This is a genomic window from Duganella kummerowiae, from assembly GCF_053572355.1.
This window is the reverse complement of the sequence record NZ_JBKFEH010000002.1, coordinates 1-56,555: the sequence shown is the minus strand read 5'-3', so window position 1 is coordinate 56,555 and position 56,555 is coordinate 1. Positions and strand designations below refer to the sequence as shown.

The 56,555-nt window shown below is 64.9% G+C and carries 50 protein-coding genes and 1 pseudogene (1 of these 51 running past the window's edge); 33 read left to right on the top strand and 18 right to left on the bottom strand.

The features are described 5' to 3' along the window. From ACLB1G_RS01095 to ACLB1G_RS01080, 4 genes are all read left to right on the top strand, one after another. Window positions 1-135, top strand: partial view of an SDR family oxidoreductase gene (locus ACLB1G_RS01095; protein ID WP_491625330.1) — the 3' portion only. It extends 645 nt beyond the left edge of the window; the window shows 135 of its 780 coding nt (coding positions 646-780); its start codon lies beyond the left edge, outside the window; it ends in the stop codon at window positions 133-135. A 2-nt stretch (window positions 136-137) separates the two neighbouring features. Then, window positions 138-1,133, top strand: a complete 996-nt coding sequence (locus ACLB1G_RS01090; protein WP_491625329.1) for an NADP-dependent oxidoreductase — start codon at window positions 138-140, stop codon at window positions 1,131-1,133. Between the two features lie 73 nt (window positions 1,134-1,206). Beyond that, window positions 1,207-1,644 carry a GNAT family N-acetyltransferase gene (locus ACLB1G_RS01085; protein WP_491625328.1) on the top strand — a complete coding sequence of 146 codons (438 nt, stop codon included), beginning with the start codon at window positions 1,207-1,209 and terminating at the stop codon, window positions 1,642-1,644. Between the two features lie 18 nt (window positions 1,645-1,662). Then, a complete protein-coding gene (locus ACLB1G_RS01080) occupies window positions 1,663-2,142 on the top strand; it encodes an SRPBCC family protein (RefSeq protein WP_491625327.1) in 480 nt (159 codons plus the stop codon). A gap of 60 nt (window positions 2,143-2,202) precedes the next feature. Here ACLB1G_RS01080 and ACLB1G_RS01075 read toward each other — a convergent pair whose 3' ends face one another. From ACLB1G_RS01075 to ygfZ, 3 genes are read right to left on the bottom strand one after another with little or no spacing between them, the layout of a single operon-like run. Continuing rightward, entirely contained in the window at window positions 2,203-2,955 is a 753-nt protein-coding gene (locus ACLB1G_RS01075) for an NRDE family protein (protein WP_491625326.1), read from the bottom strand. Continuing rightward, on the bottom strand, window positions 2,946-3,233 hold the full coding sequence (locus tag ACLB1G_RS01070) for a DUF4936 family protein (RefSeq protein ID WP_491625325.1): 288 nt from the start codon (window positions 3,231-3,233) through the stop codon (window positions 2,946-2,948). The genes ACLB1G_RS01075 and ACLB1G_RS01070 overlap by 10 nt, the downstream gene beginning before the upstream one ends. A gap of 2 nt (window positions 3,234-3,235) precedes the next feature. Further along, window positions 3,236-4,246: a CAF17-like 4Fe-4S cluster assembly/insertion protein YgfZ gene (gene ygfZ / locus ACLB1G_RS01065; protein ID WP_491625324.1), complete on the bottom strand. Its 1,011-nt coding sequence runs from the start codon at window positions 4,244-4,246 to the stop codon at window positions 3,236-3,238. A gap of 123 nt (window positions 4,247-4,369) precedes the next feature. Here ygfZ and mltG point away from each other — a divergent pair, with 123 nt between their 5' ends. From mltG to ACLB1G_RS01050, 3 genes and pseudogenes are all read left to right on the top strand, one after another. Continuing rightward, complete coding sequence (gene mltG / locus ACLB1G_RS01060; protein ID WP_491625323.1) at window positions 4,370-5,359, top strand: endolytic transglycosylase MltG; 990 nt, start codon at window positions 4,370-4,372, stop codon at window positions 5,357-5,359. A gap of 10 nt (window positions 5,360-5,369) precedes the next feature. After that, window positions 5,370-5,986: pseudogene (gene tmk, locus ACLB1G_RS01055) on the top strand (dTMP kinase). Then, window positions 5,983-7,011, top strand: coding sequence for a DNA polymerase III subunit delta' (locus ACLB1G_RS01050; protein WP_491625322.1), 1,029 nt, complete (start codon window positions 5,983-5,985; stop codon window positions 7,009-7,011). Before tmk ends, ACLB1G_RS01050 begins: the two are co-directional and overlap by 4 nt. A gap of 140 nt (window positions 7,012-7,151) precedes the next feature. On the opposite strand, the gene ACLB1G_RS01045 is transcribed toward ACLB1G_RS01050, so the two are convergent. Next, entirely contained in the window at window positions 7,152-7,907 is a 756-nt protein-coding gene (locus ACLB1G_RS01045; RefSeq protein WP_491625321.1) for a hypothetical protein, read from the bottom strand. 135 nt (window positions 7,908-8,042) lie between these two features. Then, window positions 8,043-8,657 (bottom strand): cysteine hydrolase family protein, encoded by a 615-nt coding sequence (locus ACLB1G_RS01040; RefSeq protein ID WP_491625320.1) that lies wholly within the window; start codon window positions 8,655-8,657, stop codon window positions 8,043-8,045. A 92-nt stretch (window positions 8,658-8,749) separates the two neighbouring features. On the opposite strand from ACLB1G_RS01040, the gene ACLB1G_RS01035 reads away from it, so the two are divergent. Genes ACLB1G_RS01035 through ACLB1G_RS01025 form a run of 3 tightly spaced genes read left to right on the top strand, consistent with a single transcriptional unit; the run spans window position 8,750 to window position 11,175 of the window. Continuing rightward, complete coding sequence (locus tag ACLB1G_RS01035; protein WP_491625319.1) at window positions 8,750-9,718, top strand: GlxA family transcriptional regulator; 969 nt, start codon at window positions 8,750-8,752, stop codon at window positions 9,716-9,718. A gap of 18 nt (window positions 9,719-9,736) precedes the next feature. Next, window positions 9,737-10,516, top strand: coding sequence for a TatD family hydrolase (locus tag ACLB1G_RS01030; protein ID WP_491625318.1), 780 nt, complete (start codon window positions 9,737-9,739; stop codon window positions 10,514-10,516). After that, window positions 10,516-11,175, top strand: coding sequence for an ankyrin repeat domain-containing protein (locus ACLB1G_RS01025; RefSeq protein ID WP_491625317.1), 660 nt, complete (start codon window positions 10,516-10,518; stop codon window positions 11,173-11,175). The genes ACLB1G_RS01030 and ACLB1G_RS01025 overlap by 1 nt, the downstream gene beginning before the upstream one ends. An 8-nt stretch (window positions 11,176-11,183) precedes the next feature. Here ACLB1G_RS01025 and ACLB1G_RS01020 read toward each other — a convergent pair whose 3' ends face one another. Beyond that, window positions 11,184-13,043 (bottom strand): DUF3300 domain-containing protein, encoded by a 1,860-nt coding sequence (locus ACLB1G_RS01020; RefSeq protein WP_491625316.1) that lies wholly within the window; start codon window positions 13,041-13,043, stop codon window positions 11,184-11,186. A 183-nt stretch (window positions 13,044-13,226) separates the two neighbouring features. Here ACLB1G_RS01020 and ACLB1G_RS01015 point away from each other — a divergent pair, with 183 nt between their 5' ends. The 3 genes from ACLB1G_RS01015 (at window position 13,227) to ACLB1G_RS01005 (ending at window position 15,263) form a co-directional block, all read left to right on the top strand. Continuing rightward, entirely contained in the window at window positions 13,227-14,153 is a 927-nt protein-coding gene (locus ACLB1G_RS01015; protein ID WP_491625315.1) for a class I SAM-dependent methyltransferase, read from the top strand. 303 nt (window positions 14,154-14,456) lie between these two features. Then, entirely contained in the window at window positions 14,457-14,858 is a 402-nt protein-coding gene (locus ACLB1G_RS01010; RefSeq protein WP_491625314.1) for a VOC family protein, read from the top strand. Between the two features lie 63 nt (window positions 14,859-14,921). Continuing rightward, on the top strand, window positions 14,922-15,263 hold the full coding sequence (locus ACLB1G_RS01005; RefSeq protein WP_491625313.1) for a YciI family protein: 342 nt from the start codon (window positions 14,922-14,924) through the stop codon (window positions 15,261-15,263). 362 nt (window positions 15,264-15,625) lie between these two features. Here ACLB1G_RS01005 and ACLB1G_RS01000 read toward each other — a convergent pair whose 3' ends face one another. Beyond that, window positions 15,626-15,931 carry a hypothetical protein gene (locus tag ACLB1G_RS01000; RefSeq protein WP_491625312.1) on the bottom strand — a complete coding sequence of 102 codons (306 nt, stop codon included), beginning with the start codon at window positions 15,929-15,931 and terminating at the stop codon, window positions 15,626-15,628. 411 nt (window positions 15,932-16,342) lie between these two features. Between ACLB1G_RS01000 and ACLB1G_RS00995 the strand changes: the two genes are divergently transcribed. The 4 genes from ACLB1G_RS00995 (at window position 16,343) to ACLB1G_RS00980 (ending at window position 18,854) form a co-directional block, all read left to right on the top strand. Continuing rightward, window positions 16,343-16,603 carry a hypothetical protein gene (locus ACLB1G_RS00995; RefSeq protein ID WP_491625311.1) on the top strand — a complete coding sequence of 87 codons (261 nt, stop codon included), beginning with the start codon at window positions 16,343-16,345 and terminating at the stop codon, window positions 16,601-16,603. Between the two features lie 126 nt (window positions 16,604-16,729). Further along, the gene (locus ACLB1G_RS00990) at window positions 16,730-17,446 is read left to right on the top strand and encodes a hypothetical protein (RefSeq protein WP_491625310.1); all 717 of its coding nucleotides are present in this window, start codon (window positions 16,730-16,732) and stop codon (window positions 17,444-17,446) included. Window positions 17,447-17,574: 128 nt separating this feature from the next. After that, window positions 17,575-18,540: an alpha/beta fold hydrolase gene (locus tag ACLB1G_RS00985; protein WP_491625309.1), complete on the top strand. Its 966-nt coding sequence runs from the start codon at window positions 17,575-17,577 to the stop codon at window positions 18,538-18,540. A 113-nt stretch (window positions 18,541-18,653) separates the two neighbouring features. After that, the gene (locus ACLB1G_RS00980) at window positions 18,654-18,854 is read left to right on the top strand and encodes a hypothetical protein (protein WP_491625308.1); all 201 of its coding nucleotides are present in this window, start codon (window positions 18,654-18,656) and stop codon (window positions 18,852-18,854) included. Between the two features lie 4 nt (window positions 18,855-18,858). Here ACLB1G_RS00980 and ACLB1G_RS00975 read toward each other — a convergent pair whose 3' ends face one another. After that, entirely contained in the window at window positions 18,859-19,998 is a 1,140-nt protein-coding gene (locus tag ACLB1G_RS00975) for a phospholipase A (RefSeq protein WP_491625307.1), read from the bottom strand. 232 nt (window positions 19,999-20,230) lie between these two features. Here ACLB1G_RS00975 and fusA point away from each other — a divergent pair, with 232 nt between their 5' ends. Continuing rightward, the gene (fusA, locus tag ACLB1G_RS00970) at window positions 20,231-22,345 is read left to right on the top strand and encodes an elongation factor G (RefSeq protein ID WP_491625306.1); all 2,115 of its coding nucleotides are present in this window, start codon (window positions 20,231-20,233) and stop codon (window positions 22,343-22,345) included. Between the two features lie 13 nt (window positions 22,346-22,358). On the opposite strand, the gene ACLB1G_RS00965 is transcribed toward fusA, so the two are convergent. Next, complete coding sequence (locus tag ACLB1G_RS00965) at window positions 22,359-22,841, bottom strand: hypothetical protein (RefSeq protein ID WP_491625305.1); 483 nt, start codon at window positions 22,839-22,841, stop codon at window positions 22,359-22,361. A 182-nt stretch (window positions 22,842-23,023) separates the two neighbouring features. Here ACLB1G_RS00965 and ACLB1G_RS00960 point away from each other — a divergent pair, with 182 nt between their 5' ends. Together ACLB1G_RS00960 and ACLB1G_RS00955 are read left to right on the top strand one after the other, a co-directional pair. After that, window positions 23,024-24,679 (top strand): methyl-accepting chemotaxis protein, encoded by a 1,656-nt coding sequence (locus tag ACLB1G_RS00960; protein WP_491625304.1) that lies wholly within the window; start codon window positions 23,024-23,026, stop codon window positions 24,677-24,679. Between the two features lie 2 nt (window positions 24,680-24,681). After that, a complete protein-coding gene (locus tag ACLB1G_RS00955) occupies window positions 24,682-26,451 on the top strand; it encodes a sensor domain-containing phosphodiesterase (protein ID WP_491625303.1) in 1,770 nt (589 codons plus the stop codon). On the opposite strand, the gene ACLB1G_RS00950 is transcribed toward ACLB1G_RS00955, so the two are convergent. After that, window positions 26,448-26,726 (bottom strand): hypothetical protein, encoded by a 279-nt coding sequence (locus tag ACLB1G_RS00950; RefSeq protein ID WP_491625302.1) that lies wholly within the window; start codon window positions 26,724-26,726, stop codon window positions 26,448-26,450. The genes ACLB1G_RS00955 and ACLB1G_RS00950 overlap by 4 nt on opposite strands. A 154-nt stretch (window positions 26,727-26,880) precedes the next feature. Here ACLB1G_RS00950 and ACLB1G_RS00945 point away from each other — a divergent pair, with 154 nt between their 5' ends. The 5 genes from ACLB1G_RS00945 to ACLB1G_RS00925 all read left to right on the top strand — a co-directional run bounded on the left by ACLB1G_RS00945 (window position 26,881) and on the right by ACLB1G_RS00925 (window position 33,530). Then, window positions 26,881-27,723 carry a helix-turn-helix domain-containing protein gene (locus ACLB1G_RS00945; RefSeq protein ID WP_491625301.1) on the top strand — a complete coding sequence of 281 codons (843 nt, stop codon included), beginning with the start codon at window positions 26,881-26,883 and terminating at the stop codon, window positions 27,721-27,723. 2 nt (window positions 27,724-27,725) lie between these two features. Continuing rightward, complete coding sequence (locus tag ACLB1G_RS00940; protein WP_491625300.1) at window positions 27,726-28,925, top strand: FAD-dependent monooxygenase; 1,200 nt, start codon at window positions 27,726-27,728, stop codon at window positions 28,923-28,925. Between the two features lie 19 nt (window positions 28,926-28,944). Continuing rightward, complete coding sequence (locus tag ACLB1G_RS00935; protein ID WP_491625299.1) at window positions 28,945-29,259, top strand: hypothetical protein; 315 nt, start codon at window positions 28,945-28,947, stop codon at window positions 29,257-29,259. A 98-nt stretch (window positions 29,260-29,357) separates the two neighbouring features. Continuing rightward, window positions 29,358-32,477 (top strand): TonB-dependent receptor, encoded by a 3,120-nt coding sequence (locus tag ACLB1G_RS00930; RefSeq protein WP_491625298.1) that lies wholly within the window; start codon window positions 29,358-29,360, stop codon window positions 32,475-32,477. Window positions 32,478-32,486: 9 nt separating this feature from the next. Further along, window positions 32,487-33,530, top strand: coding sequence for a glycoside hydrolase family 43 protein (locus ACLB1G_RS00925; protein WP_491625297.1), 1,044 nt, complete (start codon window positions 32,487-32,489; stop codon window positions 33,528-33,530). Between the two features lie 290 nt (window positions 33,531-33,820). On the opposite strand, the gene ACLB1G_RS00920 is transcribed toward ACLB1G_RS00925, so the two are convergent. The 6 genes from ACLB1G_RS00920 to ACLB1G_RS00895 are packed head-to-tail and all read right to left on the bottom strand — an operon-like array spanning window position 33,821 to window position 40,678. After that, a complete protein-coding gene (locus tag ACLB1G_RS00920) occupies window positions 33,821-35,191 on the bottom strand; it encodes an FGGY-family carbohydrate kinase (protein WP_491625296.1) in 1,371 nt (456 codons plus the stop codon). Next, window positions 35,188-36,204, bottom strand: coding sequence for an ABC transporter permease (locus tag ACLB1G_RS00915; RefSeq protein ID WP_491625295.1), 1,017 nt, complete (start codon window positions 36,202-36,204; stop codon window positions 35,188-35,190). The genes ACLB1G_RS00920 and ACLB1G_RS00915 overlap by 4 nt, the downstream gene beginning before the upstream one ends. Continuing rightward, window positions 36,201-37,199 (bottom strand): ABC transporter permease, encoded by a 999-nt coding sequence (locus ACLB1G_RS00910; protein WP_491625294.1) that lies wholly within the window; start codon window positions 37,197-37,199, stop codon window positions 36,201-36,203. Before ACLB1G_RS00910 ends, ACLB1G_RS00915 begins: the two co-directional genes overlap by 4 nt. Next, window positions 37,196-38,791: a sugar ABC transporter ATP-binding protein gene (locus ACLB1G_RS00905; RefSeq protein WP_491625293.1), complete on the bottom strand. Its 1,596-nt coding sequence runs from the start codon at window positions 38,789-38,791 to the stop codon at window positions 37,196-37,198. Before ACLB1G_RS00905 ends, ACLB1G_RS00910 begins: the two co-directional genes overlap by 4 nt. A gap of 13 nt (window positions 38,792-38,804) precedes the next feature. Next, a complete protein-coding gene (gene rhaS / locus ACLB1G_RS00900; protein WP_491625292.1) occupies window positions 38,805-39,815 on the bottom strand; it encodes a rhamnose ABC transporter substrate-binding protein in 1,011 nt (336 codons plus the stop codon). After that, entirely contained in the window at window positions 39,812-40,678 is an 867-nt protein-coding gene (locus tag ACLB1G_RS00895; protein ID WP_491625291.1) for a DeoR/GlpR family DNA-binding transcription regulator, read from the bottom strand. Before ACLB1G_RS00895 ends, rhaS begins: the two co-directional genes overlap by 4 nt. Before the next feature lie 314 nt (window positions 40,679-40,992). Between ACLB1G_RS00895 and ACLB1G_RS00890 the strand changes: the two genes are divergently transcribed. The 6 genes from ACLB1G_RS00890 to ACLB1G_RS00865 all read left to right on the top strand — a co-directional run bounded on the left by ACLB1G_RS00890 (window position 40,993) and on the right by ACLB1G_RS00865 (window position 50,232). After that, window positions 40,993-43,092, top strand: a complete 2,100-nt coding sequence (locus ACLB1G_RS00890; protein WP_491625290.1) for a bifunctional rhamnulose-1-phosphate aldolase/short-chain dehydrogenase — start codon at window positions 40,993-40,995, stop codon at window positions 43,090-43,092. 65 nt (window positions 43,093-43,157) lie between these two features. Beyond that, the gene (gene rhaI / locus ACLB1G_RS00885; protein ID WP_491625289.1) at window positions 43,158-44,453 is read left to right on the top strand and encodes an L-rhamnose catabolism isomerase; all 1,296 of its coding nucleotides are present in this window, start codon (window positions 43,158-43,160) and stop codon (window positions 44,451-44,453) included. Window positions 44,454-44,471: 18 nt separating this feature from the next. After that, a complete protein-coding gene (locus tag ACLB1G_RS00880; protein WP_491625288.1) occupies window positions 44,472-47,258 on the top strand; it encodes a glycosyl hydrolase in 2,787 nt (928 codons plus the stop codon). Window positions 47,259-47,266: 8 nt separating this feature from the next. Beyond that, window positions 47,267-48,715: a glycoside hydrolase family 28 protein gene (locus ACLB1G_RS00875; RefSeq protein WP_491625287.1), complete on the top strand. Its 1,449-nt coding sequence runs from the start codon at window positions 47,267-47,269 to the stop codon at window positions 48,713-48,715. A 3-nt stretch (window positions 48,716-48,718) separates the two neighbouring features. Further along, entirely contained in the window at window positions 48,719-49,921 is a 1,203-nt protein-coding gene (locus ACLB1G_RS00870) for a glycoside hydrolase family 88/105 protein (protein WP_491625286.1), read from the top strand. Next, the gene (locus ACLB1G_RS00865) at window positions 49,918-50,232 is read left to right on the top strand and encodes an L-rhamnose mutarotase (protein ID WP_491625285.1); all 315 of its coding nucleotides are present in this window, start codon (window positions 49,918-49,920) and stop codon (window positions 50,230-50,232) included. Before ACLB1G_RS00870 ends, ACLB1G_RS00865 begins: the two co-directional genes overlap by 4 nt. Before the next feature lie 68 nt (window positions 50,233-50,300). On the opposite strand, the gene ACLB1G_RS00860 is transcribed toward ACLB1G_RS00865, so the two are convergent. Beyond that, window positions 50,301-51,170, bottom strand: coding sequence for an alpha/beta hydrolase (locus tag ACLB1G_RS00860; RefSeq protein ID WP_491625284.1), 870 nt, complete (start codon window positions 51,168-51,170; stop codon window positions 50,301-50,303). A 55-nt stretch (window positions 51,171-51,225) separates the two neighbouring features. On the opposite strand from ACLB1G_RS00860, the gene ACLB1G_RS00855 reads away from it, so the two are divergent. Next, entirely contained in the window at window positions 51,226-51,882 is a 657-nt protein-coding gene (locus tag ACLB1G_RS00855) for a 3-keto-disaccharide hydrolase (RefSeq protein ID WP_491625283.1), read from the top strand. A gap of 70 nt (window positions 51,883-51,952) precedes the next feature. Here ACLB1G_RS00855 and ACLB1G_RS00850 read toward each other — a convergent pair whose 3' ends face one another. Continuing rightward, window positions 51,953-53,305, bottom strand: a complete 1,353-nt coding sequence (locus ACLB1G_RS00850) for a TolB-like translocation protein (RefSeq protein WP_491625282.1) — start codon at window positions 53,303-53,305, stop codon at window positions 51,953-51,955. A 347-nt stretch (window positions 53,306-53,652) separates the two neighbouring features. On the opposite strand from ACLB1G_RS00850, the gene ACLB1G_RS00845 reads away from it, so the two are divergent. Further along, window positions 53,653-56,555: exo-rhamnogalacturonan lyase family protein (locus ACLB1G_RS00845; protein ID WP_491625281.1), on the top strand; the 2,903-nt coding region annotated here is incomplete at its 3' end.

Sequence of the window (56,555 nt, the reverse complement as noted above, 5' to 3'; positions counted from 1 at the left end):
GCGCGCCAGGCGCCGCTGCGGCGGCTGGGCGATGACGAGGACCTCAAGGGGGCGGTGGTGCTGTTCGCCTCGGAGGCGGGCAAACACATCTCCGGCCAGATACTGGCCGTGGATGGCGGCGTATCGGCGGTGTGAACATGGGAACTTATCAGCGTATCGTACTGGCCTCGCGCCCGCGCGGGCCGGTGCTGCCGTCCAACTTCCGGCTGGAGACGGTGGACATCCCGCTCGTCGCCGAGGGCCAGGTTTTGGTGCGCAACCATTATCTGTCGCTGGACCCCTACATGCGCGGCCGCATGAGCAATGCGCAAAGCTACGCCGCGCGCCAGGAACTGGACCAGACCATGATAGGCGGCACCGTGGGCCGGGTGGTGGAATCGCGCCATCCCGACTTTGCGGTGGGCGATTATGTGAACGGCATGCTGGGCTGGGCCGAGATGGGCCTGGCCGACGGCGCCCAGCTGCGCAAGCTCGATGCCGGTCGCATTCCCCTGCCGGCCTTCCTGGGCACGGTGGGCATGCCCGGCATGGCGGCCTGGTATGGCCTGCGCCGCATCATGCGCGCCAAGGCGGGCGAAACGGTGGTGGTGTCGGCCGCCAGCGGTGCGGTCGGCAGCGTGGTTGGCCAATTGGCGAAGCTGCAGGGCTGCCGCGCGGTGGGCATCGCCGGCGGCGCGGAGAAGTGCGCCTACGTGGTCGACGAACTGGGTTTCGACGCCTGCATCGACTACAAGGCCGGGCGACTGGAAGCCGACCTGGCCGCCGCCACCCCGGACGGCGTGGACGCCATCTTCGAAAACGTGGGCGGCGCCGTGCTGGACGCGGCGCTGGCGCGCACCAATCCCTTTGCCCGCATCGCCCTGTGCGGCATGATCGCCGGCTACAACGGCGACGAAGTACCTATCCGCAATGCGCGCCTGCTGCTGCTGCGCCGTTTGACGCTGCAGGGTTTCATCATCACCGAACAGATGCAGGACTGGCCGCAGGGCCTGGCCGAGCTGGGCGCGCTGGTGGCCGATGGCAAGCTCAAGTACCGCGAAACGGTGGCGCAGGGATTGGCGGCGGCGCCCGAGGCTTTAATAGGCCTGCTGAAGGGGGAGAATTTTGGCAAGCAGCTGGTCCGCCTGATCTAGCTGATCCAAATAAGCTGATCTGGCGCATCGTTGTAGTCCGTGCGACAATCGTTTTTTGTTTGAGGACTATGCCATGAGCACGACCGACAATTACAACATCCGCCTTGGCGACTGGGCCACCCTGGGCGAGGACGCCAAGACCATCCGTTTCGAAGTCTTCGTCGAGGAGCAGAAGGTGCCTGCCGAGATCGAGCTGGACGCCATGGACGCCTACTGCCTGCACGCCGTCGCTTACGATGCAAACGGCGTCCCGGTAGGCACCGGCCGCCTGCTGCCGGATGGACATATCGGCCGCATGGCGGTGCGCCAGAGCGCGCGCGGCAGCGGTGTCGGCAGCGCCCTGTTGCAGGCGCTGATGGCCCAGGCGCGCCAGCGCGGCGACCGCGAAGTGGCCCTGAGCGCCCAGACCCACGCGGCCCCGTTCTACCAGCGGCACGGCTTCGCCACCGAGGGCGAGGAGTTCTACGAAGCGGGCCTGCCTCACGTGAATATGTTACGACCTCTGTCCTGATTGGAAAGGAAAGCCGGCATGACCCACACCGTAGAGAACTTCGATCCCACACTGGATTTGTATTTCGAGCGCGAGGTGGATATCTCGCCGGCCAAGATCTGGGCCGCCTGGACCCAGCCCGAGCACATCGTGCACTGGTTCACGCCGGCGCCGTGGAAGACCGTGGAGGCCCAGGTGGACCTGCGCCCCGGCGGCTTGTTCCGCACCGTGATGGAGTCGCCGGACGGCGCCCGGCACGTCAACATCGGTACCTTCCTGGAGATCGTGCCCAACCAGCGGCTGGTGTGGACCACGGCGCTGGGACCGGGCTTCCGCCCCACCGGCGTGGATTTCGTGACTGCCTTTATCACGCTGGAGGATTTGCCGGGCGGGCGCACCCGCTACATCGCCTGCGCCCGCCACAAGGACGAGGCCACGCTCAGGCAGCACCAGGAGATGGGATTCGAGCAGGGCTGGAATGCGGCGCTGGAGCAGCTGATTGCGCACATGAGCCGCTGAGCGGGGTACTGCAGGCGCGGTATGGATTGCCGCTTGCACGGCAATGACGGTCAGGCTGCGCTACTGTATCAGGACTTCGTGCAGCACGGCAGGGGCCTGATCGTAGAGCTTCACCACGGTCGAGGTGCGGGTGCCGTAGCCCGGCATTTCGATGCGCACGGCCGACAGCGCACGTTCCAGGTCCAGCGGCACGCCGGTGTCCGGCAGGCGCAAATCCGGGGCCTGCGTGGTATCGGACAGCATTTCAAAATACGCGTCATCTGGTGCGCCCAGGCATAGCAGGCTGGCAAATTGCGCCTTGGTCTTGAGCACCTTGGGCCAGGGCGCGTCCAGCAGGGCGTTCGACAGCCCGTAGATGCCGGGCTCCAGCGGCTGCCCGTTGCGCGGGTCGTCCTGTCCCTTGTTGGAATACCAGACCAGGGTGTCGCGGTCGGCCAGCACCAGGTTGTAGCCATTGTATGCCGACGCATCGGCTTCGATGGCCGCCACATACTCCTGCGGCGTCATCCCGCCCGCCAGGAAATCCGCCACCAGATGCCCGCGCGACGGCGCATGTTCCTTGTGCTCGGACGGCGCCCGGATATTGGTGATGGCGGCAAAGCGCGAACCCCGCATGCCGCCAAGCGGCTGGGGTGACTGGGCGATGCCCATCCAGCTGCCGCCGGCCAGCAGGTCGCGCCCGCCGTAGATGTGCGGATGGTCGGGCCAGGGCGCGGCCGGGGCGGTGGCGCGCTGGTAGAACTCGTCGCGGTTGGCGGCCGCCACCAGCGGCACGCCGGGCACGACTTTCCAGGCAAAGACGATCAGGCACATGGCGTCACGTCCACGAAAACTTCGGTGTGGCGCGCGCCGCTGATACAGGCGGCCAGCCCGGCTTCGGCCACGGCCTTATCCAGGGCCGGCTGGAAGCCATCCGGTGCGGCCGGGTACACCTCCATCCAGGTCTGCTCCCCATCCTTGGTTTCCGGACGGCGCTTGAGCTGGCCGTGCACGCCGTGGCGCTGCGCCAGCCCATCCTGCATGGCGGCGACGGCCGGGCGCAGGCGTTCGGCGTCGCCTTCCCTGACGCGGTAATAAACGTACAAGTCCATGGTCAGGCGTCGGGCGCGTCCACGGCGTAGGGCAGGGGACGGAAGGCCAGGGGCGCGCCCTCGGCCGAGCCCAGGTGCACGGAAGCCGAGTCGATGGCCGCCAGCTTGATCTCCACCAGCGCATCGACGCCGCCGGCGCCGTTGGGCGCTGCGTTGACGATCATGCCGCAGGGCTGGCCCGGGTCATCGCTGGAAAACACTTCGGCGCCCGCCACGGCGCCCGCATCGGCGATGGTGGCCAGCGCGGTGCGGCGCTTCAGCTTGCCCAGGTACTGGCTGCGCGCCACGATTTCCTGGCCGGGGTAGCAGCCCTTCTTGAAGTTGACGCCGCCCAGCAGCTCGTAATTGACCATCTGCGGCACGAACTGCTCCTGCGTGGCCTTGGTAATCTGCGGCACGCCGGCGTGGATGGCGGACAGTTCCCAGGCGTTCGATGCCACGGCCAGCCTGGCCGACAGCTCCGGCCACACGGTGTGCGCCGTCTGCGCCGTCAGCAGCCACTGGTAGCGCGGCGCGCCGAAGGCGTCGGCCAGCCGTATCAGGGTGCCCAGCGGATGATCGATTTTGGCGTAGGCGCGTTCCGGCAGCACGTCGAACCAGGTTTGCAGCACCGCCTGGGCCAGGTCGCCGCCCAGGCCGAAGCTGACCTCGTACGGCGCCACGCCGGTGGCGTCGGAGAGCTTGGTCTTGGCGCGCAGCACGAACATCTGCAGGCGCTTCTGCAGCGGCGGCTGGATGTCCTGCGGCAGCTGTAAATAGATGGCTTGCTCGCTGCGCCACATCAGGAAGGTGGCCTGCAGGCGGCCCTTGGGCGTGCAATAGCCGGCCAGGCGCGCTTCGCCTAGCCCCAGGTGAAGGGCGTCGTTGGTGAGCTGGTTGTGCAGGAAACTGGCCGATTCCTCGCCATGGAGGGCGATCAGGCCCAGGTCCGTGATGGGGGCGACGAAGCCCTGTGCCAGTTCAGTGGCGCCCAGCGCGGGCGCGGCGGCCAGTTGTTGAATCCAGGGATACATAATTTCCATATAGTGGCGTGTAAAGCATTATCATTACGGGCTCATTATAGTGATGTCGCGACAATCGCGCCGGGGCCACCCCAAAACGGTGGCACACTGCGCCCTTAACCTGAACCTGACACGATGGCTGTTATCAAAAAACTCATCCTCTGCTCCGTGCTGGCGGTGGCCGCCGGCGGAGGCTATTTTGCCTGGTGGGGGCAACAGCCCATCATAGGCGGCGACACCGAGGCGATCGACTTCACCATCACGCCCGGCAGCGGCGCGCACGCGGCCGGCCAGCAGATTGCCGAAGCGGGCGTGCCCATCCAGCCGCTGCTGTTCAACCTGCTGGCGCGCGCCACCGGCAAGAGTTCCAGGCTGAAAGCCGGTTCCTACGAGCTCAAGCCGGGCACCACGCCGCGCCGCCTGATCGAACAGCTGGTGCGCGGCGAATTCGCCCAGGAGTCGCTGACCATCATCGAAGGCTGGACCTTCCGCCAGATGCGGGCCGCCATGGCCGCCCACAAGGGCCTCAAGCACGATACCGTGGCCATGTCGGACAGCGAGCTGATGAAGGCCGTCTCGCCCGACTACAAGGAGCCGGAAGGCTTGTTCTTCCCCGATACCTATTTGTTTGCCAAGGGTTCCAGCGAACTACAGATATTCAAGCAGGCGCACGCCATGATGCTCAGCCACCTGAACGAGGCCTGGGAAAAGCGCGATCCCTCGCTGCCCTACAAGTCGCCGTACGAGGCGCTGACCATGGCCTCCATCGTGGAAAAGGAAACCGGGCAGAAGTCCGAGCGCGGCCTGATCGCGGGCGTGTTCGTCAACCGTCTCAAGCTGGGCATGCTGCTGCAGACCGACCCCACGGTCATCTACGGAATGGGCCAGCGCTACGACGGCAAGATCCGCAAGAAGGACCTGGAGACGGACACCCCGTACAATACCTATACCCGCATCGGCCTGCCGCCGACCCCGATATCGCTGCCGGGCGTGCAGTCGCTGTCGGCCGCGCTGGCGCCGGCCAAGACCCAGGCCCTGTATTTTGTCTCCAAGGGCAATGGCACCAGCCAGTTCTCCGACAACCTGAACGACCATAACCGGGCGGTCAACCAATATCAACGATAAAGAAACACCCATGAGCGGTAAATTCATCACCTTCGAAGGCATAGACGGCGCCGGCAAATCCACCCACATCGGCTATGTGTCCGGCTATTTGCGGGCGCGCGGCGTGGAGCTGGTCAGCACGCGCGAGCCGGGCGGCACCCCGCTGGGCGAAAAGCTGCGCGAACTGGTGCTGCACGAGAAGATGCACCTGGAAACCGAAGCCCTGCTGATGTTCGCCAGCCGCCGCGAACACCTGGCGCAGGTGATACAGCCGGCCCTGGCGCGCGGCGCCTGGGTCATTTCCGACCGCTTCACGGACGCCAGCTTCGCCTACCAGGGCGGCGGGCGCGGCCTGACGCTGGACAAGCTGGAAGCGCTCGAGCAGTGGGTGCACCCCGAGCTGCAACCCGACCTCACCTTCCTGTTCGACGTGCCGCTGGAGGTGCGCGCGCGCGCCTGGACGCCACCCGCGACCTGGACAAGTTCGAGCAGGAGCAGGCCGACTTCTTCAGCTCGACCCGCAATGAATACCTGCGCCGCGCCGGCCAGTTCCCTGGCCGCTTCCGCGTGGTCGATTCCACCCGTCCCATCGCCGCCATCCAGCAGGAGCTGGGCGGCCTGCTGGATACGCTGCTGGGTGCCGCATGAGCGATATCTACCCCTGGCAGGAACCGGCCTGGCGCCAGCTGCAGGCGCTGCGCGGACGCCTGCCGCACGCCATCCTGTTCCACGGCGCGGCCGGCACCGGCAAGGCCGATTTCATCGAGCGCTATGCGCAAAGCCTGCTGTGCGAGGCGGTGCTGCCGGACGGCCACGCCTGCGGTACGTGCGCGTCCTGCGGCTGGTTCCTGCAGCAGAACCACCCCGACTACCGCCGCATCCGCCCCGAGGCGCTGGAGGATGAACCTGCGGCCGAGGGCGAGGACGGCGACGCCGAGTCCAAAAAGGCGGCCAAGAGCAAGGCGCCCTCCAAGGAAATCAAGATCGAGCAGATCCGTGCCCTGGCCGACTTCATGAACATCTCCACCCACCGCCAGGGCTTGCGGGTGGTGGTGCTGTATCCGGCCGAGGCGCTCAACATGCCGGCCTCGAATGCGCTGCTCAAGACCCTGGAGGAGCCGCCGCCGGGCACCGTGTTCCTGCTGTCGTCGAACAGCCTGGACCGGCTGCTGCCGACCATCTTGTCGCGCTGCCGCAAGTTCGCGCTGCCCATGCCCACCCACGAGGAAGCGCTGGCCTGGCTCAAGGCGCAGGGCGTGGCCGATGCCGACAGCTGGCTGCGCGAGCAGGGCGGGGCGCCGCTGGCGGCCCTGGCCCAATCGGAATCGGGCAGCCGCGAGGACATGGACACCCTGCTGCAATTTTTGGCCCATCCGGCCGTGGACAGTGCGCTGCGGGCGGCGGACAAGCTGCAAAAAGTGCCGCTGGCGGCCCAGGTATCGTGGCTGCAGCGCTGGCTGTACGATGTGTTTTCCTACAAACTGTCCGGAAACATCCGCTATTATCCGCGCTATGGCAAGGAGCTGGCCGCGCTGGCCGGCAAGGTCCACGTGAGCCGGCTGCTGGCCGCCATCAAGGGCGCCAACGAGCGGCGCGCGGTGGCCGACCATCCGCTGTCGCCCAAGCTGTTCATCGAGGACATGCTGCTGGACTACACCGCCTGCTGCGCCTGAAAGACAGGATGCCATGAGCGCCAGCCTGCAAGCCCCGGACCACGCCACCTCCGCGCGGCCGACGGTGCAGTCGCTGGCGATCAAGGAAAAGGCCGTGCGGTATGCTGCACAGGACGGTGGCCCGGTATGGGCGCCAGCAATTAAATGTATTGCACAGTGATTTCAGCTTCCAGGCTATCCACTAATCGCCAATCATTTTGGTTGATTGGTCGCAAGGTAACATGCACATCGACCCTTCCAAACAGTAATTTTTCAAAATAATTGATAGAACACACGGTGCCAAACTGTCCAGGTATAAAACGACTCTCCTCTCTGGGGCCAATGTTGAAGCCGGCCTGGCGTAGTATGTCTTCCGCCTTGTTGAATGGAGTGCCGGCTGGTATGAACTTCGCGATCACCTCTGTGATACGGTTACGCCCGTTTCCCGCCGATTTTAATTCACCTCGGCGTTTCATCCCGTCGTAGGCATCGTTGATCGCCCTACGGAGTTCCCTGCCAGTTTCCTTATCAGATTTTTCAGGTGTCTTTGGTATCTGGTTTATTTTTCCAGAGTACAACTCATACCACGTGCTGCCTTTCACCATTTCCACTACCTTGATGTCATAGGCGGCCTCCTGTTCAGCGGGCACATCGACGCGAAAATGGAGGCGGCCATCTGGCAGCACCAGATAAGCGAGTTCCACTTCGAACCGGTTTGGAAATACGCCGCGCGTGAGAGTGATTTTCAACGGGCCGGGAGTGTGCGACGACGGGCGCTCCGGGAGGGTGAGATCAAATAGATGGACTCCGAATTGATGAGTTTCCATTGTTAATGATGCTGGCGGACCCTGAACCGTCGTCACCGGGCTCACTGCGTAACAACGCGTGGCGGCTGATAACAAGACCATCAACATCATTGCAAAAACATGTCTCATGACAGTCCACCATTAAAAGTCGCTGCAATTGTCGGGGCCGCCACTGGTCAGCGACGGCCTGACCAACTTTAACTCATCTGGCTGCAGGTGTCAGATGCTGTCGAATTCAATACGGACTCACAGCGCGCGCTGGTGCGACAGGTACACGTTGTCCTGCTCCAGCGCCACGCCGTCACGCACGGCCGCTTGCCAGCGGGCCGTCGTCACCACGGCGGCAAAGCTGGAGTGGAACACGGTGCTGAACACGCGGTGGATTTCCTCGGCGCTGGCGGCGCCGGCATCGTTCCGGTAGGGCAGGGAGCCGCTGGCGTCGGACAGTAACTCCACCTGGTAGCCCCGGTGCGCCGCTTCATAAATGGTGGCGGCGTCGCAGTTGTGCGTCATGTAGCCGATCACGGTCAAGGTGTTTATGCCCTGTCTGGCCAGCCAGTCGGCAGCGTCGGTGCCGGTGAAGATGCTGGCCCTGGTCTTGTGGATGTGGTGGTCGGCCTGGCGTTCCGCCACCACGGCGTGCAGCTGCCAGCCGTCCGAGCCGGGCGAGAAGATCGGCGAACCGGCCGCGGCGTCGTGCTGCACGGTCAGTACCGGGATGCCGGCGGCGCGTGCGGTGTCCATCGCGGCGGCGATATTCGCCAGCGATACCTCGACCGGCGGATGGCTGATGCGCATATTGCCGGTTACGTATTCATTCTGGACGTCGATGACGGCCAGGGCGCGGCGGGGAGTGTTCATGTGGCTTCCTTTCTGTTGGTGATCCGTCATTCTGCGCCGCCGCCACCGCCGCCGACAGTGGCCCGTAAGCCAAGGTACGATAAAATCGGGCCATGAGCCAGCCAGCCAAAAAAATCGCCGTCATTGCCTTCGATGGCATGACGCCCTTCCACCTGTCCGTGCCCTGCCTGGTGTTTGGCTCCCAGCTGCTTGATGGCTACGAGGTGCAGGTATGTGCCGCCGGGCCCGGCCCGCTGCGCACCACGGCCGGTTTCGATATCGCCGCCGCGCACGGCCTGGAAGCGGTGGCCTCCGCCGATATCGTCATCCTGCCATCCTGGCACGACGATGGCCGGCCGGCGCCGCCGGCTTTGCTGCAAGCGCTGACGGATGCGGCCCAGCGCGGCGCGTGCGTGGTCGGCCTGTGCCTGGGCGCCTTTCCGCTGGCCGAGACTGGCCTGCTGGATGGCCTGTCCGCCACTACCCACTGGGCGTTCGCCGATGCGCTGGCGCGGCGCTATCCCAAGGTGCGCGTCGACCGCGAGGTGCTGTACGTGGACGAGGGCGGCGTCCTGACTTCGGCCGGCGTGGCGGCGGGCCTGGACTGCTGCCTCTACCTGCTGCGCCAGCTACGCGGGGCCGAAGCCGCCAACCGTGTGGCCCGGCAGCTGGTGGTGGCGCCGCACCGCCAGGGCGGACAGGCCCAGTTCATCGAGCGTCCGCTGCCGGTCAGCCACAGCGACGGGCGTTTCGCCGAGGTGCTGGCGTGGGTAGGTCGCCATTTGGCCGAGGAGCACAGCCTGGACGCCCTGGCCGAACGGGCCGCCATGAGCCGCCGCAATTTCACCCGCCATTTCCGGCTGGCCACCGGCACTTCGTTCAAGCAGTGGCTACTGGAACAGCGCCTGGCCCATGCCCGCCATCTGCTGGAAGCCACGGATGCGGCTGTCGAGCGTGTCGCGCAGGAAGCGGGATTCGGCTCGGCGCTGTCGCTGCGCCAGCATTTCCGCACCGTGCTGCGCACCTCGCCCAGCGCCTACCGCAGTCAGTTCCGGACGATGGGAACAAAAACGGCGGCCTGAGTCGGTTACAATCACGCCATGTATATCGATTCCCATTGCCACATCAATTTTCCCGAGCTGGCTGCGCGCCTGCCCGAAATCCTGGCCAGGATGGCCGACAACAAGGTCACCCATGCGCTGTGCGTATCGGTTGATCTGCCGGATTTCCCGCAGGTGCTGGCGCTGGCTGAACAGCATCCGAATATCTACGCCTCGGTGGGCGTGCATCCGGATTATGAAGACACGCCCGAACCCAGCGTCGAACAGCTGGTGGAGCTGGCCGATCACGAGAAAATCGTCGCCATCGGCGAGACCGGCCTCGATTACTACCGCCTGACCGGCGACCTGGAATGGCAGCGCGAGCGCTTCCGCACCCACATCCGCGCCTCGCGCGCCACCGGCAAGCCGCTGATCATCCACACCCGCTCCGCCAGCGAGGACACCATCCGCATCATGCGTGAGGAAGGTGCCGGCAGCGACGCGGGCGGCCCGGCGGGCGTGATGCACTGCTTTACCGAATCGCTGGATGTGGCGCGCGCCGCCATCGCCCAGGGCTTTTATATTTCGTTCTCCGGCATCGTCACCTTCAAGAGCGCCAGGGATCTGCAGGCTGTGGCGCGCGAAGTGCCGCTGGAGCGCATCCTGATCGAGACCGATGCACCCTACCTGGCGCCGGTGCCGTATCGCGGCAAGAACAACGAGCCAGGCTACGTGGCCCACGTCGGCGAGTTCATCGCCCAGCTCAAGGGCGTGCCGGTGGAGGAGGTGGCGCGCCGCACCACCGAGAACTTCTTCCAGCTGTTCAAGGCGGCGCACTGATGCGGCGGCGTTTGCTCCTGGCCGCGCTGGCCGCCGCCCTGTCCAGTCCGGCGTGGGCCGACCAGCAGGAGGACGCGGTCGATTACTTCCGCGCCGTGCAGCTGGACGCCAGCAAGACCGTGCAGCGCCTGCTGGACCAGGGACTGGACCCCAACATCCGCGAACCGGAGCGCGGCGAGACCGGCCTGATCGTCGCCATGCGCTACGACGCCAACAAGACGCTGGACGTATTGCTGGCCCAGCCGCGCATCGACCTGGAAGCGCGTGCCGGGAACGGCAACACGGCCCTGATGATGGCCGCCTTCCGCAAGAACAAGCCGGCCGTGCTGAAGTTGCTGGACAAGGGCGCACAGGTCAACCAGAAGGGCTGGGCTGCGCTGCACTACGCGGCGGCGGCTGGGGACGTGGAGCTGACCAGGCTGTTCCTCGACAAACACGCCTACATCGATGCCGAATCGCCGTCCGGCATGACGCCGCTGATGATTGCCGCCCGCGAAGGCCAGGAACAGGTGGTCAAGCTGCTGCTGGAGGAAGGCGCCGACGCCACCCTCAAGGATGGCGGCTTCCACCTGACGGCGGCCGGCTTCGCCCTCAAATACGACAAGCCCTGGATCGCCGACGCGATCAACACCTTCCTCGCCAACCAGAAGCCGCGCTAGTCCCGGCGTCAGCCGTGGTGCTCGCGCGGATCGTGCTTGTCGTGATCGCGCCCGCCCTCCTGGTGTTTGGCCTGGGGCGGTACCTGCTGTGGGTGCGGTGCGGCGCTGGCGTGCATTTCATGTGGCGCAGGAGCGGGATGCGCCGATGCTGGCGGACGCGGCGCTTCGGCAGGCTTGAACTGCGCATGCATTTGCGGCGGTGGCGCCTTGGACGCGGCGGGCGCGGCATGTTGCGGCTGGGTGGGGCCGGGCTGTGCATGGGCCTGGGATGCTGCCGCCATTCGCATGGCGGCCAAATCATGCTGCGGCACTGGCGGTTCAGGCTGTGCGTGCGCCTGGGGCGCTGAAGCCGCAGGCATGGTAGCCAAAGCACGCGGCGGCTCCGGAGGGTTGGGTTGCGCGTGTACCTGCGGCGCCGGCTTGGCGAAGGCGGCAGAGGCGCGTGGCGGCTCGCCGGATGCGGCCTGCCCATGCATGGTCGGCGGGTTCGGCATGCCGGCGGCCATTTGCGGCGCGGGCCGCACCGCCGGGCGCACCTCCACCTGCGGCTGGCGGAACGATGGCCCCTGTTTATCCTGACCCGGCGCGGCCTGCTGCGCCAGACGGCCCGGCTCCTGCCTGCCATCGCGGCGCATGGACGGCTGTATCGCTTGCGGGATAGGCGGCAGGGCTTGCGGCGCCTGGGCATGCTGCGCGCCGGGCGATGGAACGGCCGGATGCGGCCCTTGCGCCAACCGGGCCGGGGCAGGCATCGCCACCGGAGAGCGCGGGGGCTGTGGCGGCGCCGCCTCGCGCGGGCCGGCGTGCGGCATTTGCACCTGGTTGAGCTGGGTGACAGCCACATTCTGGCTGCGGTTCACGGGGCCGTTGAAGTTGTTGACCGTGCGGTAGCTGTTGTTGACGATATTGTTATTCACCACGCTGACCGACTTGGTTACATACGTCGCGTTGTTGTACACCACGGCCGGCCGGCGCCAGTGCTCGTCGTGGCCGGGGCGCGGGGCCGGTCCGCCCCAATCCATGTTCCACGCATGCCAGCCGCCATCGTGGGCATGGCTGAGCGCGGCGCCCACCAGGATGCCGACGCCAAAGGTCAACGCCCCGGTGCTGGCCGGGTTGCCGGAAGGCGAAGGGGGCGGAGGCGGCGCACGGTCCACCCAGCCCGGATACACGGGTTCCCACGGCCCGTAGACCACGGACGGATTGTAGTGCGGCACGTACACCACATCCGGCTGCGCCGATTCGATGACGATGGTCTGCGGCGGCGGTGGTATCACGGCCGGGGGCGCATCGTAGATCTCCTGGCCGGGCGTGACAACCGGTGTCGCAGCATACTCGGCTGCCTGCGCGGAGCGCACCGTGGTCGACACCCTCAGTTGCGCCGAGTTTTTCAGGCTGCCGTTCTGCTGCGCCCGCGCCCGCATGACCTGGATCGCGTTCATGACATCGGCGGGATCGTTGGCATAGGCCTGGCCCAGCGCCGTGGTCCAGGGCAGGTTGGCCGCCATCTGCCCCAGCACATTGGGGAAGGTGGTCAGCGACTTGATGCTGACGTCCCAGGGCTGCTGGCTTTCCTCGGCCTGCAGCGCATTGCCGCTCAGGGAAGGATGCTGCGCCAGCCACAGGTTGGCGGCGCTGACCTGGTCTGGATAGGTGGAACCGGCCAGCACCTGGGCCACCAGCTTGTCCGGGTACAGGGCGATGGGCGCCACCATTTGCTGCAATTGCTCGGCGGTCGGCGGCTGGTATGCGGCCGCGGCGGGCGCGGCGCCGGCCGCCTGGGGCGTATTGGCGGGCTGGTTGCAGCCAGCCAGCGCCAGCAGGCTAGCGGAGACCAGCGCGGCCATCGTCGTTTTGTGCATGTTCATCACCGCGTCCTTTCCTTTAGTGTTATGGCTCAGATTAATAGCCGGTCCGGGGCCGCACGATATAAAACTGTTACCTCTTGTAACCCGGTCCACTCAATTGAGGGGGAATTGGGCGCCAGTTCCGTGCACCGTTCAGCTCGGGAGAGCGGGATAATGGCAGTTCCGCACCCTGCGAGGACCGCCATGCTGAACGAACGCGAAATTGAAAGCTGCTACCTGGGGCAGTTCATCCCGGTGCACTACCATCACAACATGCTGATGGACCAGAACCGCATGCTCAACTTCAAGGCCGCCATCGCCTATGCCGTCAAGCCGGGCATGAAGGTGCTGGAGCTGGGCGGCGGCACCGGCGTGCTGTCCTGGTTCGCCGCCTCGCAGGGCGCGAGCCACGTGTATTGCGTGGAATTCAACCCGGACATGGTGCAGCAGGCGCGCAAGATGCTGGCCCTGAACCCCGGCGGCGACAAGGTCGAGGTGATTCACGCCGACGCCTTCGAATACTTGCCGCCCGAGCCGGTGGACCTGGTCATTTGCGAGATGATCCACGTCGGCATGCTGCGCGAAAAGCAGGTGGAGGTGATCGAATCGTTCAAGCGGCGCTACCGGGAACGCTTCGGCGGCCCGCTGCCAGTGTTCATGCCGGAGGCCGTGATCATGGCCGTGCAGCCGCTGCGGCAGGAATACGACTTCGAGGGCTTCCATGCGCCCATCGTGCAATTCCAGCAGAATGACATGATCTACACCGGCACGGTGGAAATGGCGCGTCCGGCCGTCTACAGCATCATCGATTTCAACCAGCCCAACGAGCTGCTCTACCGCTGGGAAGGCAAGTTCGTCATGGAGCGCAGTGGCGCCGTGAACGCCATGCGTTTCGTGACCAAGAATGTGCTGGCGGTGGTGACCGAGCGTTCCAGCACCATCGACTGGCTGAACCACTACATGGCGCTGCCGCTGGGCCAGCCGGTGCAGGTGCGCGAGGGCGATGTGCTCCAGGTCAGCTTCCAGTACCGCGCGGGCGGGTCCATACCGTCGCTGGAGGCCAGCCTGAAGGCCGAAGTCCTGTACCCAGCCGCCTTGCAGCCGGCCACACCGTCGCTGGTGCACGCATAAACTGTAGTAGATCCGACTTGATCTGACAGCGCGTGTAAGGTGACAGGCGGCTCTCGCCCCCAAACCGACATTCGCAATCTCATCAAAGTGCAGTTCAAAGGACTGGCGGGACGTACTCCACAAAAATGCCGAATCTTCAAGTTGAAGCGTACCGCATACAGACCGTGACAATGTGTCAGAATTCCTGTTTGACAAGATGATATGCTGGAGTACATCAGCAGCCTCGGGCCGCAATCGTCCACAAGCGGCCATTTGCATATATAGCTCTTTTCCTGCACCTCCAACAAAAAGCACAGAAAAAACATGAGCTTGTCATTCCACATCGACTACAACGGCGAGTGCGAAGAGGCGTTCAACTTTTATGCCAAACATCTCGGCGGGACAGTTGGCACGATGCTCCGGGTTGCCGATTCCCCTATCCCGGCGACGGCGTCACGTCCCGGTCACCATATCGTCCATGCGAATATCTTCATCGATGGTGTCGAGCTGGCCCGTGCGGATGTGGAAGAAAGCTGGTACCAAAAGCCGACCGGATTCTATGTGCTGCTCGGTGTGGATACAGACGAGAAGGTTGATGCCTATTTCACTGCGCTGCAGTCCAATGGACAGGTCATCCTGGCGCCGCAACGAACATTCTGGTCGTCCCGCTATGCAATCGTTGTCGACCGCTTTGGGGTGCCGTGGAAGATCAATCGCGGCACATGACAAGGCTTGCAATGAACGTCGTTTGCCCGTCTTCCGCAACAAAACAACATCGGGTTTCGAGCCATGACAAAATTCCTCATCTCCTTTCCTGCTAGTGCGATGGATGTCGCCGACGAGGACATGCCTGCTGTTAGCGAGGCCGCTCATGCGGTTATCAGGGAAGCGAAGGCCGCTGGAGTGTATGTTTTCGGCGGTGGAATCAACACCGAGGTCGCTCCGCTGATGGTGGCAGCGGATGGGAGTTACTCGAGCGACACCTACCGGCAGACGAGAGAGTTCGACGGAGGCTTCTGCGTGCTGGAGTTGCCATCCAGAGACGCCGCTAGGTATTGGGCTGCTAAAATTGCCACAGCCTGCCGCTGCGCACAAGAGTTGCGCGAGTTCTACTATGACCCCGAGAGCTGATTGCCTGGTCTGCATTCGGCCAGAAGGGACGTACGAATGGAAAAGATTGTGCGATAAAAATGACTTGACGGACTTGGTCGAACTACGGCAAATAAATATGTGCCGTTCTTCGAGATGATTCCCTAACTCCGACATTATCGTATTTGCGAAGAAAGTGAATTCGTGAGAAATTAAATAGTTCTCCTTTAGTTGTTTTTGTTGCAAGTATATGTGCTGTGGCTCCAGCCGAATCATCCACAGGAAGTAGAGATTGACTTGAAGAGCCAACGTCGCAGCTAACGGCCGTTAGCGATATTAAAATTTTCGTGGTTCGCGTAGCAGTCTCTATTTTGCCGCCAAGAGTCATGCCGTTAGCATGACCTCTATTTCGGAACATAATTCTGTTTTTGTCCACCAGAAAAAGTTAATAGCACACCTGCCTTAACTCGCACCACCACTGGCAACGCTCGTCGCAAATCATCCAGTGTCGGTTGTCCGCGAAAACAATAGCTCGGTATTTGAATGATCAATTCACCCGCTGGGACATTGCCCTGAATGACGTGAATCGGTGCGAAGACTAGTGTTGCTGGCACCGTAAAGTGAGGATCTGGTTCTCCGGGCAGTCTCGGCAGCGGTGGATAAGCTGGTACGTTCTTATACCGGATTTCTGTGATCATGCCTTCGGCCATCCATTCAGTGGCCTCTTTGCAAGCCGAAGAATTTTCATCGTCACATGGCGCAGGTCGACACGGTAAGGAAGCTCTTGCCATCAAGGGAAGCATCAAGCTGCAAATCGCAATAAGGAAATTTGTTCGAGCCGATAACTTCACATTGTGCTCCATACACTTTATTCGATGGTCCGCTACTGGCCGGCTGCGATCATCGGCACTCAGGATATCAGTTTTCCAATCTGCAAAACTCACAGATTCTCACGCTGGGTTACTGCGGCCTACTGAGTCAGCAGTCGGAGCGGCCTGACGAGACTCGAAATCATCTGACGGCCTGTGTCAGTCCAAGTGTGGACTAGTACACATAAACTTCCCCGAGCCGGGACGCTGGCGGGTATATTTTGCCTTTTGCGTTACAGAAAGGCGATTACCATGACACAGGACGCGGACCAGAACGACCGGCGCTACCTCATCCAGCAGAACAAGATCAGCGACGGCGACAGCAAGCCGCCCGTGTTCGCCAAGATCATGCGCAGCAAGGAGGGCGTGTTCGAGGGCGTTTCCTTCATCAAGTCCAAGGACAAGGCCACCGTGGTCACCATCGCCGAGGCCAACGAGGCCATTGCCTGGGCGGCGCGCAAGAAACCGAACGCGCGTGAATACGTAACCAAGATCATCTGCGTCGGCCAATAAGGCCTGGCGCCGTTCGTCGGCGCCTCGCGCCAGTCATGCCGTGCCGGCGGCAATTCGTCGTATCCTTGTCTGAACAGCAATGTATGGCGCTATAGTGCTGCCTCAACCAACTCACAGGGGAGACAGATGACGGCAGCAAAAATATTCCTGGCAGGATGCGCATCCACCGCCATCGCCATGACGGCAATGCTGGCGCTGACTGGCGCCAGCGGCAGTTCCAAGGCGCGCTTTGATGAAATCACGGTCGGCCGCATCAATATCGAGGAACCGGACGGCACCAAGCGCATCATCATTTCGAACCGGGCCCAGTTCCCGGGCGCGTTTGACAAGGGCCAGGAAATCGCCCGTCCGGACCGGCGCTCGTTTGCCGGCATGCTGTTCGTGAACGACGAAGGCACCGAGAACGGCGGGCTGATCCAGAAGGGCAGCATCGTCGACGGCAAGGTAAGTGCCGGACTGTCGCTGACCTTCGACCGCTTCCGCCAGGACCAGGCCCTGCAACTGCTGCATGAGGACAGCGATGCGCGCTCGGCGACCTCGGTGGTGATCAACGACGTGCCGAATCCGGAATTGTCGCCGATAGGCTCGATGGAAAAATACCGCGCCGCCGCCAAGGTCCTGCCGGCCGAGCAGCGGCAAGCCTACTGGAGCAAGCTGGGCGACGAGGGCAGGCTGTCGCAGCCGCGCGTGTTCCTCGGCACATCGCGCGACAAGGCGTCCGCACTGATGCTGCACGATGCCAAGGGCCGTCCGCGCATGATGCTGATGGTCACGGCAGCCGGCCAGCCCACCATCCAGATGCTGGACGAGCAGGGCGCCGTGGTGAAGACGGTCAGCCCGTGATGGTACGGGGCCTCGGCACGCCTACAGGGCGCACCCATTGGTCCCTGTGGGGCTGGGCGGCGCCGCCGCGCTAGCTACGCCCGGCTCGCCTGTGCCATACTGCAGCCTCCTTTTTTGCCGAGGTTCGCATGAGTGTTACGCGTCTGCTGGCAGCCACTGCGCTGCTGATCCCCGTCCTGGCCCTGGCCGCGCCCTGCGTGGAACCGCCGCCCGATCCGGCCAATACCTACGACGCCCAGCATACCTACGCCAAGCTGATCAAGAACTACCCGGCCATCAGCATCGCCAGTTCTGAATTACCCGGCGGCGTGCGCAAGGTCGCCGACCTGACCTACGCCCAGTACGGCGCGCGCTGTTTGAAGCTGGACCTGTACCTGCCGTCCGCCGGCCGGGCTGCGACGCCGCTGCCGCTGGTGGTCCTGGTCCACGGCGGCGGCTGGTCCGGCGGCTACCGTTCCGAGTTCGTGCCGCTGGCGCTGGGACTCGCCCAACGTGGCTATGCCTCGGCCACCATCAGTTACCGCCTGTCCGGCGAGGCGCGCTATCCGGCCGCCGTGGACGACGTCAAAGCCGCCGTCAGCTGGCTGCGAGTCCATGCGGCAGCCTATGGGCTGGACCCGCGCCGCTTCGCGCTGGCCGGCGGTTCGGCCGGCGGCCAGCTGGCCAGCCTGGCCGGCGTGACGGGCCAGGACAGCAGCGTAGTGCAAGCCATCGTCAACATCGATGGCTTGTCCGACTTCACCAGCCCGGCCGCGCTCAGCAGCGAGGACGATCCCAGGAAAACCCCGTCGTCGGCCGGGCGCTGGTTCGGCGGCCGTTACGCGGAGAAGGAGGCGCTGTGGCGCGCCGCTTCGCCCATCCAATATGTGCGGCCCGGCATGCCGCCCATCCTGTTCATAGTCAGCGCCGTGCCGCGCTTTTCGGTGGGCCGCGGCGAGATGGTGGAAAAGATGCAGGCGGCCGGCGTGGCCAGCCAGGTGCTGCTGCTGCCGGATACGCCGCATTCGTTCTGGATGTTCGATCCCTGGTTGCAGCCCACCGTGGACGCCACGGCGGACTTCCTGGACCGGCAGCTGGCTCCCGCTCATCCCTGATTTTGCGCCGCTGGTCGGCGTTTTCCGCAGTTGGTCGCAGGCGGATTGCCGGGGTATGACAGCGGTATTACAGTGACAGCATAGTAAACGCAACAACTATCCCGGAGCGTCCCATGCTGAGCTTTATGTTGTGGTTGGTCCTGTTGTTCCTGTGCTGGCCGCTGGCCCTGCTGGCGTTGCTGCTGTATCCGCTGGTGTGGCTGGTCACGCTCCCATTCCGCCTCATCGGCATCGGGGTGGAAGCCGTGTTCGAGCTGCTGCACGCCATCGTCATGCTGCCGGCCCGTATCCTGCGCGGCACCCCGGGCCGCTAAACGCTCAAAAACCGACCAGCACACCGGCGCCCAGCGACTTTTGCGAGTAGTTGTAGTCGATCAGGCTCTGGCCATAGCCGCTGAACAGCTGTACATAACCCTTGAGGTTGGCCTTGACGGGGAAGGCCCAGCCGGCCTGCAGGGCGCCGTGGCGGGTGCTGAAATTGCGCCGGCCCAGCACCGAGAACTCGTGGCCATTGAGGCGGTACACCACGCGCAGGTCGCCATGGCCCATGTAGTCGGTGATGTCGATGTTGTCGTTGTCCGAACGTGCATTATCGAGCCGCTTCCACAGGCGGAAGGTGACGCCCAGGTCATCCTTTTCGGCGCCGATCTCGCCGTAGATGCGGTTCCAGCTGCGCGACAGGGTGGAGGTCTGGCCGTTCGACTGGTGCACCAGCCCTAAATTCACATAGCGCACATTGACCCCGCCGAGCTCCAGGTTGAGCGGCGTGGTCAGCATGACTTCCGGCTGATAGTTGGTTTCGCGGAAGGGACTGGAGGCGGCGCGGTTGTAGGCCTGCCAGAAGCTCTGCTGGGTATAGGCGAACCACAAATCCACCGGCAGGTTGCCGATCTGCTCCAGCGCCTTCATCTTGAAACTGAGCTGGTAGGTCAGCTCCACGTGCTTGGATTTCAGGCCGGCCGGGGTGAAGTCCCGGAACGGGCCGTCGTTCGAGCTGGTGCTGTAGTTGGCCAGCAGCAGGTAGTTGTCACGGTGCGGCTTGAAGTTGAACACGCCGCGCTTGGAAGGACGGTCCAGTTCCCAGGCCTGCACCATGGGCGAAACCTTGGCCTCCGGCGGGATGGTGGTCAGCTCGGCTACCTTTTCGCTGACCTTGGGCGGCGGAGGCGGCGGCGAAGGCTGGGTCTTGGCCGGGGCATCCACCGGCAACGGGCCGGAAATGGCCGCCGTGGCCTGGGCCGGGTCGACATTGCCGGCCGCCGCCGCCGCCACCGTGGCCGCCGGCGCCACCTTGGCCAGGCCGTCGTAGCAAGCCAGGCGGGCGCTGGCGTCGCCCAGGGTGGAGCAGCGCTCCAGCCGCAGCGCCAGTTCAGTGCCAGGGTCGGCGGGGGAGGCGGCCGGCTGGGCCAGGGCGGAGCCGGCGGCCAGCGCCAGCAGCAAAGGTGTGGTTTTGCGCATGCGTTACTCTCTGAAAGTTAAATTGCTAAGTTAAGTTGCTAACATAGCAAGCTGATCACTTTGACATCGTATATTAATTGCCGCGAGTCATGGCGCACAGTAGACCGACAGTAACAAATACTTACGATCAACACTCCTTGAATTCCCACTTTAGCGCCATACGTGTGTCATCCCTTACTGTTAGAATTTTGTGCACGACTGGCAGCCCGCCCGCCGTTCCAAGGAGATTGTGATGACCCGCAAGACACCCATCGAGCGCTACCGCAACATCGGCATCAGCGCCCACATCGACGCCGGCAAGACCACGACGACCGAGCGTATCCTGTTCTATACCGGTGTGAACCACAAGATCGGCGAGGTCCACAATGGCGCCGCCACCATGGACTGGATGGAGCAGGAGCAGGAGCGCGGCATCACCATCACCTCGGCCGCCACCACGGCGTTCTGGAAGGGCATGGCCGGCAATTTCGCCGAGCACCGCATCAACATCATCGACACTCCCGGCCACGTGGATTTCACCATCGAGGTAGAGCGTTCCATGCGTGTGCTGGACGGCGCGGTCATGGTGTATGACTCGGTGGGTGGGGTGCAGCCGCAGTCCGAGACCGTCTGGCGCCAGGCCAACAAGTACAAGGTGCCGCGCATCGCCTTCATCAACAAGATGGACCGCGTCGGCGCCGACTTTTTCCGCGTGCGCGAGCAGATCGCCAACCGCCTGAAAGGCGTGGCGGTGCCCATCCAGATTCCGCTGGGCGCCGAGGACAATTTCCATGGCGTGATCGACCTGGTCAAGATGCGGGCGATTAACTGGGACGACGCCAGCCTGGGCGTCAAGTTCACCTACGAGGACATCCCGGCCGAACTGCAAGCGCTGGCCGAGGAATGGCGCGAGAAAATGGTGGAGGCGGCCGCCGAGGCCACGCCCGAGCTGACCGAGAAATACCTCAACGGCGAGACGCTCACCGAGGAGGAGATCAAGGCCGCCCTGCGCCTGCGCACCATCAAGAACGAGATCGTGCCCATGCTGGCCGGCAGCGCCTTCAAGAACAAGGGCGTGCAAGCCATGCTGGACGCGGTGGTCGAGTACCTGCCGTCGCCGGTGGACGTGCCCGCGATTGCCGGCCACGACGAGCAGGACCGCGAGATCGAGCGCCATCCCAGCGACGCCGATCCGTTCTCGGCGCTCGCCTTCAAGATCATGACCGACCCCTTCGTGGGCCAGCTGACCTTCTTCCGCGTGTATTCCGGCGTGGTGAACTCGGGCGACACGGTGTACAACCCGACCAAGGGCCAGAAGGAGCGCCTGGGCCGCATCCTGCAGATGCACGCCAACGAGCGCAAGGAAATCAAGGAAGTGTACGCGGGCGACATCGCGGCCGCCGTCGGCCTGAAAGGCGTGACCACGGGCGACACCCTGAGCGCGCCGGAGCAGGTCATCGTGCTGGAAAAAATGGTGTTCCCGGAGCCGGTGATTTCGCAGGCGGTGGAGCCCAAGACCAAGGCCGACCAGGAAAAGATGGGCATCGCCCTGAATCGCCTGGCGCAGGAGGACCCGTCGTTCCGCGTGCACAGCGACGAGGAATCGGGCCAGACCATCATGTCCGGCATGGGCGAGCTGCATCTGGAAATCCTGGTGGACCGCATGCGGCGCGAGTTCGGCGTGGAAGCCACGGTGGGCAAGCCGCAGGTGGCCTACCGCGAGACCATACAGCGCAAGGCCAGCGATGTCGAAGGCAAGTTCGTCAAGCAGTCTGGTGGACGCGGGCAGTACGGCCACGTGGTGCTGACCCTGGAGCCGCAGGAGGCCGGCAAGGGCTATGAGTTCGTGGACGCCATCAAGGGCGGCGTGGTGCCGCGCGAGTTCATCCCGGCGGTGGACAAGGGCGTGCAGGAGACCCTGCGCTCGGGCGTGCTGGCCGGCTATCCGGTGGTGGACGTCAAGGTCACGCTGACTTTCGGCTCCTACCACGACGTGGACTCCAACGAGAACGCGTTCCGCATGGCCGGTTCGATGGCCTTCAAGGAAGGCATGCGGCGCGCCGACCCGGTGCTGCTGGAGCCCATGATGCAGGTCGAGGTGGAAACGCCGGAGGAATTCATGGGCAACGCCATGGGCGACCTGACGTCGCGCCGGGGCATGGTGCAGGGCATGGACGAGATTCCTGGAGGCGGCGGCAAGATCATCCGCGCCGAAGTGCCGCTGGCCGAGATGTTCGGCTACTCGACCACGCTGCGCTCGCTGACCCAGGGCCGCGCCACCTACACCATGGAGTTCAAGCACTACGCGGCCGTGCCCAAGCACATCCTGGACCAGATCGCCGTCTCCAGCCGCGCGCGCAACAGCTGATCCCGGTGGCGCCCTAGTCGAATACTTTCAGTTTCAATTGGAAGGCCAGGGCGCCGTACAGCCGGTCCTTGTAGCTGGGCACGATGGCCAGGTTGAGGCCGACACGCTGGTATTCATAGCTGAGGGTAGGGATGGCGGCCGGGAACCAGCCGCCATTGCGCATCTTGGGATAGCCGTCAAAGCCGCCCACCACCGCGCCCAGGCGCACCGGGCCGATGCGCCACGGCTGGTAGTACAGCCCGACGTAATTGGAATAGGCGCGGTCGCTGTTGTAGAAGCGGCCCGCCGTCACCGAGGCCACGGTGGAAAAGCGGTATTCCGCGCCGATGCCGGGGTTGCTGTCATTCAGGCCCTTGTCGCGCTGGAAGTGCCAGGAATAGAAGCCGGCGTTCAGCCACACTTCGCGCAGCGGCGCCGCCTCGATGGTCTCGAAGGTATCCGCCAGCGCCGCGCCGGCGCTTGCCATCAGTGCCAGTCCGGCCAAAAAGTGTCGCATGGGGCGTCCTCGTCGGGTTGAAGTGACAGGATTATAGCGGTCCGATACCACGCTGCAAACATTGCCCATCCACCAAAAGGCAGAGCAGTTGTTGGAAATGCGGCCAAAAAACGATCATTGCCAGCAGAAAATGTTTTTCTCAACTATCATCCTGGATGTTTTCATTCTTGCCAGGATGTTTCATGAACTCCAAAACTGAACTCAGCGTCGCCGCCCGCCTTGGCCTCGGCTACGGCGTGGTGCTGGTCCTGATGCTGGTGCTGACCGTGCTCAGCATCGTCAAGGTCAACAGCATCGAGTCCGCCCTCAATCACGTCAGCGAGGTCAACAACGTCAAGCAGCGCTATGCCATCAACTTCCGTGGCAGCGTGCATGACCGCGCCATCGCGCTGCGCGACACCACCCTGGTGCCGGACGCCGAACTGCATTCTGTGCTGGCCCTGATCGACCAGCTGGACGCCGATTACCAGAAGTCGGCATTGCCGCTGGACGCCATCTTCAGCGCGCCCAAGTCCACCGCCAGCGCCGAGGAACGCGGCTTCCTGGAGCAGATCAAGGCTGCCGAGGCCCGCACCCAGCCGCTGATCAAGAAGGTGATCGCGGCCCGCAAGGGTGGCGACACCGAGGGAGCGCGCGCCCTGATGCTGGCCGAAGCCAAGCCGGCCTTCACCGACTGGCTGGCCGCCATCAACCGCTTCATCGACCAGCAGGAGCGCATGACGGAAACCGAATCCGAACAGGCGCGCCAGATCGCACGCAAGTTCCAGGCGCTGATGCTGGTGCTGCTGGCCGTGGCCGTGGTGGCGGGCGTGCTGGTGGCTTGGCGCATCACGGCACAGCTGCGCGCCGCCCTGGGTGCGGAGCCGGCCGAGGTGAAGGCGCTGGCGGCCGCGGTCGACCGGGGCGAACTGTATCACCAGGTTGCGCTGCGGCCAGGCGACCAGGACAGCATCATGGCGGTGCTGATGAAGATGAGCGCCAACCTGCGCGCCACCGTGACCGAGGTGCATGAAGCGGCGGAGGCCGTGACCGGTATTGGCGCCCAGATATCGGAGCGTAACCAGTACCTGTCCGGCCGCACCGAGGAACAGGCCAGCTCGCTGGAGGAAACCGCCTCCGCCATGGAACAGCTGACCGCCACCGTGCAGCAGAATGCCCATAGCGCGCGCCAGGCCAACCAGCTGGCCCAGGACGCCTCGGCCATCGCCACCAAGGGCGGCGAGATCGTCGGCGGCGCGGTGCAGACCATGAGCGAGATCGACGCATCCTCGCGCAAGATCGTCGACATCATCGGGGTCATCGACGGCATCGCGTTCCAGACCAATATCCTGGCGCTGAACGCGGCCGTGGAGGCCGCGCGTGCGGGTGAGCAGGGGCGCGGCTTTGCCGTGGTCGCCACCGAGGTGCGCAACCTGGCCCAGCGCAGCTCCAACGCCGCGCGCGAGGTCAAGGACCTGATCGGCGCCTCGGTCGAGAAAATCCATGCCGGCACCGAGCTGGTACAGAACGCCGGACACACCATGCGCGACATCGTGGAAAGCGTGAGCGAAGTCACGCGCATGGTGGCCGACATCACCGCCGCCAGCGAGGAACAGCAGGCCGGCATCGAGGAAGTCAACCGCGCCATAGCGCTGATGGACCAGGTCACCCAGGAAAACGCCAACCTGGTCGAACAGGCCGCCGGCGCCGTGCAGACCCTGCTGGAACAAGCCGGGCACCTGAACCACGCCGTCGGGGTGTTCCAGACCGATGATGCGTCCGCCGCGCCGGTACGGCGCGCCACGGCGCCCGCCGCGCGCAGCGGGCAAGCCCTGCTGCCGGCGCCGCTGGAGGCCTGACCATGGACGATGGATTGCGCAGCGGCGTGACGGAACAGGCCCGTATCCAGGCGCTGTACAGCCTGGGCGTGCTGGATACCGCCGGCGGCGAGTATTTCGACGCCGTCACCCGCCTGGCGCTGGACCTGTTCGGCGCCAGCGGTTCCTACATCTCGTTGATCGACAAGGACCGCCAGTGGTTGAAAGCCAACATCGGGGTCTGCCCGATCACCAGTTCGCGCGATGAATCGTTCTGCAACCACACCATCGAGCACAGCGAGGTGCTGGTGGTGCCCGACACCCGGCTGGACCCGCGCTTCGCCCACCAGCCGGCGGTAACGATGGACGGCGTGCTGTTCTACGCCGGTGCGCCCCTGATCACCAGCGAGGGCTACGCCATCGGCGCGCTGTGCATCATCGACCAGCAGCCGCGCCAGCTGGCGCCTGACCAGGCCGCCAAGCTGGCCAGCCTGGCGGCGCTGGTGGTGGCCCACATGGAGCTGGGCCGCGCCGTGGGCCATGTGGACGCGGTCAGCGGCATGCCCAACAAGTACCGCCTGCACGAGGAACTGGACGCGTTGGCGGCGCAATCGCCGCAGGACAGCCGCGCGCTGCTCAGCATCGACATGCCGGACGCCGCCACCGCCTTCCAGATCGCCAGCGTGTTGGGCGTGGCCGTGTACGACCAGATGGTGCGCGCCGCCGGCCAGCGCCTGCGCGAAGTGTTCCAGGGCCGGGCCCAGGTCTACCACCTGACCGACGCCCGCTTTGCCGTACTGTCCACCGACGCCGACACCGAGGAGTTCACGCGCTTCGTGCGCGCCGCCGAAGTGCGCCTGCAGGCGCCGCTGGCCGACGTGGCGATCCCGCTCAACCTGCCCAGCTATGGCGGCATCGTGGCCTTCCGCCTGGCTGACGCCGCCGATGCGCCGCGCAAGGCCGCCTCGGCCCTGACCCAGGCCCAGCTCGGACAGCAGCGCTGGGCCATCTACAACGCCGGCTACGACACCTGCCACCAGCGCGCCTTCCGCCTGCTCAACGACGTGCTCTCCAGCATACGCGACAACCACTTCCACCTGCTGTACCAGCCCAAGCACGATATCGCCAGCGGCGCCTGCGGCGCGGCCGAGGCCCTGCTGCGCTGGCAGCACCCGGAACTGGGCTACATTTCGCCGGCCGAGTTCATCCCGCTGGTGGAGAAGACCGCCCTGATCGGGCCCCTGACGGATTGGGTGATGCGCAGCGCGATAGGGCAGGCGGCGCGCTGGTATGCGGACGGCCGGCCGATCAAGGTGGCCATCAACCTGTCGGCCTACAATTTCGAGGAACACGATATTGCCGCGCGGCTGGGCGGCATCTGCGCCGCCCATGGGCTGCCGCCGGCCTATGTGGAAGTGGAGTGCACGGAAGGCGTGTGGATGCAGAGTCCGGCTGTGCTGCAGGCGCTGCATGATATCCGCGCGCTGGGCATGAGTATCGCGCTGGACGACTTCGGCACCGGCTACAGCAATTTCGCCTATTTGCAGAAGGTGCCGGCCAGCGTGATCAAGGTCGACCAGTCACTGGTGCGCGACCTCCACGCCAATGCGCGCGACCAGCGCATCGTGCGCGCCCTGATCGCCCTGGCGCGCGAACTCGATTACGAGGTGGTGGCGGAAGGCGTGGAGACGCCCCAGTCGCTGGAGCTGATCCGCGAGTGGGGCGGCCACGTGGCCCAGGGCTACCATTTCGCAAGGCCGCTGGCGCCGGACGCCTTCATGGCGCATGTGGCGCAATCGTGCAGCCTGGCTTAGTTCCAGGTGCCGCCGCTGCAGCTGAACGTACGGCTCTCGGAAGGCAGCTGGCCGTAGACCGGGCTCCAGACGATGCCGTCCACGGTGACGCTTTCGCCGTCCGCGGTTTCCGGCAGGTTAAAATCGACTTCGATGTCGCCCGGACTGCGCCATTCGATAATGGTGATTTCCGGGCAGCTGGCGCCGGTGGCGCGGGCGACGCCGGTCAGCGGCGACAGAGGGGACAGCGCCAGCATGGCGGCGCAGCAGAGCAGGCCTTTCAGGTGCTTCTTCATCGTGGTCTCCTTGGTTATGCGGATGGCGGAATGCCAACACCATGCTAGCCAAGGCCGACGGCGAAGGTGTCTCAATCCATTGATTATTTAACCTTTCAGCTTGCTACTGTCACGGGCTTCCTGCAGCGGCGGCGATAAACTGCGCTCCATACCCATGCTGCATCGTGAATTTGCGGCCCCGCCCGCCCTGCGCCATGCCGTCAAATGCCTGTGGTACGGCAGCCGTAGCGCCGCCGGCGAGATGGAAGTGATGCCGGACGGCTACGCCGAAATCATCTTTCATTTCGGCAGCGGTCCGCTGTGGCTGGAAGGCGACACGCGGCCGCTGCCGTCGCCGTTCCTGATGGGCTTGTTGGAGCGCCCCGTGCGCTTCCATGTTCCAGACCAGCTGCAGATCGTGGCGGTGCGCTGCTACCCCTGGGCCGTGTTCGATCTGCTGGGCATGCCGTCGACCCGCGCTGGCATGGCGGGCGTCGGGCATCCCATCGCCGCCCTGCAGGCCGGGCTGGGGCATGCGCTGCGGGAGGGGACGGTGGAGCAGGCCATGGCGCTGCTGGCGGCCGGCTTGCCCGGCGCGGGTCCTGCGGCCGACAGCACCCTGCTCAAGGCTGACCGCACCCTGCTCAAGGCCGGCGTCGCCATGCTGGAGGCGCGTGGCGCCATCGCGGTCCGCGAAGTGGCCGCCGCCGCGCACGCCACCGTGCGCACCCTGGAGCGCAGGTTCAAGAGGTCGTCCGGCCGCACGGTCAAGGACGTGGCCGGGCTGATGCGCTTCGAGCAAGTGCGCAACCACCTATGGCGCCATCCAGACGCCAGCCTGGCCAGCCTGGCGGCGCAGCTGGGGTATGCCGACCAGTCCCACCTGTGCCGCGAGTTCAAGCGCTACAGCGGCGCGGCGCCGTCGGCATTTGCGCGCCAGGCGCGTTTGTCGCATTTGTACAAGCCGGATGGGGAGGGCGGTACTAGACTGGCTGCATCCTCACCACAACAAGACTAGCCATGTACGATGTGATCATCGCCGGCGCCGGACCGGTCGGCCTGTTCCTGGCCTGCGAACTGGCCCTGGCGCCCGCCCGGGTGCTGATACTGGAACAGTCGCCTCAGGCGGAATCGCCGCTGAAACGGCCGCCGTTCGGTATCCGCGGCTTATCGGCGCCCAGCATCGCGGCGCTGCACCGCCACGGGCTGCTGGCGCAGCTGAGGCTGCACCAGCGCATGCAGGACCCGTTCGGCACGCCACCTTCCGCGCGCCGGCCCCAGGCCGGGCACTTTGCCGGCATCCCCCTCCTGGACGAGCATATCGACAGCGCGCGCTGGAACCGGCCGCCCGGATCGTTGCCGCTCAGTTTGCTGTCCAGCATGGAGGAGCTCGACAGCGTGCTGACCACGCGGGCCCTCGAGCTGGGCGTGGACATCCGGCGCGGCCAAGCCGTGAGCGCCGTCGAGCAGGGGGCGGACGCGGTGCGCGTGCAGGCGGGCGCCCACTGCTACCAAGGGCGCTGGCTGGCCGGCTGCGACGGCGGCCGCAGCGCGGTGCGCAAGCTGGGCGGCTTCGAGTTCGCCGGCACCGAACCGGAATTCACCGGCTATTCGATACAGGCCGACGTGGCCGACCCGCAGCTGCTGCAACCCGGCCGCAACCTGACCGCCACCGGCATGTACTTCCAGTCCCAGCCCGGCTACTTCGCCTTGCAGGATTTCGACGGCGGCGCTTTCCACGACGCCGCCCGCCCGGTCACGCTGCAGCATGCGCAGCAGGTGCTGCGGCGCGTGTCGGGCACCGATGTCACACTGGCGGCTCTGCACGCGGCCAGCACCTGGACCGACCGCGCCCGCCAGGCGACTCGCTACCGCGACGGCCGCATCCTGCTGGCGGGCGACGCCGCCCACATCCATTCCCCGCTGGGCGGGCAGGGGCTGAACCTGGGATTGGGCGATGCGGTCTGCCTTGGCGCCAGGCTGGCCGCCGTGCTGCGCGGCGCAGCGCCCGACAGCGTGCTGGACAGCTATCACGACGAGCGCCATCCCGTCGGCGCGGCCGTGCTTGATTGGTCACGGGCCCAGGTCGCCGTGATGCGGCCCGGTCCGGAGGGCAATGCGCTGCGCGCCATCTTCCGCGACCTGCTGCGTACCCGCGACGGCGCCACCTACGTGGCCGCCCGCCTGTGGGGGCTGGCGCCGCACGCCGCGGCCGATTGATGGGCCCTGATTGCTCGTTTTGCGCGATTTGATCGGTTTGATCAATGTGCCGGCCGGCGCTGCGCAGCCTGAGCGCGCGCAATGTGTTGTGATCTGTCACACCCGCCGTTGGGCGGCTGGTATGCCGGTGGCAGCGTTTGGTATGGGATTTGCTGCCAGACTGAGCAATATGATTTGTGCATTGCAACAAGCGGCCGTGCTTGTTGTTTGCAAGCGATGGCGACGTTTCCATGTTGCACTGCACATGCGCGCAAACAGCGCAGGAACCGCTCATATTTCAGTCGCTGTGATTGCATCGGCTGCATCAGAGTTGATCATCATTTTGATTCTTTGATTGCTCATTGCAACTTTTGGACATCGGTCACATAAAATTCTCCTCCGTAGCTTACATACAACAGACCAGCAAATGGTCGATAACGGAGGATAATCAAGGTGAATAAGCATTCCAGCACTGCCCGTTTTGTCAAACGGGGCACCGCTGTCGCGGTCGCTTCCATTTTTGCCAGTGGCGCGGTGTGGGCGCAAGACGCGTCCGCCCCGGCACAGGACAACAGCAACCAGGCCAAGGACGCCGCCCAGGCCGCCCCTGCAGCCGTCAAGAAAGAGCACGAGGCGCCGGTTGACAACGTGGTGACCGTGACCGGCACCCGTAAATCGGTCGCTTCCGCGATTGACCGCAAGATTCGCAACGCCACCGTGTCCGATTCCATCGTGGCCGAGGACGTCAACCAGTTCCCCGACAAGAACGTGGGCGAGGCGCTGTCGCGCATCACCGGCGTGCAGCTGACCCGCGACTTCGGCGAGGGTTCGCAAGTGTCCATCCGCGGCGTCGAGCCCGACCTGAACCGCGTCGAGATCAATGGCATGTCGGTGCTGGGCACCAACGGCGGCGCCGGCCGCGGCGCCGAGCTGCGCGAACTGGCCTCCGAACTGATTTCCTCCATCGACGTCTACAAGGGAACCACTTCCGACCTGACCGAAGGCGGCGTGGGCGGTACCGTATCGATCCGCACCCGCAAGCCGCTTGACTTCAAGCAGCAGACCATTGCCACCACCGTGTCGGCCGAGAATTCGACCAGCCGTGGCGGCGTGCAGCCGCGCGGCAGCCTGCTGTGGGCCGACAAATTCATGGACGGCCGCCTGGGCGTCATGGCCAACATCGTGTACGACAAGGTCCTGACCCAGAACGACTACAGCCGCAACACCAGCTGGCGCTTCCTGCGTGACTGGGACTTCTCGCCCGAGAAGACCGTCACCAGCCTGGACCCGACCGTGGCCGCCATCAACAGCGTGTCCGGCTGCTCGGCCAGCACCCTGAGCGCGGCCCAGAAGACCGACTGCCAGAAGCAATGGTATGACTACAATCCGGGCACCGCGCGCTACGGCATCTGGACCCGCGACCACAAGCGCTCCTCGGCCGAATTCACCGCCCAGTACAAGTTCAGCAACGAGCTGACCGCCTTTGTCGGCTACCAGCGCAACGACCAGGACCAGCGCCTGAACGACCGCAACTACGGCACCGATTTCTCCGCCACGAGCCGCCTGAACAATACTTCCGGCTCCACCTGCGCGGCTCCGTCCGCCACCACCACCCCGGCTGGCATGGTGGTGAGCAACCACGTGGTGACCCAGTACACCGTCGGCAGCTGCCTGGCAACCGCCGGCACCGGCGGCCAGGGCGCATTCAGCACCTCGGCCCGCGACTTCCAGTTGAAGATCAAGTCCGACTACCTGAGCACCGGCTTCAACTTCAAGCGCGACCGCCTGGAAGTGGAAGGCTTGCTGAACACCTCGAAGTCGAACTACCACGCCGAAACCAATTCCATCGTCCTGACGCAGAATGCGCCCGGCCTGGTGGTCAACCTGGATTCGCAGGGTCTGCCTCACTTTACCTTCCCCGCTGGCTATTCGTCGGACAATCCCGCTTCCTACGTCACGGCGCAGCTGCAGTACCGTCCGTCCGAGACCAAGAACAAGGAAGACCAGGCCAAGCTGGACTTCAAGTACCGCCTCAGCACGCCTTTCTTCAACAAGCTGTGGGCCGGCGTGCAGGCACGTAACGCATCCTCGCAGAAATACGATGGCGGCGGCTACCTGGTCAGCAACAATGGCACGACCGCCACCGCTGATGATATCTATGCGGTGTCGGCCAACATCAACTCGACCATCAGCTACGATCCGACCCTGGCCGGCACCTACAAGAAGCAGACTTACCCGAACTTCAACTACGTCGACAAGTACGTGACGCGCGACCAGATGACCGCACTGGTGGCCGCCGTGGCCGGTCGCACCCCCGGCACCTTCTTCAAGGGTTACAGCGGTGTCAGCAATGTGCCGAGCAACTGGCTGAGCCCGATCTACAGCGCCGCCGTGCCGTATTTCGATACGTCCAACTTCAACTTCAACAACGTGTACAACGCCGTGGGCAGCGACGGCAAGATCTATCCGCAGATCCCGACCTTCAAGGTCAAGGAAGAGATCACCGCCGCCTACGTGCGCGCCGACTTCGACACCGAACTGTTCGATCGCAACCTGTGGGGTAACTTTGGCCTGCGCTACACCGGCACCCGCGACACCTCGACCGGCCTGTCCAAGCTGAGCGTTCGTACCTCGAACGGCGGCAGCGTCACCAACTATACCGACACGGTGCTCAGCAATAGCATCGTCAGCGTGGACAACAAATACCACGACTATCTGCCGAGCGCCAACGCCATGATGTGGCTGGTGCCGGACCAGATGATGGTGCGCCTGGGCTGGGGCAAGGTCATGGCCCGTCCGGCCATCGACAAGCTGGTGCCTGCCGCTTCCTGCATCATCGGCAGTGGCGCGGCAGCGGTGGGCGGCGACGGCGTCGACGATTGCACGGCCGGTAACCCGGACCTGAAGCCGTACCGCGCCACCAACAAGGACCTGAGCCTGGAATACTATCCGAGCGCGGACACCCAGCTGACGGCCGGTTTCTTCCGCAAGGAAATCAACAGCTACATCATCACCAAGGCCGTGCGCAACAATGTGGACCTGTTCCACAACGGCACGCTGTTTGACGTGACCGGTCCGGCCAACGGCCAGGGCGCCACCACCAACGGCGTCGAGCTGACCTGGCGCCAGGCACTGACCTTCCTGCCGGGCTTCGCGCGCGGCTTCGGTCTGGACCTGAACTACACCCGCATGAACTACAAGTATGCGCCGGGTACCGCGCTGGTCAATCCGCTGGACGGCACCGAGCTGGGCTATCCTGGCCTGTCGAAAAACAGCTACAATGCGGCGGTCTGGTATGACCTGGGTCCGATCAACGCCCGCGTAGCCTACAACTACCGCGACCGCTACTACACCGGCAACCTGGACGCCGCCAACTACCCGATCTTCCAGCAGAAGACCGGCTACCTGGACGCCAAGCTGCAGTGGCGCTACAACAAGAACATCACGTTCTCGTTGGAGGGCAAGAACCTGACCGACCAGGCGCAAACCACCGACAGCGGCGATCCATTCCGCGTGGACGAAGTGGCATGGGCCGGCCGCCGTTACTTCTTCAGCGTGTCGATCAAAAACTAAAGGACAGCAATGCCAGCGACCATCCATGCACCCGCCCTCAAGATCAAGCTGCGCCGCGCACTGTGCGGCCTGGCGCTGGGAGCGTCGGCAGGGATGGCGCTGGCGGCGCCGCCCCAACCCGTGTTCCACAACCCGCTGGTACTCCAGCGGGCCGATCCCCAAGCCGTGCTGCAAAGCGACGGCTTTTATTATTTCACCGCCACCGTTCCCGAATACGACCGCATCGAACTGCGGCGCGCGCGCTCGCTGGACGAGCTGGGCAAGGCCGAGGCGGTGACCGTGTGGCGCCGCCACGAGAGCGGCATCATGAGCGCCCATATCTGGGCCCCGGAGCTGCACCGCATCGACGGCAAGTGGTACCTCTATTTCACGGCCGGCCGCAAGGATGCGCCGTTCGACATCCGCCTGTATGTGCTGGAAAATGCCGCCGCCAATCCGCTGGAAGGGCAGTGGAAGGAACTGGGCCAGCTCAAGACGGGCTGGGAAAGCTTCTCGCTGGACGCCACCACCTTTGCCCATGAGGGCAAGCGCTACCTGGTATGGACCCAGCGCTCGCCGCAGGCCGGCAAGCACGAAACCGAGATCTTCATCGCGCAGATGGATACGCCCTGGTCCATCCAGGGCCAGGCCGTGATGCTGTCGCGGCCCGAATATGCGTGGGAGAAGGTCAGGTACGATGTGAACGAAGCGCCGGCCGTGCTGGTCAAGAATGGCAAGGTGTTCATCACCTATTCAGCCAGCGCCACCGACGCCAACTATTGCCTGGGTCTGCTGACGGCGCCGGCGGATGCCAACCTGCTGGACCCGGCCTCATGGCGCAAGTCGCCTGTCCCGGTATTCAAGACCAGCGAGGCCAACAAACAATACGGCCCCGGCCACAACTCCTTCACCACCACGCCGGACGGCAAGACCGACATCCTGGTCTACCACGCGCGCAACTACCGCGACATCGTGGGCGATCCCCTAAAGAATCCGGACCGCCACACCCGCGCCCAGGTGATCCACTGGAAAGCCGACGGCACGCCGGACTTCGGTGTACCCGTCGCCGACTGAATAAAACCGCGTCCGCCGAAACCCGCAATCCGGAATCACAAGCCGGTGTCAGGTCTGTCACACATCGGAAAACCGAAAACCGGTGTCAGGTCTGCCATAAAACCGGTAAAACCGGAAAACCGGGGAAAACCGGTGTCAGGTCTGCCATTGGTACATGAGCTTGCTTAAAGGAGCGGGCTCATGTACCAATGGCAGACCTGACACCATGGGGGGCACCATGGGGGGGCACCATGGGGTGGACACCGAAGGGGGACAGGCAAAAAAACGGAGGCTGAGGCCTCCGTTGTCTTTTACAGCTGCGCCAGCCAGCGCTTGCGGTAGTCCAGCCACCCGGGCAGGGCCAGCGGCTCGGCTACCGTGTTGGCCCCGGCCGGGACCTGGCCCCAGTGGTGCAGCATCCAGCCGCCGCAGGTGGTGCCGCTGGTGTCGTCCGAGGAGGCGATCTGCTGCTGCGGACGTAGCGCCGCCAGCAGCGGGCCGAACCAGGGGTTGTTCGTATAGCTGCCTTCCACCACCACCGGACCGGCCGCGCCCAGCGCCGCCAGGCAGTAGTCGCTCATCAGCACGCAATACAGCGTGGCCAGGGCGTAGCGTTCCTGCGGCGTCTGCGGCGCCGGTCCCACGATGCTGCCGGGACGCCCGGCAAACGGGCCGCCCGCCGCCGAATAGCACGGCAGGGCCATGGTTCCCTGCGCGACCAGGCGCTGCAGGTCTTCCACGCTGCATGGCTGCGGCTCGGACCCGGCCAACTCGCCGAACTCGCGACCGCCCATGAAGCGCATGCAGGCCACCGGCTGGCCCAGCGCATTGCTGTTGGCCAGCATGTCGGCTTCCTCGCGCAGGCCGTCCAGCGGCATGCCGATGGCGGCCGCGATCACCCAGGTGCCGGTCGACAGCACGGTCAGCGGCTCATCCTTGCCCGCACCGTGCAAATGGCGCAGCAGCGAGGCGTTGCTGTCGTGGATGCCGCAAATGATCTTGCAGTCCGCCGGCAAGCCGGTGCGCCCGGCCAGCTCAGTCTTGATGGCGCCCAGCGAAGCCCAGGCCGGCTGCAGGGCAGGGAACAGGCCGCTCCAGCCCATGCGTTCGATCAGCGAGGAATACTGCTGGCGCGCCGGCTGCCACAGGTCGGTATGGCAGCCCAGCGAGGTCACTTCGCTGGCGGCCATGCCGCCCAGGCGCCAGGCCCAGTACTGTGGATACATCAGGATGTGGCGCGCGCGCTGGAATTCGGCCGGGAAGGCTTGCGCCTGCCACACCAGCTGGCGTCCCAGGTTGAGGCCCGCCGGCAGCTGCGGCGAGCAGGTCGTGTCATAGGCGGGACGCAGGCTGCCGTAATCGGCCAGCTGGGCTGCAGGCGGCTCGAACTCGTAATCGAGCACCGGCAGCACCAGGCCGTCCTCGTCCACCAGGGCGGCGGTGGCGCCGTGCGTCACCGGTACGATGGCCGAGACATGCGCCAGGCCGGCGAACTCGCCCATGGTGTCCAGCATCCAGTTCCAGATCCGCTCCGTATCGTGGTGCGGATAGGGCCCGTCCTTGACCACCGCATTGGGGATGCGGCGCTCGGCCAGGGTGGCCCCTGCCTCGTCAAGCAGGACCAGCTTGACGTTGGTCTTGCCGATGTCGAGGACGATGGTGGCGTCCTGCACCGCCATCATTTGGCAACCTTCTTGCCGCGCAGCAGGCGGGGCAGGGCGATGGTCACCAGCAGCAGGATGCCGACCACGATGGTCATGTAGATGCCGGGGATATTCGCCAGCGACAGGCCGTAGGTCACGGTACCCAGGGTCAGCACGGCCAGCATCACGCCGCCTATGGTGCCGGCGCCGCCGGCAATGCTGACGCCGCCCAGGATCACCATGGTGATCACTTCCAGTTCCCAGCCCACCGCGATATTGGGGCGGGTGGAGCCGATGCGGCCGGTCAGCAGCCAGGCCGCCAGGCCGGCCATCAGGCCGGTCAGCATGAACAGGGCCAGGCGGTAGCGCTCGACCGGGATGCCGGAGAAACGCGCTGCGATCGGGTTGTTGCCGATGGCGTAGATGCGGCGGCCCCAGGTGGTGGTGTGCAGCACCACGGCAAACACGGCGGCAAACACCAGCAGCAGCACGAATTCACGCGGGATGAAATCGAAGAAGTAACCCTGGCCCCAGTCCGCCATGATCTGCGGATACCCGGTAAAGGCCTTGTCGCCCAGCACCACGCTGGCCAGTCCGCGGAACAGCGACACGGTGCCGATGGTGACCACGATGGAGGGCAGGGCGAAGCGCGTCACCAGGAAGCCGTTCAGCCAGCCGCAGGCGGTGCCGGCCAGCAGGGCGATGGGCAGCAGGGCTTCCGGCGGGGCGCCGGCGGCCTTGGCCATGCCCATGGCCACCGAGGACAGCGCCAGGATGCCGGACACGGAAATGTCGATCTCGCGGATGATGATCAGGAACGCCATCGGCAGCGCGATCAGGGCCTTTTCGCTGAAGTTGAAAGTGCCGTCGGCCAGGTTGTACGGATCGAGGAAGTTGGGCAGCAGGGCGCCGTTGACCACGAAGGCGATCAGCAGCAGCAGCGCCAGCAGGCTTTCCCAGCGGCCCAGGGCGGCGCCCAGCTTGAACGGCGGCTTGTCCGCGATCACATAGCGCGAGTTGTTGGGCACGGAGGTGAGGATGGTGGAATTCAAGCTGCGCTCCCGTTAGCCTGTGGTTTGATCAGATGCAGCGGCAGGATTTGCCGCCCCTTGCTCTTGCCGCCACGCGAATTGATCAGCACGGCGGTCAGGATGACGATGCCGGTCAGCGCGCTTTGCCAGAATGGCGACACTTTCACCACCGGCAGGGCGTTGCCGATCACCGACAGGAACAGCCCGCCCAGCACGGCCCCGGCCACGCTGCCGGTGCCGCCGGCGATGCTGATGCCGCCGATCACGCAGGCGGCAATCACGGTGAACTCGAAGCCGTAGGCGATCTCGGTGTAGGCGACGGCGTAGCGCGCCACCCACAGGTAGCCGCACAGGCCGGCCATCAAGCCGGACAGGCCGTAGGTCCAGAACAGGCGGTTGGCGATGGGGATGCCCACATAGCGCGCCGAAGCCGGCTCATTGCCGACCGCGTAGAGGTCGCGCCCGAAGCGGCTGTGGCGCGCCACATACCATGCCACCAGCACGGCAATCACGGCGATCCACACCAAATGGGTGACGCCCAGCAGGGTGGACAGCGGGAAGGCGATGAAGTCGGCCGGCATCTGGTGCGAGGAGACCCAGGCGCCGCCGGACAGCACGAACACCATGCCGCGGTACACGCTCATGGTGCCCAGGGTGACCACGATGGGCGGTAGCTGCAGGTAGCCGATCAGATAGCCGTTGACCAGGCCCAGCAGCAGGCCGGCGCCGGCCGCCACCAGCAGCACCACGGCCAGCGGCAGGTCCGGGTGCTTGGACGCCAGCAGCGCCGACAGCATGCCGCACAGGGCCAGGTTGGAGGCCACCGACAGGTCCACGCCACGGGTGACGATCACCAGCATCTGGGTCAGGGCCAGCATGATCAGGAGTGTGGAGTCGGTCAGCAGGTTGGCCAGGCTGGCGCCGCTCAGGAACACCGGTGCGCGCCAGCCCACCAGCAGGATCAGCGCGACCGTCAGCAGCGCCAGCTGGACTTCGCGTAATTTCAACAGTTTCATTGGGATTCCTCGACGGGCAGGTGGATGCCCGATGCCGCCGCCACCACGATTTCGGGCGTGGCTTGCGCGCGGCTGTATTCATTGATGATGTGACCCTGGTGCATGACGATCACACGGTCGGCCAGGCCCAGCACTTCCGGCAGCTCGGACGACACCAGTATCACGGACAGGCCCTGCGCCACCAGCTCCGCCACGAAGCGGTGCACGGCGGCCTTGGAGCCGATGTCGATGCCCTTGGTCGGTTCATCGAGGATGATGACCTTGGGATTGGTGGCCAGCCACTTGCCCAGCACGACCTTCTGCTGGTTGCCGCCAGACAGTTCGGACACCAGCTGGCACAGGTTGTGCGCCTTCAGTTCCAGCTGTTCGGCGTAGTGGCGCGCCACCGTGTTTTCCTGCTTGCGGCGGCCGCGCAGGAAGAAGCCGACCCGGTTCAGGATGGGCAGGGTGATGTTGTGCAAAATCGGCAGCGACAGGTGCGCGCCCTGGTGCTGGCGGTCTTCCGGCACGTAGGCGATGCCGTGCTTGATGGCGTCGGCCGGGCAGGTGATTTTCACCTGCTTGCCGTCCATGGTGATCTGGCCGCGCACCGAGGTGGACAGCCCAAACAGGGCTTGCATCACTTCCGAGCGGCCGGCGCCCACCAGGCCGTAGAAGCCCAGGATTTCGCCGCGGCGCAGCTGGAAGCTGACATCCTGGAATTCGGTCGGGTGGCAGAACTTGCTGATCTCCAGCAGCACCGGGCCCGGTGTGACGTCGGCCTTGGGATAGGCCTGGTGCACGGCGCGGCCCACCATCAGGGCCACCAGTTCCGGTTCGGTGATGGCGTCCAGCGAGCCGTCGGCCACGAACTGGCCGTCGCGCAGCACGGTGTAGCTGTCGGCCACGGCATAGATTTCGTCGAACTTGTGCGAAATGAAGATGACGGCGGTGCCGGCCGCGCGCAGCTGGGCGATGATGCGGTACAGCTCCTGGATCTCGCGCTGCGACAGCGAGGCGGTGGGCTCGTCCATGATCACCACCCGCGCATCCTGCGACAGGGCGCGGGCGATTTCCACGAAGTGGCGCTGCGCCACGCTCAAGTCCTTGACCCTGGCGCGCACGGGGATCGCCACTTCCAGGCGCTCGAACAGCTTTTCCGCTTCCGACTCGATGCGGGCCCAGTCGATGCGCCCGCCGGCCGCGCAGGGCTGGCGGCCCACGTAGATGTTCTCGGCCACGGTCAGCTCGTCGAACATCACGGTTTCCTGGTGCACGGCGGTGATGCCGGCGCGGGTGGCGTCCTGGGCGTTCTTGAAGCGCATCGGCTTGCCATCCAGCTCCAGTGTGCCCTCGTCCGGGGTGTAGATGCCAGTCAGGGTTTTTACCATGGTGGACTTGCCGGCGCCATTCTCGCCGATCAGGGCCATCACTTCGCCGGGGCGGATGCTGAGCGATACCTTGCTCAGCGCCGTGATGCCGGCAAAGCGCTTGGTCACGCCGGACAGTTTGAGCACCGGCGCCGCATCGCGGTTGAGCGGCGTGCGGGCGAGGGGCGCGCTGGCGGCCGCCGGCGTGGGCTGGGCCGTGCCTGCCATTACATTCATTTGCATGGACCTTATCCGCTTAGAAGATCTTGGAGAACTTGTCGACGTTGCCTTTGTCGTAGACGAACGGCGGCGCCATGGCTCCTTCGCCGTTGGCGTCCAGGGCGATGGTGCCCATGCGGCCGGCGTGTACGCTGCCGCCGGCCTTGGCGCCCGGGTCGCCCTTGACGAAATCGTAGGCGGCGTAGGTGGCGGCATAGCCCAGGTCGATCGGGTTCCAGATCGCGAATTCGCGCACCGCGCCGGACTTCACGTGGCCGGCCATTTCGGACGGCAGGCCCAGGCCGGTGACGTACACCTTGCCCACCAGCTTTTCATCGACCACGGCCTTGCTGGCCGCCACGATGCCCACCGTGCTGGGCGAAATAATGGCTTTCAGGTTGGGGTAGCTGCGCAGCAGGCCCAGGGCTTCGCGGTAGCTCTTGTCGGACTGGTCGTCGCCGTACACGGTGGCCACCAGTTTCAGCTTGGCATACTCGGGCTTTTCCAGTACTTTCTTCATCACGCCTATCCAGATGTTCTGGTTGGTCGCTTGCGCGGAGGCGGACAGGATGGCGATCTCGCCGGCGCCGCCGGCCGCTTCGGCCGCCATCTGGATCTGCTTCTCGCCGATCAGCTCGGGGCTGGACGGGTTCAGCTGCATCAACCGGCCTTCGGGGGCCAGGCCGCTGTCGAAGGAAATGACTTTAATCCCGCGCTGCATGGCTTTCTTGGCGATGGGCACCAGCGCGTTCGGGTCGTTGGCCGAGATCACGATGGCGTTGACCTTCTGGCTGATGAGCGAATTGACGATTTCGATCTGGCCTTCGGCGCTGGGGGTGGTGGGGCCGGTGTAGATGATTTCCACGTTCTTCAGTTCGGCGGCCGCCTCCTTGGCGCCATTGTGGGCGGCGTCGAAGAAGCCGTTGCCCAGGCTTTTCACGACCATGGCGATGCGGACTTTTTCATCGGCCTTCTGGCTGTTGCAGCCAGTGACGGTGGCGATGATGCCTGCGGCCAGGGCGGCCCATATGATTTTATTCAGTTTCAATGCGAAATCTCCGATTGGTACAAGGCGGCCGACTGGAAGTCGAAGGTGGGGTTATAGTTATTGGAGGCTACCTGGGGCGGCATGGCTTCCGGCGCCACCGTCACCACGCGCACGCCGGACTGCTCCAGCAGCTGCACGGCGGAGTCGGAGGCGTAGGTATCGGTGATCACGCAGGACACGCGGTTCAGGCCGCACAGGATCAGGCCGGCCTTCTTGGCGAACTTCGAGCTGTCGGCCAGCACGATCAGTTCTTCGGCCTGGCTGATCAGGCGCTTCTCGGCCTGTATCAGCAGCGGATCGGCTTCCATCAGGCCCAGCAGCGACAGGCCGTACACGCTCATGAACATCTTGGCGGCGTAGTGGTGCTGGGTGATGTCGTTGTCGAAGGGGCTGAGGATGACGTTCTGCTCGCGGTAGACCTTGCCGCCGGGCAGGATGATTTCGTTTTCGCTGGAAATGAGCAAACGCTCAGCCATCAGGAAGGAGTTGGTGAGTATCTTCAGGTGCTGATCGGCGAGGAACTCGGCCATCATGAAGGTGGTGGTGCCGCCATTGATGATGATTGTCTCGCCTTCGCTACACATGCCGGCCGCGTAGCGGGCAATGGCGCGCTTGCGTTCGGCGTAGCACTGGATATTGTTCTGGAATGTTTCGCTGGTGAGCGGGAAACCACGCTTCTTTTGCTGCAGATTTGCTGCACCGCCGCGCGTGCGGGTGAGCAGATTGCGCGCAGCCAGCCAGCTGATGTCGCGGCGCACGGTGGCGGGCGAGGCGCTCAGCCATTCGACCAGTTGCGGCACAGTGGCGCTTTCGTGCTCGGCGAGCAGCTTCAGCAAACGTTTACGGCGCTTGTGATTGACCATTCTTCGTCTCCTCTTGTTGTCGAAACACTCCTGTCGTTGCTGCGCTGCGGAAGGCAGATCGATCCAGGGTGCTACTTTTCTTAGTGTAAAGACTATCTATTTCGTATTCTGACGTCAATCACTGATCGATCAATTCGCTGATTGTTTCCACGAACCGCTGGAATATCGATCAAAATCCGATCATGATTATGATTATTCCGCTGTTAGTCATCATCTTGATCGTTCTCGGATTGACACCCCCCGGCCGGCTGATTTCTACTGACTGCGGTTGCCACCTCAGGCAAAAAGAACATATTTCACAACGGAGATCAGCAATGAAAGAACCCAAGCAGAAAGAACCGATCAGCTCCTTATGGGACGACAGCGTAGCCGCCAAGATGAGCGAACCCGAACTGCTGTTGTACCGCTCCAACCTGCTCGGATCGGATCTGCGCATCACCAACTTCGGCGGCGGCAATACTTCGGCCAAGGTCATGATGGCTGATCCGCTCAGCGGCGAGCAAGTCGAAGTCCTGTGGGTGAAGGGCTCCGGCGGTGACCTGGGCAGCATCAAGCTGGACGGCTTCTCGACCTTGTACATGGACAAGCTGCAGGCCCTGAAGAACCGCTACCGCGGCCTGGAGCACGAAGACGAGATGGTCGGCTACCTGCCGCACTGCACCTTCAACCTGAATCCGCGCGCCGCCAGTATCGACACCCCGCTGCACGCCTACATCAACCGCAAGCACGTCGACCACATGCACCCGGACTCGGTGATCGCGATTGCCGCCTGCGCCAACAGCAAGGAACTGACCGCCAAGATCTTCGAAGGCGAACTGGGCTGGCTGCCTTGGCAGCGTCCGGGCTACGACCTGGGCCTGAAGCTGGAAGAAGTGTCGAAAAACAACCCGCAGCTGAAAGGCATCGTGCTGGAAGGCCATGGCCTGTTCACCTGGGGCGACACCGCCAAGTCCTGCTATGAAACCACGCTGGCCATCATCAAGCGCGCCGGCGACTGGCTGGACGCCAACGTGGCGCAACCGTCGTTCGGCGGCGCCGCCGTGCAGCCGCTGCCGGCTGAAGAGCGCGCCGCCTTCGCGGCCCGCCTGATGCCTATCCTGCGCGGCAAGATCAGCCAGGGCGAGTACAAGCTGGGCCACTTCGACGACCAGGACGCCGTGCTGGAATTCGTCGGCAGCCGCGACCTGAAACCGCTGGCCGCCCTGGGCACTTCCTGCCCCGACCACTTCCTGCGCACCAAGATCCGTCCGTTCGTGGTGGACTTCGATCCGCTCAACCCGGACTTCGACAAGCTGGTGGCCGGCCTGGACGATGCCCTGGAAGCCTACCGCGCCGACTACAAGGCTTACTATGACCGCTGCAAGCGCGCCAACAGCCCGGCCGTGCGCGACGCCAACCCCATCATCTACCTGATCCCCGGCGTCGGCATGCTGTCCTTCGCCAAGGACAAGGCCACCGCGCGTATCGCCGGCGAGTTCTACGTCAACGCCATCAACGTGATGCGCGGCGCCAACGGCGTCGACAAATACGTGGGCCTGCCGGAACAGGAAGCCTTCGACATCGAATACTGGCTGCTGGAAGAAGCGAAACTGCAGCGCATGCCCAAGCCGAAATCGCTGGCTGGCCGCATCGCCCTGGTGACTGGCGGCGCCGGCGGCATCGGCCAGGCCGTTGCCAAGCAGCTGCTGACCGAAGGCGCTTGCGTGCTGCTGACCGACATCGACGGCGAAGCCCTGGAAGAAGCCCGCAAGAACCTGGTGAAAGTGGCCGGCAAGGACAACGTCGCCACCGTGGTGGGCAACATCACCGGCGAGGACGCCGTGGCAAACATCCTGAAAGCCTCGGCCCTGAACTTCGGCGGCGTCGACCTCTTGATCTCGAACGCCGGCATCGCCTCCTCGGCGCCGCTGGAAGACACCACCCTGGAAGTGTGGAACCGCAACCAGGACATCCTGGTCAAGGGCTACTTCCTGGTCAGCCGCGAAGCATTCCGCATCATGAAGCAGCAGAAGCTGGGCGGTTCCATGGTGTTCGTCGCTTCCAAGAACGGCCTGGTGGCATCGGCCGGCGCCTCGGCCTACTGCACCGCCAAGGCTGCTGAAATCCACCTGGCCCGCTGCATCGCGCTGGAAGGCGCCGCCCACGGCATCCGCGTCAACGTGGTCAATCCGGACGCCGTGATCCGCGGTTCGCGCATCTGGGACGGCAAGTGGAAGGAAGAGCGCGCCCAGTCGAACAAGATCGACAGCGACAACATCGAAGAGTTCTACCGCAACCGCAGCATGCTGAAACTGAGCGTGCTGCCGGAAGATATCGCCGAAGCCGTGTACTTCCTGGCTTCCGATAAAGCGGCCAAGAGCACCGGCAACATCATCAACGTGGACGCCGGCAACGCCGCCGCCTTCACGCGCTAAGACCAGGTTATCCGGAGGCCGGGCGGGAGCCTGGCCTCCGGCAAAAAACACGAAGGAGACGAGATATGAGCACCATCATCGATCAAGGCCTGGTGGCTGAGCACAACGCCAAGCTGCAGGCCGACCTGAACGCCGATTACGATGCACTGGCAGGCGTACTGCAACGCCGCGGCGTGGACATCGAAGTCCTGACCGCAAAAGCACAAGAATTCACCGTCGCGCTGCCCAGCTGGGGTGCGGGCACCGGCGGCACCCGTTTCGCACGCTTCCCCGGCAAGGGCGAGCCGCGCAACGTGTTTGAAAAACTGGAAGACTGCGCCGTCATCCACCAGCTGAGCCAGGCCACGCCGGGCGTGTCGCTGCACTTCCCCTGGGATAAGATCAGCGATCCTTCCGAACTGCGCGAAAAAGCCCATGGCTATGGCCTGTACTTCGACCTGGTGAACTCCAACACCTTCCAGGATCAAGTGGGCCAGGAGCACACCTACAAGTACGGCAGCCTGTCCGCGCAAAGCGCCGGCTCGCGCGCCCAGGCGGTGGCGCACAACATCGAATGCATCGAACTGGGCAACGCGCTGGGCTCGAAAGGCCTGACCGTGTGGGTGGGCGACGGCGCCAACTTCCCCGGCCAGAACAACCTGCGCGGCTCGCTGGAGCGCTACCTGGACAGCATGCGCGCCATCTACGCCGCGCTGCCGGCCGACTGGCAAGTCTACATCGAGCACAAGCTGTTCGAACCGGCGTTCTACGCCACCGTGATCGCCGACTGGGGCACCAGCTTTGCCTGCGCCCAGGAACTCGGTCCGAAAGCGAAATGCCTGGTCGACCTGGGCCACCACGCACCGAACACCAACATCGAGATGATCGTGGCCCGTCTGGCGCAGTTCGGCAAGCTGGGCGGCTTCCACTTCAACGACAGCAAATACGGCGACGACGACCTGGATTCCGGTTCCATCAACCCGTTCCAGCTGTTCCTGGTGTTCAACGAGCTGGCCGATGCGGCCGAACGTGAAGGCGCCTCGTTCAAGACCGCCAACATGCTGGACCAGTCGCACAATGTGACCGATCCTATCGAAAGCCTGATTAGCAGCGCCTCGGAAGTGCAGCGCGCCTTCGTCCAGGCCGCACTGGTGGATCGTAACGCCCTGCGCGGCTTCCAGGAATCGAACGACGTGCTGAACGCCGCCCAGACCCTGAAGAAAGCCTTCCGCACCGACGTCAGCCCCATCCTGGCCATGGCCCGCCAGCGTTCCGGCGGCGCGATCGATCCGGTGGCGGCTTACCGCGCCTCCGGCTACCGCGAAAAAGCCGGCGTGGCACGTCCTCCGAAAGCTGGCGCCAGCAGCAGCGGCATCGTCTAAGCCGGCGTGCGAGTCCCTATGAGCAAGCGCGATACGCGCGTGCAGGCGGCTTGCCGCCTGCTCATTTGCGCCGCCACCATGGCGGCGGGGGATGGTGCCCTTGCCCAGCAAAGCCAGGACCCGGCAACGGGTCCTGGTGGCACTTATCGTTTTTCAACCGTGCAGGATGTGCAGCGCCACCTGGCCGCTCCGCCTGACAACGCGCGTCCCATGGTGCGCTGGTGGTGGTTCGGCCCGGCCGTGGTCCAGCCCCAGCTCGAGCGCGAAATCCTGGCCATGAAGCAGGGCGGTTTCGGCGGGTTCGAGATCCAGCCGGTCTACCCCATGGAACTGGATGACCCCGCGCGCGGCATCCGCAACGTCCCTTACCTGTCGCCCGACTTCCTGGACGCGGTCAGCTTCGTCAATCAAAAGGCCCACCAGAACAATCTGCGCGTCGACATGACGCTGGCCAGCGGCTGGCCCTATGGCGGCCCGAATGTGCCCGTCACCGAGGCCGCATCGCGCATGCGCGTGGTGCCCGTGGCCCTGCCGGCAGGCGCCGATTCCGTGGCGCTGCCCTCCATCGGCAGCGGCGAGAAGCTGGTGGCCACCTTTGTCGGCGCCGGCGACGCCAAGCAGTACGACGCCACCAAATTACAGATCACCGAACCCTTGCTGGCCAATGGCCGCGCGAAGATAGCCGCTGCCGGTGGCGCGCGCGTGGCCGTGTTCTACATCGCCAGCCGCACCGCGCAGCAGGTCAAGCGCGCCGCGCTGGGCGCGGAAGGCTTCGTGCTCGACCACCTGAGCCGCAAGGCAATCGACCATCACCTGGACGTGGTGGCCGAGCCGCTGCTGAAAGCCTTTGGCGACCAGCCGCCCTACGCCGTGTTCTCGGACAGCCTGGAAGTCTACAACACCGACTGGACCGACGATTTCCTGGCCGAGTTCCAGCGCCGGCGCGGCTACGATTTGAAGCCGCTGCTGCCCATCGTCTACAGCGGCCAGGGCCCGGACGCCGGCGCGCTGCGGCGCGACTGGGCGCTGACCCAGACCGAACTGGTCAACGAAAACTACCTGACCCCGGTCGACAACTGGGCCAGGAAGCACAACACGCGCTTCCGCTCGCAGACCTATGGCGAGCCGGCCGTGTCACTGTCCAGCAACCGCCTGGTCGACCTGCCGGAAGGCGAGGGCCCGCAGTTCCGCGAATTCTCGTTCACCCGCCTGGCCACCTCGGCCGGCCACCTGTACGACCGCAACGTCATCTCGGCCGAGACCTGGACCTGGTTGAATTCGCCGGCGTTCAGCGCCACGCCGCTGGACATGAAGGTGGAGGCGGACCGCATGCTGCTGCAGGGCGTGAACCTGTTCATCGGCCATGGCTGGCCCTACACGCCGCCGGGCGCCCAGGAGCCGGGCTATTCCTTCTACGCCGCCGCCGTGTTCAACAACCACCAGCCGTGGTGGAACGTGATGCCGGACGTGACTTCCTACCTGACGCGCACCAGCTACCTGCTGCGCCAGGGTTCACCCGTCAACGATGTGGCCCTGCTGCTGCCCAACGACGACGTGTACGCCGAGACCCAGCCGGGCAAGGTGTCGCTGTCGGCCGAGATGCACAAGCACGTCACGCCGAAAGTGGTGGAGCAAGTGCTGGACGCCGGCCACAACCTGGACTACGTGGACGCCGAAGCCCTGCGCGACAGCGGCAAGCGCTATCCGCTGGTGGTGCTGCCCAATACCAAACGCATCTCGCCCGATACGCTGGAACGCCTGATCAAGTACGTGAACGGCGGCGGCAAGGTGATTGCCGTGGGCAGCAAGCCTTCGCTGGCGCCCGGTTACAAGGATGCCGCAGCCACCACCGAGCGCGTGCGCAAGCTGAGCGACCAGCTGTTCGCCCTGTCCGGCGCGCAGTTCGTGACGGACGAGGCGGCGCTGGGCGCGGCGGTCGGCAAGGCCATTGCGCCGGACTTCCGCGCCAAGTCGCAGGCGTCCGAAATCGGCTTCATCCGCCGCAAGCTGGCCGATGGCGATATCTACTTCATCGCCAACACCAGCAACCATGAGGTGCGCACCAGCGCCACGGTGGCCGCCAAGCGCGCCCATGCTTCGTGGTGGAATCCGCATGACGGCTCGGTCACCCCGGCCAAGGTCAGCCCCGCGCTGGACCTGGTGCTGGCGCCGTACGAGTCGCGCGTGCTGGTCCTGTCGGACAAGGCGCAGGCCCCGGGCGTACCCGCTCCGGCAGAGCTTAAAACCACCACCCTGGCCGACCTGGGCAGCGGTTGGCAGCTGAGCTTCCCCGGCGCGGAAGGCGCGCTGGCCCAGCCGCGCACCCTGGACAAGCTGAGCTCCTGGGCCGACGACATCGCCACGCGCTACTACTCCGGTATCGGCGTCTACACCAAGGCGGTGACGCTGGATGCGGCGCAGCTGCAAGGCCGCGTCAAGCTGGACTTTGGCCCCGGCACGCCCCTGGCCAGCACGCCCAAGGTGCCGGCAGGGATGCGCGCCATGCTCGATGCGCCCATCCGCGAGGCGGCCGTGGTCTACGTCAATGGCCAGCGCGCGGGCGCGGTCTGGCATCCGCCTTACCAGCTGGATGTGAGCTCGCTGCTCAAGCCCGGCGCCAACAAGATCGAGGTACAGGTGGCCAACCTGTCCATCAATCTGCTGGCGGGTCAGGATCGGGTGGACTACCGTTTGCTGTCGGCCCGCTATGGCAAGCGCTTCGAGCCGCAGGATACCCATTTGATCACCCCGCGCCCCTCGGGCATGCTGGGACCGGTGCGCCTGCTGTCTGAATCTGCGCAGTGAGGAATGCGATGAAACGAGTGACTGCATCCTGGCTGCGCGCCTGCTGGCTGGGCTTCGCGCTCCTGCTGACGGCAGGCGTACAGGCCAGGGACTACAATGCCGCCGACTATGGCGCCAAGGGTGACGGCGTCACCCTGGACACGGTCGCCATCCAGAAAGCCATCGACGCCGCCGCCAGGGAAGGCGGTACGGTGGTGTTCAAGCCCGGCACCTACCTGAGCGGGTCCATCTTCGTGAAAAGCGGGGTCACGCTCAAGGTGGACAAGGGTGTGACCATCCTTGGCTCGCAGCGCCTGCAGGACTATCCGGTGCTGCCGACCCGCATCGCCGGCATCGAAATGAGCTGGCCCGCCGCCCTGGTCAACGTGTATGAGCAGAGCAAGGCCGCCATCATCGGCGACGGCGTCATCGACGGCGACGGCAAGGTGTTCTGGGACAGCTATTGGACCCTGCGCAAGACCTACGAGCCGCGCGGCCTGCGCTGGGCATCGGACTACGACGCCCAGCGTCCGCGCCTGATCCAGGTGTTCAACTCGAAAGAGGTGAAGGTGGGCGGCGGCCTGCAGCTGCGCCGTTCCGGCTTCTGGACCCTGCACATCTGCTATTCCACCGACGTGACCGTGGACGGCGTCGTGATACGCAACAACGAAGGCGGCCTGGGGCCCTCCACCGACGGCATCGACATCGACTCGTCCAAACGGGTGCTGGTGCAGCATGCCGACATCGACGTCAACGACGATGCGCTGTGCCTGAAGGCGGGCCGCGACTCGGACGGCCAGCGCGTGGCGCGCAGCACCGAGGACGTGGTGATACGCGATTCCATCATCCGCTCCGCCGCGGCCGGCGTCACCTTCGGCAGCGAGACCTCGGGCGGCTTCCGCAATATCGAGGCCTACAATATCACCACCCTGAAGGGCGTGCCGGTCGGCATCCTGTTCAAGTCGGCGCACACGCGCGGCGGCTTTGGCGAGAACCTGCGCCTGCACGACTTCACGATGATCGATACGCCGGTGGTGGTGCGCATCACCATGAACTGGAACCCCAGCTACAGCTACGCCGAGATTCCGAAAGAGATCAAGGACTATCCGCACCACTGGACCGTGCTGTCCACCCCGGTGCCCAAGGACAAGGGCAGGGCGCGTTTCCACGACGTGAAGATCTGGAACATCAAGGCCACCGGCGCCACCACGGCCTTCGAGGTGGACGGCTACCAGGATGTGCCGCTGGAACGCTTCGTGCTGCGCGACCTCGACATCGAGGCCAAACAGGGCGGCCATATCTACGATGCCAGGGACTGGACCTTCTCCGGCAAGCTGCAGCTGAAACTGGGCAGCCCGATCGCGCTGGAACAGAACCAGGGCGTGCAGGGCCTGCCGGCGGCGTCAGCCAAGGCCGGCCCGCGCATCGAGAAGGAAGATCCCTCCAAGAAGAGCTTTGAAGAACAGGACAAGAGCTAAACCATGAGACTGTCGAAACACCACCTCGCGCTGGCGGCCGCCTTCGGCCTGGCCAGCGGCGCGCTGAGCGCGCAGCAGCAAAACTATCCTTTGCCGACGCCGGAAATGCAGGCCATCGTCGACAAGGACACCAGCCGGTTCTTCGGCGACGCCCCGGCTGACGGCGGCCCGCTGGCCACCGACTTGTCGCCCGCGCTGACCCCGGCCGCGATCGACAAGGCGCTGCGCAAGGTCGCCGACTGGCAGCTGGAACGCACCCAGCGCCACCTGGACAAGATCTGGACGTCGGCCGTGCTGTTCAGCGGCTTCATGGCCGCCAGCGAAGCCACCGGCGATCCCAAGTACCGCGACGCCATGAAAGCCATGGCCGACAAGTTCGAATGGAAGCTGCGCACGCCGTATCCGAACGCCGACGATATTGCCGTAGCCCAGACCTATATCGAACTGTACATGCGCGATCCCAAGCCCGAGTACCTGGCCAGCACCAGGGCCGAGCTGGAAACCCTGATCAACCTGAAGACGCTCAAGCCCAACGACGAGCGCCTGCCCTGGTGGTGGTGCGACGCGCTGTTCATGGCGCCGCCGGTATGGGCCAAGATGTACAAGGTGACCGGCGAACGCCGCTATCTGGACTATGTACACACCCAGTGGCGCAACACCTACGATCTGCTGTACGACAAGGAAGAGCACCTGTACGCGCGCGACGCAAGCTACAAGACCAAGCGCGAGCCGAATGGCAAGAAGGTGTTCTGGTCGCGTGGCGAAGGCTGGGTGATGGGCGGCCTGGCGCGCACCCTGGACTACATCCCGCTGGACGATCCGCAGCGTCCCTTCTATGTGCAGCAGCTGCAGGAAATGTCGGCCCGCATCGCCCAGTTGCAGGGGCCGGACGGCCAGTGGCACGCCGGCCTGCTGGACCCGGCCACCTATCCGCTGCCGGAAACCTCGGGCGCGGCGCTGTTCGTGTTCGGCATGGCCTATGGCGTCAACCACGGCTACCTGGACGCCAAGACCTACCGTCCGGTGATCGAGCGCGCCTGGGCTGGGCTGCTGAAAAATATCTACGCCGACGGCCGCCTGGGCGGCATCCAGCAGACCGGCGCCGAGCCGGCCTTCTACCGCCCGACGTCCAGCTTTAACTATGGCGTGGGCGGCTTCCTGCTGGCCGCGTCGGAACTGAAAAAAATGACTGGAGCAGCAAAATGACCATCCGTGCCTTCCGCATGAAACTCAAACCCGGCCAGGTGGAGGAGTACAAGCGCCGCCACGATGAACTGTGGCCGGACCTGGGCCAGGCCTTGAGCAAGGCCGGCATCTACGATTATTCGATTTTCCTGGACGAGGAAACCCTGCACCTGTTCGCGGTGCTCAAGCTGTGGCCCGACCACAAGATCGAAGACCTGCCCAACCAGCCGGTCATGAAGCGCTGGTGGGATTACATGGCGCCGCTGATGGAAGTGGAGCCGGGCAACCGGCCGACCGAGTGGCCGCTGCAGCAGGTGTTCCACTTCGCATAAAGGTAAAACGGCGAAAACAAGAACGGCGGCCGCTTTGCAGGGGCCGCCGGTTTTGTATGCGTGAAGACTTATTTTTTCGCGGCGTCCAGCAGGCCGCGTGCGCGCAGCCATTCCTCGGCGCGGCGTGGCCAGTCGGACGAGGTGCCCAGCCCGGCGCGCATGCCCATGCCATGGCCGCCGCGCTGGAACAGGTACATCTCGGCCGGCACCTTGGCGCGGGTCAGTGCCTGGTAGAACAGGATGCTGTTTTCGACCGGGACCGTCTGGTCTTCCTGGGTGTGTATCAACAGCGTGGGCGGGGTGGCGGCGGTGACCTGCTTCTCCACCGACATCAGCTCCATCGCGTCCGGTGTGGGCGTGGCGCCCAGCAGGGCCTTGCGTGAGCCGGCATGCACGGCTGGCTCATACATGCTGATCACCGGGTACATCAGCATCAGGAAGTCGGGCCGGGCCGAGGTGGCGTCCAGCGGCGCGCCGGTCTTGCCGGCCGGGTTGTCGAACAGGGTGCCGGCGCTGGCCGCCAGGTGGCCGCCGGCCGAGCTGCCCATCACGCCGATGCGGGCCGGGTCGATCTTGAAGTCGGCCGCGCGCGAGCGCACCAGGCGCACCGCGCGCAGCACGTCCTGCAGCGGGGCAGGGTGGCCGTACTCCTGCATGCGGTACTTGAGCACGAAACTGGTGATACCCAAAGTGCTCAGCCAGGTGGCATACTGGATGCCCTCGCGTTCCGCCGATTCGCGCACATAGCCGCCGCCGGGGCAGATGATGACGGCGGTGCCGTTGGGGCGGTCGACGGCCGGGCCGATCACGGTGATGGAGGGCTGGCTGACATTGGCCCAGTAGCCGCCGCCGCTTTTTTCAGGACCGATGTCGCGCGCACCGGGCACGCCTTCAGGCCACAGTGGGATTTCCGCCGGCGCCGCGCAAGCGCTATGCATCACGAATGCCATAGCTAGGGATAGGACGATTTTTTTCATGGTCAAAGGATAGCAGATGTTGAAGAAAAGTTTAGCTGTGCTGGCGGTGTGCGCCACCTTGGGCGCTTGCGCGTCCACGCCGACGACGGACACCAAGGCGCTCAATTTGTTCAATGGCCGCGACTTCAGCGGCTGGACCCTGGAAACCCAGCCCGCCGCCAGGGTCGACGACGTGTTCAAGGTGCTGCCTGGCGGCGTGATCGCCTCCACCGGCGCGCCCTCCGGCTTCCTTGGCACCACCGCCACTTACCGCAACTACCAGCTGCACGTGGAGTGGCGCTGGAGCGGCAAGCCCGGTAACGGCGGCGTGCTGTTGCACATCAGCCCCGGGGAGTACGACCGCGTGTGGCCCATCAGCCAGCAGGTGCAGACCAAGATCGGCAGCGTGGGCGACCTGCTGCCCATGTCCAGCGCCAGCTTTGCCGAGCCGCTCACCAGCGCCCCCGGCACGGCGCCGCGCATCAAGGCCCACACGGCGCCGGACAGCGAAAAGCCGGCCGGAGAGTGGAACGTGGCCGACATCGTGGCCCGCGACGGCGCCATCGAGGTGACGGTCAACGGCGTGCTGCAGAACCGCGTCACCCGGTCGCAGCCGGCCTCGGGGCGGGTCGGCTTCCAGCTGGAGGGCGCGCCGTACGAACTGCGCAACGTCACCCTGACACCGCTGGATTAAGCTGGCCCAGGCACCGTCATTCCCGCGCACGCGGGAATCCATGCTGCGCCGACTGCGGCACGGCCCGGGATCAGGGCTTGCGCTTGAGCCAGTCCGCCGGCACCGGAACGATGCAGATGTTCATGGTGCGGCCATCCTCGGACAGCATGGCGGACTGTATCTCGATCTTGGTGCCGTCCGCATTGAAGGTTGGATGCGGATGGTCGGCCGCCGTGGTCTTGTGGCCGGTGGTCAGCATCTTCATTTCGCGCGTCTTGCGGTCGATCAGGTAGACCGAGCGGCTGAAATCGTCGCCCACGGCCCAGCGGCCGTCCGAGGAACCGTGCACGTGCCACAGGCCGCTGCCCGATGGCGTCTGGCCGGCGATGGTCATTTCGCGCGTGCGCAGGTTGACGATGGCCAGGCCGCTCGGCTTCTCGCGCGTGCCGGCATTGCCCCAGCCTTCGTCCTGGCCCGGATTGGCGCCTTCCACGCCGGTGGCCGGCGCGCCCACGCCGCCCGCGCCGCCAGGGATAGGGCGGTGGCCCATGATGGCCATGGCCACTTCGTCCTTGCTGATCACGGCTTCGTGCGTTACCCATTCATACGACGCCTCCGGGTACAGCGGACGCAGGCCGCTGCCGTCGGCCTGCACGGTCCAGGTACGCTGCGGCGACTTGCCGCCGGTCTCCCAGCAGAACACGATCTCGCCCGGGTTGAACAGGTTGGCCTGGATATGGCCGATCTGGAACGGTACCGACACCACGTGCCTGAACTCACCAGTGCGCAGGTTCATGCGGGCGATGCCGTTCGGGCCGGCGCCCATCTTGCGCGGGCCGAAGGGTTCCTCGATCTTGGTGCCCGGCGCCAGGTGCCGGGCCGCCTCGTTTTTCCCGACGCGGAAATAGACCCATTCCTCGTCCGCGTCCAGCGCCATGTCGCCGCCTGCCTCCATCTCCACCGGCGTGGTGCCGGCGATGCGCTGGTAGGCGTCGGCGGGCTTGAGCTTGTGGGCGGCGCTGTCGGCGAACAGGCGTTCCAGGTCCACCTCCACGATCTGCAGGCGCTTGGCGCCTTCGGCCGGGTCGTTACGCATGAAGTACAGCTTCATGGACTTGCGCGCCAGGTTCAGCATGCCGGTATAGCCGCCTTCGCTGACCTGCACGATCTCGCCCGTTTTCTCGTTGACGGCCAGCGCTTCGCCGCCGGCCAGCTTGGAGCGGAACACCACCCATTTGCCGTCCGAGGTCCATTGCGGGTGGGTGGGGTAGATCTTGGAGTCGCCGTGCGGTTTGCTGGTCAGGAAGGTCAGCATGGTGCCGGTGACGGGGTCTTTCACGACCTTGCGCTCGGACGGGAAGCGCTTGCCGATTTCAGCGTGGGCGGCGCCGCCAGCCAGCAGCGCGGCGCACAGCGCGGCGTAGAGAGGAAGTTTCGCGTTCATACTTGGCGTCCAGGTGAAAAAAGATTGATTGTCATGCCAGACAAGCAAATCAAATGCTCATCTACGTGATTCTTTTGTCGCCCCTGCTCTTTGGTGTCCACCCGCGGGTGTCACACCCGCGGGTGTCAGGTCTGCCATTGGTACATGAGCTTGGTAGAACAAAGCGACCTGATGTACCAATGGCAGACCTGACACCGGGCGGCGGACACCGGGCGGCGGACACCGGGCGGCGGACACCGGGCGGCGTGACACCGGGTGACGGACAAGGGCGGAATGTAACGCTCATTTACATGATTCTTTTCGCCTGCGGCGAAATACAAAATAAAATCATGGCATAGAATTATCGGATGAACCGATATCTCAAGGCGTTGGGCACCGCCGTCACCTATCTTGCCCTGTCCTTCGTGTCCACGGCGTCGGCGCAAACGCCGCCCGCGGCCGCCGTCAACACCGACCCGCGCCCCGGCGGCATGCCGCTGGTGATGCCGGAACCGGCCAACCCCAAGCTGCCCACCTTGTTCTTCATCGGCGATTCGACCGTGCGCAACGGCCGCGACGATGGCCAGGGCAAGGGGCCGGCGGGCCAGTGGGGCTGGGGGAATCCGATCGCGGCCTACTTCGATCCGGCCAAAATCAACGTGGTCAACCGCGCCATCGGCGGCTTGAGCAGCCGCACCTATATGACGGCCGGCCACTGGGAGCGCACCCAGGCCTTCATCAAGGCCGGCGACGTGGTGATCATGCAGTTCGGCCACAACGACAGCAGCGCCATCAACGACGACAGCCGCGCGCGCGGCACCATCAAGGGCGTGGGCGAGGAAACCCAGGAAATCGACAACCTGCTGACCAAGCAGCACGAGGTAGTGCATTCTTATGGCTGGTACCTGCGCAAATACGTGGCCGACATCCGCGCCAAGGGCGCCACGCCCATCATCGCTTCGCCAATTCCGCGCAAGTCCTGGGACGATGCGGGCAAGATCAAGCGCAACAAGGGCGATTACGCCGGCTGGGCCGCAGAAGTGGCGCGCCAGATGAATGTGGGCTTCATCGACCTGAATGACAACGTCGCCAAAAAATACGATGAACTGGGCCGAGACGCCGTCATGCAGCTGTTCCCCATCACCACGCCGGACGAGCATACCCACACCAACTGGGCCGGCGCCGAGCTCAATGCCCAATTCGTGATTGCCGGCCTGAAGGCCTTGAAGGTGCCGGTGGTGCTTTCCGCGCTGAACGCCAAGGCGGCCGCCATTCCCGCCGCCGAGGATGACCGTCCCATCCTCGATGCGTCCAAGGTCAAGGCAGAGGCGCCGCGCGACGCCAGCCTGCCGTCGCTGTTCCTGGTCGGCGATTCCACCGTCAAGAGCGGCGGCGCCAATGGCGCCATCGGCTGGGGCGAGCGCATCGCCCAGTTCTTCGACCCGAAAAAGATCAATGTGGTGAACCACGCCATTGGCGGGCGCAGTAGCCGCACCTTTTATACCGAGGGCCGCTGGGCCAAGGTGCTGGAGCAGCTCAAGCAGGGCGATGTCGTGGCCATCCAGTTCGGCCACAACGATGGCGGCCGGATCGGCGATCCGGCCATGAAGAACCGTGCTTCCGGCAAGGGCACCGGCCCGGAGACCGTGGAAGACACCAAACCGGACGGCAGCAAGGAGCAGGTCCACACCTTCGGCTGGTACATGGCCAAATACGTGGCCGACGCCCGCGCCAAGGGCGCCACCGTGATCCTGCTGTCGCCCGTGCCGCACAAGGACGCCTGGGAGCAGAACCGTGACTTCGCCACTTTCGCCGCCTGGGACCAGGAAGTGGCGCAGAATGGCGGCGCGCTGTTCGCCGACCTGACCATGGTGATCAGCGACGGCTACCGCAAGCTGGGCGCGCAAACCGTGGGCACCTATTTCTCCGATGCGCGCACCCATACCAATGAAGCCGGCGCGCTGTTCAATGCCCAAAGCGTGATTGCGGCCTTCAAGGGCCTGAAGGGTAATCCGTTGGGCGGCTACCTGTCGCCGGAAGGCCAGAAAATACCCGCCGCCGAGCTTAAACCGGTACCGCCGCAGGCTGCCGCCGGCGCGGCTGCGGCGCCTGCTGTCGCTGCTATTCCCCCTGGCGCCGCTCCGATGCCGGCAGGCGCTGTCGCGACGGCTACCGGCACCGCAGACGGCAGCGTCGCCCTGTCCTGGCTGGGCAAGGCCGCGCCGCAGCTGGCGTCTGGCGTCAGCTGGGGCGTGCCCTGGCCGCAGGGGCGCTACCAGAAAGGCCAGCAGTTCGAACTGGCGGGCGCGGATGGCAAGACCCTGCCTCTGCAAACATGGACACTGGCCTATTGGCCGGATGGATCGCTGAAATGGAGTGGTTTTGCCACAGTCGCCGGAGCCCAGTCTCCGGCGTCGTTGTATTTGAGGCCAGTAAAATCGGCCTCCGCTCCGGCAGCGGGCCTGATGCTCAAGCAGCAGGGCGGCCGGATCGAGGTCGACACGGGCGCCATCCAGGCCACCGTGCGCACCAGCGGCAGCAACCTGGTGGACAGCATTAGCATCGGCGGGCGTGTAGTGGCGCGCGACGGCCGCCTGGTGGCCATCCTGCAGGACGGCCCGGATGGGGACAGCGGCGCCGCGCCGCGCCGCGACACCTACCTGAGCCAGGTACGCGCCGTGACGGTGGAGCAGTCCGGCCCGGTGCGTGCCGTGCTCAAGATCGACGGCGTGCACAAGGCCGAGAAGGGCGCCCGCAGCTGGCTGCCGTTCAGCGTACGGCTATACTTCTACGCCGGCCAGGAAGCCATCCGCGTGGTGCACACCCTGACCTACGACGGCAACCAGGACAAGGATTTCATCCGTGGCGTGGGCCTGCGCTTTGCCGTGCCGCTGCGCGAAAAATCGTACAACCGCCATGTGCGTTTCTCCGGCCAGGAGGGCGGCCTGTGGGCCGAGCCGATACAGCCCGGCGCCGGCAATGCCGCCCAAGTGGCGGGCCAGCGCATAGACGGCGGCAAATTCTACGATCCCGATCCGGTCGAGCAGTACGCGATCTGGAGCGACTACCGCTTGACCCAGCCATCGCCGGACGGCTTCACCATCCACAAGCGCACCAACGGCAAAAGCAGCTGGGTGTTCGCGGGCGCCGGCAAGCGCGCTTCCGGCCTGGCCTATGTGGGCGACGTCAGCGGCGGCCTGGCGCTCAGCATCAAGGACTTCTGGCAATCCTACCCCAGCGGCCTGGAAGTGGGGGGGGAGGCGCGAGGGAG

What these genes read in the sequence shown, in the direction of transcription:
- ACLB1G_RS00890 (WP_491625290.1), top strand. Translation starts at nt 40,993, where the DNA reads ATGAAAGAACCCAAGCAGAAAGAACCGATCAGCTCCTTATGGGACGAC.
- ACLB1G_RS00955 (WP_491625303.1), top strand. Translation starts at nt 24,682, where the DNA reads ATGGACGATGGATTGCGCAGCGGCGTGACGGAACAGGCCCGTATCCAG.
- ACLB1G_RS01050 (WP_491625322.1), top strand. Translation starts at nt 5,983, where the DNA reads ATGAGCGATATCTACCCCTGGCAGGAACCGGCCTGGCGCCAGCTGCAG.
- ACLB1G_RS00870 (WP_491625286.1), top strand. Translation starts at nt 48,719, where the DNA reads ATGAGACTGTCGAAACACCACCTCGCGCTGGCGGCCGCCTTCGGCCTG.
- ACLB1G_RS01015 (WP_491625315.1), top strand. Translation starts at nt 13,227, where the DNA reads ATGCTGAACGAACGCGAAATTGAAAGCTGCTACCTGGGGCAGTTCATC.
- ACLB1G_RS00960 (WP_491625304.1), top strand. Translation starts at nt 23,024, where the DNA reads ATGAACTCCAAAACTGAACTCAGCGTCGCCGCCCGCCTTGGCCTCGGC.
- ACLB1G_RS00855 (WP_491625283.1), top strand. Translation starts at nt 51,226, where the DNA reads ATGTTGAAGAAAAGTTTAGCTGTGCTGGCGGTGTGCGCCACCTTGGGC.
- ACLB1G_RS00950 (WP_491625302.1), bottom strand. Translation starts at nt 26,726, where the DNA reads ATGAAGAAGCACCTGAAAGGCCTGCTCTGCTGCGCCGCCATGCTGGCG.
- ACLB1G_RS01020 (WP_491625316.1), bottom strand. Translation starts at nt 13,043, where the DNA reads ATGAACATGCACAAAACGACGATGGCCGCGCTGGTCTCCGCTAGCCTG.
- ACLB1G_RS00850 (WP_491625282.1), bottom strand. Translation starts at nt 53,305, where the DNA reads ATGAACGCGAAACTTCCTCTCTACGCCGCGCTGTGCGCCGCGCTGCTG.
- ACLB1G_RS00945 (WP_491625301.1), top strand. Translation starts at nt 26,881, where the DNA reads ATGCTGCATCGTGAATTTGCGGCCCCGCCCGCCCTGCGCCATGCCGTC.
- ACLB1G_RS00995 (WP_491625311.1), top strand. Translation starts at nt 16,343, where the DNA reads ATGACACAGGACGCGGACCAGAACGACCGGCGCTACCTCATCCAGCAG.
- ACLB1G_RS00985 (WP_491625309.1), top strand. Translation starts at nt 17,575, where the DNA reads ATGAGTGTTACGCGTCTGCTGGCAGCCACTGCGCTGCTGATCCCCGTC.
- mltG (WP_491625323.1), top strand. Translation starts at nt 4,370, where the DNA reads ATGGCTGTTATCAAAAAACTCATCCTCTGCTCCGTGCTGGCGGTGGCC.
- ACLB1G_RS01085 (WP_491625328.1), top strand. Translation starts at nt 1,207, where the DNA reads ATGAGCACGACCGACAATTACAACATCCGCCTTGGCGACTGGGCCACC.
- ACLB1G_RS01005 (WP_491625313.1), top strand. Translation starts at nt 14,922, where the DNA reads ATGACAAAATTCCTCATCTCCTTTCCTGCTAGTGCGATGGATGTCGCC.
- ACLB1G_RS01035 (WP_491625319.1), top strand. Translation starts at nt 8,750, where the DNA reads ATGAGCCAGCCAGCCAAAAAAATCGCCGTCATTGCCTTCGATGGCATG.
- ACLB1G_RS00860 (WP_491625284.1), bottom strand. Translation starts at nt 51,170, where the DNA reads ATGCATAGCGCTTGCGCGGCGCCGGCGGAAATCCCACTGTGGCCTGAA.
- ACLB1G_RS01045 (WP_491625321.1), bottom strand. Translation starts at nt 7,907, where the DNA reads ATGATGTTGATGGTCTTGTTATCAGCCGCCACGCGTTGTTACGCAGTG.
- ACLB1G_RS00990 (WP_491625310.1), top strand. Translation starts at nt 16,730, where the DNA reads ATGACGGCAGCAAAAATATTCCTGGCAGGATGCGCATCCACCGCCATC.
- ACLB1G_RS01010 (WP_491625314.1), top strand. Translation starts at nt 14,457, where the DNA reads ATGAGCTTGTCATTCCACATCGACTACAACGGCGAGTGCGAAGAGGCG.
- ACLB1G_RS00940 (WP_491625300.1), top strand. Translation starts at nt 27,726, where the DNA reads ATGTACGATGTGATCATCGCCGGCGCCGGACCGGTCGGCCTGTTCCTG.
- fusA (WP_491625306.1), top strand. Translation starts at nt 20,231, where the DNA reads ATGACCCGCAAGACACCCATCGAGCGCTACCGCAACATCGGCATCAGC.
- ACLB1G_RS00965 (WP_491625305.1), bottom strand. Translation starts at nt 22,841, where the DNA reads ATGCGACACTTTTTGGCCGGACTGGCACTGATGGCAAGCGCCGGCGCG.
- ACLB1G_RS00875 (WP_491625287.1), top strand. Translation starts at nt 47,267, where the DNA reads ATGAAACGAGTGACTGCATCCTGGCTGCGCGCCTGCTGGCTGGGCTTC.
- ACLB1G_RS01080 (WP_491625327.1), top strand. Translation starts at nt 1,663, where the DNA reads ATGACCCACACCGTAGAGAACTTCGATCCCACACTGGATTTGTATTTC.
- ACLB1G_RS00905 (WP_491625293.1), bottom strand. Translation starts at nt 38,791, where the DNA reads ATGCAAATGAATGTAATGGCAGGCACGGCCCAGCCCACGCCGGCGGCC.
- rhaI (WP_491625289.1), top strand. Translation starts at nt 43,158, where the DNA reads ATGAGCACCATCATCGATCAAGGCCTGGTGGCTGAGCACAACGCCAAG.
- ACLB1G_RS00910 (WP_491625294.1), bottom strand. Translation starts at nt 37,199, where the DNA reads ATGAAACTGTTGAAATTACGCGAAGTCCAGCTGGCGCTGCTGACGGTC.
- ACLB1G_RS01090 (WP_491625329.1), top strand. Translation starts at nt 138, where the DNA reads ATGGGAACTTATCAGCGTATCGTACTGGCCTCGCGCCCGCGCGGGCCG.
- ACLB1G_RS00975 (WP_491625307.1), bottom strand. Translation starts at nt 19,998, where the DNA reads ATGCGCAAAACCACACCTTTGCTGCTGGCGCTGGCCGCCGGCTCCGCC.
- ACLB1G_RS01030 (WP_491625318.1), top strand. Translation starts at nt 9,737, where the DNA reads ATGTATATCGATTCCCATTGCCACATCAATTTTCCCGAGCTGGCTGCG.
- ACLB1G_RS01070 (WP_491625325.1), bottom strand. Translation starts at nt 3,233, where the DNA reads ATGGACTTGTACGTTTATTACCGCGTCAGGGAAGGCGACGCCGAACGC.
- ACLB1G_RS00925 (WP_491625297.1), top strand. Translation starts at nt 32,487, where the DNA reads ATGCCAGCGACCATCCATGCACCCGCCCTCAAGATCAAGCTGCGCCGC.
- ACLB1G_RS00920 (WP_491625296.1), bottom strand. Translation starts at nt 35,191, where the DNA reads ATGATGGCGGTGCAGGACGCCACCATCGTCCTCGACATCGGCAAGACC.
- ACLB1G_RS00895 (WP_491625291.1), bottom strand. Translation starts at nt 40,678, where the DNA reads ATGGTCAATCACAAGCGCCGTAAACGTTTGCTGAAGCTGCTCGCCGAG.
- ACLB1G_RS01025 (WP_491625317.1), top strand. Translation starts at nt 10,516, where the DNA reads ATGCGGCGGCGTTTGCTCCTGGCCGCGCTGGCCGCCGCCCTGTCCAGT.
- ACLB1G_RS00880 (WP_491625288.1), top strand. Translation starts at nt 44,472, where the DNA reads ATGAGCAAGCGCGATACGCGCGTGCAGGCGGCTTGCCGCCTGCTCATT.
- ACLB1G_RS01075 (WP_491625326.1), bottom strand. Translation starts at nt 2,955, where the DNA reads ATGTGCCTGATCGTCTTTGCCTGGAAAGTCGTGCCCGGCGTGCCGCTG.
- ACLB1G_RS01000 (WP_491625312.1), bottom strand. Translation starts at nt 15,931, where the DNA reads ATGGCCGAAGGCATGATCACAGAAATCCGGTATAAGAACGTACCAGCT.
- ACLB1G_RS00865 (WP_491625285.1), top strand. Translation starts at nt 49,918, where the DNA reads ATGACCATCCGTGCCTTCCGCATGAAACTCAAACCCGGCCAGGTGGAG.
- ACLB1G_RS01040 (WP_491625320.1), bottom strand. Translation starts at nt 8,657, where the DNA reads ATGAACACTCCCCGCCGCGCCCTGGCCGTCATCGACGTCCAGAATGAA.
- ygfZ (WP_491625324.1), bottom strand. Translation starts at nt 4,246, where the DNA reads ATGTATCCCTGGATTCAACAACTGGCCGCCGCGCCCGCGCTGGGCGCC.
- ACLB1G_RS00980 (WP_491625308.1), top strand. Translation starts at nt 18,654, where the DNA reads ATGCTGAGCTTTATGTTGTGGTTGGTCCTGTTGTTCCTGTGCTGGCCG.